Source organism: Pseudomonas sp. TWI923, from assembly GCF_039673365.1.
In the GTDB taxonomy this organism is placed as follows: Bacteria; Pseudomonadota; Gammaproteobacteria; order Pseudomonadales; family Pseudomonadaceae; genus Aquipseudomonas; species Aquipseudomonas sichuanensis.
In genome coordinates this window covers 1-57,671 of sequence record NZ_JBDJLM010000030.1, presented here as the reverse complement: position 1 = coordinate 57,671, position 57,671 = coordinate 1, and the positions used below count along the sequence as shown (strand labels likewise).

Genomic DNA, 57,671 nt, shown 5'->3' with positions numbered 1-57,671 from the left:
TGCTGCTGACCCGCGACCCGCTAGGCAGCGCAGTCGAACAGATCGAACGCCTGGGCTGCGACCTGTTGATCAAGGACGTGCAGCACGAACCGGTGCTCAAGCGCCTGCTGGTCACGCCACTGGACTGGCAACTGCTCAAGGACAGCCCGGTGGCCGTGCACCTGGTCAGCGATGTCCGCCTGCCCTTGCCCCGCCAGATCGCCGCAGCGGTCGACCTCAACCTGCACGGCGCCGGCGAGCACCTGGACGACCAGGTGTTCCGCAGCGCCCATGCCCTGGCCCTGCAGTGCAACGCCGAACTGCACCTGCTACACGTGTGCGACGCGGCAAAAACCCATATCGCCGACTTCGGCGCCGGCACCGTGACCATGCCCGGCTTCGAAGGCAGCGTGCGCGCCGCCCAGCGCGCGGCCTTCAACCGCCTGGGCGATCACTATGAGATCGCCCTGGAGCGCAGGCATTTCCTCGAGGGGCCGGCGATCAAGGCGATCGCCCAGTACGTCAGCCACAGCCGCATCGACGTGATCGTCATGGGCACTCACCGGCATGATGCGCTGCACACCTTCCTCGGCGGGACGACGTCGCACGTGCTGGAGCACCCGCTGTGCAACGTGCTGGCGATCAAGGCAGTGCGTTGAGCGGGGACAAATTGGTTTGCCCCGCAGTGGCTCAGAAGCCCTTGCTGTAGAACAGCGAATACGACTCGATGCCGTCGTTGGGCTGCTTGATGCCGGCGTTGGAGTAATGCATGGCGCGGATGCCGATCTTCTGATCAGCCGGCAGTTTCAGACCAAAGCCGATGCGGTCTTCAAAGTTGACCGCAGAGCCCAGGCGCTGGTCGCCGACCTCGGTCTTGGAGAACGCCGCCAGGCCGATGCCGGCCTCGATGAACGGGGTATAGGTGAAGCCGCTGAACTCATAAACGAACACCGGGCTGAATGACAGCGAATGGGCGCCGCTGTAGTCGCCACCTTCCCAGTAGGTGTAGGCCGCATCCCAATAACCCGTCAGGTGGCCTGCACTGCTTTCCAGCCAACGCTTGTCCCAGTCGAACGACGCACCGAGACGGTAGGTCATGTCGCCCTGGCTAGTGGCACCGACTGCGCCGGACAGCTGTGCGGCCTGAGCCAGGTTGGCGCCGGCGAACGCCAGCACGAAAGCGGCCAGGGAACTGGCAAGACGGGTGTTCATCAATGACTACTCCTGAAGGTCTTCACGAACAGGCCCGGCCTGACGTGCGCAGGCCTGCGGCAAATGGGGGCTTGGGCCCCTCGTTATGCACCCGTGAGCTGGCGCATCCAACCAGGTCACAAGTGGTAATAGTTTTCGCGATTATTGTCTGAACACGCCACAGGTTGGAAGTACTTTGCCACTACTGGCCAACGCCTCGTTCAGTCATAGACCGATTCTTCATGCTCGCCCAGCAACCGCCGCTGGCGCGGCGTGGCCGCAGCGAGCACCTCGGGGTTGAAACGCCAGGTGAGATAGGGCGAGAACTTCTGCGCCACCATGCGTCGGCCGTAATGCACCTGCAGCATGTCGCGCACCCGCTCGGCACTGCGATTGGCGCCGCCGCTGTGCCAGACATCACTGCGCATCACCAGCGCGTCCCCCGCCTGGCACAGCACCGGGCGCAGGCCCTGCCCTTGCCAGTTGTCCTCGCCCGGCTGGGGGGCGCGACCTGCGCTGTGGCTACCGGGGATGATCAGGGTCGGCCCCACTTGCAGGTCGATATCGCACAGATACAGCTGCGCGGTGAGAATCTGCGCGGGCAGGCGCAAGCGACCGCGCAGCTCGGCCGGCAATGCCATGGGCAGATGGTCCAGGTGCAGGCCCATGCCCGGGTAGCCTGGGTGGCTGCGCCAGGCGGTCTGGCCGATGACGTGGCAGTCGCTGCCCAGCACCGCTTCGGCCAGTTCGATCAAAGGTGGCAGGTCGAGAAACGGCAACCACAGCGGGTCGCGGTTGAACACACACTTGTAGTGTTCGAGCAGGCCCTGATAGTCCCAATGCAGCGGTTGCAGGGCGTCGATGGCACCGCGCAGCAAAGCGATGCGCGCGGGGTCGAGCACGCCGGGTATCAGGGCGAAGCCCTGCTCGTGGAGGGACTCAAGCGGGTTCATCAGTGTCCCTCCACGGGCCATGAGCACATTTGTACTCTTGTTTGCTCAGCGCCAGTTCAGGTCCACCCGTGCCGGCGACTTGCCGTCGACATTGACCTGCTGCTGCACGCTCTGGCCTTCGGCATTGCCCGTCACACGGTAGTGCCCAGGTGGCAGCTGCACGAAGATCAGTGGCCCGACGTCTTGCAAGGCCAGCACCGACTTGCCTTGGGCAGACTGGATGTCCAGCGCCGCGCCGCTCTGGAACTTGCCTTCGGCACCGGTCGACAGGGTGATGTGCAGGTCGTAGCCGGGAGTACGGCGCAAGGCGTTGGCCTCATCCTGGCCAATGCCGCCCTGCAGGTAGCGGATGCCGTTCTGCTCCTGCGGCTGCAGGTGCACGGCTTGTGGGTCGATGGGGGCGTTGAGGTCGGCGGCGGCGACCAAGGTCCAGGGCATGGCCAGGGTTACCAGCAATGCCGCGCAAAGCCCGTAGTGATGGGTACGCATGGTGCATTCCTCCCTTGGAGGGATGGTCTACACAGTTTTGATGCCTGGCTGCAGCGCGCGTTCGCGAGGTTTCAGACCGTTAGTCTGGGCATGGGCTGCGCCCGCTCCCACAGGCATAACGCCGTCTTACTGTAGGAGCGGCCTTGTGTCGCGAAAGGGGTGCGAAGCGCCCCCAGGATCGTAGATTCACCTCAAGATTGTTGGGGCTGCTGCGCAGCCCGTTCGCGACACAAGGCCGCTCCTACAGGTATCGTGCAGTACATGTGGGAGCCGGCTTGTCGTGGCGACGAACCGCGGCGATGAGGCCAGCACAGGCATCGCGCGCGGCATGCACTCAACCCGCCAGCGACTCGGCCCGACGCTCCTCGAGCAATTTGATGAACATGCTCAGGCTGCGCGACACCGTGCCCCGGCGCCACACCAGCCAGGTCTTGAGGTAACGGAAGTCCTCGGCCATCGGCCAGGCGCTGACCGTGCTGCAACCGGGCATGTTGTCGAGCATGCTGCGCGGCATCATCGCCAGGCCCGCGCCTGCGCTGACGCAGGCGAGCATGCCGTGGTAGGACTCCATTTCGTGGATTTTGCCCGGCACGGCCTGGTCGTGAACGAACCAGCTCTCGAAATGGTGGCGGTACGAGCAGTTGGCGCGGAACGCGTAGATGCTGGCACCGTTGACATCGCGAGCGCGGGTGACCGGCGCATGGTGCAGCGGTGCGATGACCATCATCTCCTCCTCGAACACCGGCATGCCTTCCAGCGTGGGGTGCAGCACCGGGCCATCGACGAAGGCGGCCACCAGGCGCCCGGACAGCACGCCTTCGAGCATGGTCCCCGACGGGCCGGTGGACAGGTCGAGGTCCACCTTGGGATAGCGCTGGTTGTAGGCCGCCAGCAACGCCGGGATGCGCACCGCCGCGGTACTCTCCAGCGAGCCCAGGGCGAAGGTGCCTTGCGGGTCCTCCCCCGCCACGGTCAGCCGCGCTTCGTGTACCAGGTCGAGGATGCGCCGGGTGTATTCGAGGAAATTCCAGCCGGCCGGCGACAGGCGCAGACGGCTCTTCTCGCGGATGAACAGTTCGACGCCGAGGTCTTCTTCGAGCTGCTTGATACGGGTGGTCAGGTTCGACGGCACCCGGTGGATGTGCTGGGCGGCAGCGCTGATGCTGCCGTGCTCGGCCACCGCCTTGAAGATCTCCAGTTGCACCAGGTCCACAGGTCATTCTCCAAACGTGAATGTTTCGCTCATTATTATTCAGTTTTCATTAAAGCGCGCCACCACTAGTCTGGGCTCACCCCTTCAAAACAATGAGAGTCCTGCCATGAGCGAGATCAGCAGCCTGACCCACGCCATCTCCGTCGACCCCTACACCGGCGAGCAGATCGGCCACTATGCCTTCGACACCGACGCCGCACTGGAAGCGGCGCTGCAACGCGCCAAGGTTGGCTACAACCAGTGGCGCAAGGTGTCGCTGGGTCAGCGCAGCGAATACCTGATCGCCCTGGCCAACGCCCTGCAGGCCAACGCCGAAGCCTTCGCCCAGATGATCGCCCGCGAGATCGGCAAGCCGATTAGCCAGGCCCGTGGCGAAGTCGCCAAGTGCGTCGGCCTGTGCCAGTGGTACGCCGAACACGGCCCGGCCATGCTCGCCGCCGAGCCTACGCAGATCGAGAAAGCCCGTATCGAATACCGCCCGCTGGGCCCGATCCTCGCCGTGATGCCGTGGAACTTCCCGATCTGGCAGGTGCTGCGTGGCGCCGTGCCCGCCCTGCTGGCCGGCAACACCTACGTGCTCAAGCACGCCCCCAACGTGATGGGCAGCGCCTACCTGCTGGCCGACCTGTTCAAGCGTGCCGCCCTGCCTGAAGGCGTGTTCGAAGTGCTCAACGTCACCCCTGAGGGCGTGACCCGCGCCATCAACGACCCGCGCATCGCCGCCATCACCCTCACCGGCAGCGTGCGCGCCGGCATGGCCATCGGTGCACAGGCCGGTGCCGCGCTGAAGAAGTGCGTGCTGGAGCTGGGCGGCTCGGACCCGTTCATCGTGCTGGCCGACGCCGACCTGGACGCCGCCGTGAAGGCTGCCGTGATCGGTCGCTACCAGAACACCGGCCAGGTCTGCGCCGCGGCCAAGCGCCTGATCGTCGAAGAAAGCATCGTCGAGGCATTCACCGCCAAGTTCGTCGAGGCCACCCGTGCGCTCAAGGTAGGCAACCCGCTCCAGGACGACACCTATATCGGCCCAATGGCCCGCTATGACCTGCGCGACGAGCTCGACGGCCAAGTGCAGGCCACGCTGGCCGAAGGCGCCACCCTGCTGCTGGGCGGCCACAAGGTCGAAGGCGCGGCCAACTTCTACGCCCCGACCGTGTTCGCCAACGTCACCCCGGACATGACCGCGTTCAAGCAGGAGCTGTTCGGCCCGGTAGCGGCAATCATCACTGCCCGTGACGCCGAGCATGCGGTGGAACTGGCCAATGACAGCGACTTTGGCCTGACCGCGACCATCTACACCGCCGACTACGCCCTGGCCGAGCGCATGACCAGCGCACTGGACACCGGTGGCGTGTTCATCAACGGCTACTGCGCTTCCGACCCCCGTGTGGCCTTCGGCGGCGTGAAGAAGAGTGGTTTCGGCCGCGAGCTGTCGCACTTTGGTGTGCGTGAGTTCACCAATGCCCAGACTGTGTGGCTGGATCGTACATAACTCGTATCAGCGATCGCAGTTATATGAAGTGGCTTACTCAGGCCTGTAGTATTAGCCTGCCCTGATTAGCACATATTGGTATAAAGGCCCAAGCATACATGCGAGGGCCTTCTGCACAGGACTCCCTGGGCGTCCCGATCATCGCCCCCACATACGCACAATTAGAACAATACCTCGTTACGTTTATTCCTCCCGCCTAGCCAAGCCCCCTGATTCATCGAAGTTTCAACTGTCAGTTTTACCAGTTTCCATTTTCTCCTCCCTGGCGAATCATCCCTGTACCCCCACTTCAGCGGAGTACCCTGGATGAGCAATGCCATAAAAGCGCTTTCTTCCCAGGCGTTGCGGTTTACCGTCAAGAAGGCAGCAATGACGTTACCAGTGCCTGGCGTACTTGAGGCACTTAACAACGCGCTGAGCCCTTACGACGCACGCAACGGCGCCACGGTGCGCATCGCCTATGACAGGCTCGCCAGCGACCTTCTATGGGTGGCCTGGTCCATCGTTGGCCAGGGCGAGGTCTGGCGAAGTCAGGGCCAGCCTTACCCGGGCACCGGCCATGTCGATATCAGGGTACCGCCCCACGTGATAGCCCTCAGCCTGCGCAAGCAAATCGAGGTGCGCTACGGCGTCGTGCGTGATGGGCAAGAGGCACTGTCCCCTGCACTCCGGCTGACCGTAGGTGATTTTTTACCGGGGCAACTGCCCGTGCCGAGCGTGCCTGAGGCTGACCAGCAGACCGGTGAATTGAACCTGGGCAACTTCGTTGGCGATGCCCATGTCCATATTGCTGCCTGGCCACTGATTGCCGAGGGCCAGCGCTATTGGATTATCGGCCAAGCAGTGCTCGCAGATGGCACGCCTTATCAAATACCCATCAGCACCGGGCAATTGGTTACGGCTGCGGACGTTATAAATGGCGTTACCACTGCGCTGTCGAGAGTCGAGCTTGAAAAACTTCAGGACAATAGCGAGGTAAAAATCATGGCTAGCGTAACATTTGATGGATCTGAGAATTCTGCAGGTGCGACAAACCTGCCCCCTCGCATTGTGTCGATCATGGCGAGCGGTCAGATACCAGTGCTGGAGGAGTTCAACTCGCTTCCGCACGGTGGTCGTTGGGACAGCGGACAAACTATCAACTTTGAGCACATGTCCATAACGGTAGACTCAGGCGCAATATTTTGCGGGCATACTATTCCCAACCATAAATGTATACATAACAACTCCAGCGTCACCACATTTACCTGCCGCCCAAACAAGCCGGCCCGCGCCGTTGAATTGTTAGACGGTCTTTTTTGCGGCCACCATTACGCCAGCGGCACTGAACTTACATTCTACAGCGACACACAAGTACTTGGGCGTATTGTGACCACACTCCACAAATTCACTTTCTATGCAACTGACAGCAATCCAATCACTCACTTCACGTGCGGAATAGGTGGGTTTCATATATATGCAATACTCGTAGCTTAAACTCCACATGAGATGTTTCTCGAAGCTCCCGTGCAAAGCAGGCCTGCAACAACGAAATGGCACTCGCCCGCAGTAGCGTAAAGAAGCGCGACTTCAGGCGCGAGCTGTCGCACTTTGGCGTGCGTGAGTGCACCCATGCACAGACGGTGTGACGGGATCGCAACTGAGTCATCGACAAGGGCCGCAATGCGGCCCTTGTCGCCATCTGGGCTGCAATCACGCGCTGATCTGTATCTTGTCTCGCGGCCATCCAGGTCAATAAGTGGGAGCGGCGGTTCGCCGCTGCGATTCACCCGCGAACGCGGGCATACACCGAGGTGTCATCTTCGCGGGTAAACCCGCTCCCACAGGTACTGTGCAATCCTGGGCAATGCACGCCCCCTGTGGGAGCGGCTTTAGCCGCGAAGCAGACGACACCGTGCATGGCACCGGCTTCGCCGGTGTTCGCGGCTAAAGCCGCTCCCACAGTTCCAGGGGCTAGGCACCGCGCGCGCGCCTGAGTGTCTCGCTCGGCAACTCGCGAAACAGCTGCCGATAACTCTCGGAAAACCGCCCCAGGTGCCAGAACGACCAGCGCATGGCCACCTCGGCCACGGTCGCATCCCCGGCCAGAAGATCCCGCCGAGCCCCGTTGAGCCTGCGCAGGCGCAACCAATGCGCCGGCGGCAGGTTGGTAAAGCCCTTGAACGCCTGCTGCAACTGACGCACGGAAACCCCGGCAACCTTGGCCAACTGCACCAGGTTGAGGGTCTCGTCGGGGCAATCGGCCGCCCATTCACTGACCCTGCGCATGATCGCCCGTTCCTCGTCGCGCCGGCCCAGGGCATCGCCTTGTAAACGCTGCCCGGCGTTGTCGAGAATGAACAGGCAGTCCTCCAGCAACTGCTCCGCCAGCGCCCTGCCCTCCAGCGGGCAATCGGCCTGGCCCAGGCGGGTCAGGGTGGCGCTCAGCCAGTTGCCGAACAAGGCATTCTGCTGACAGCTCAGCGGCACCATGAACAGCCCGCGCAAGCGCTCCACATCCAACCCGTGGCTGGCCAGGAACGGTTGCTCGAACACCACCGCCACCTCCTGGTAGTTCTCCGGGGTGATCCAGATGTTGCGGCTGTCTTCGTTGAGCAGGTACAGGCTGTTCTCGCTGCGGTCGAAACAGAACGCCAGGGCGCCGCTGGGGGCACGGAAGAACTGTTCGACACGTGTGTTCAGGCGCTCCTCGTAAACCTCCACGCCCTCGAGCCCCAGCCAACGCAGCTGGCCGTTGAAATGCCCGGGGGACATCTGCCGGTACTGCTGCTGCCAGCCGGGGGTGACGCGGGTTTGTTCGGTCACATCGGTGGTGCGGAAATCCTGAACCTGCAAGGCGATTGGCGTTGTCACGCGCTGTCCTAGTTGCACTCTTTTGGTGCATTGACTGACGAAGAAAGTGGATAGATCAGCCCAGGGGGCTGCGCCCAAGATAGTCCTCAGCGTCACCTGTGGGAAGTGCCCTACGTGATGAGCGCCATGCTTCCCACCACAACTACCCAACCAAGAGGTTTGTATGAACGCCCCCTTCGATCAGCTGTCCACCTGGCTGAAAGAACACCGGATCACCGAAGTCGAATGCGTGATCAGCGACCTGACCGGCATCGCCCGCGGCAAGATCGCCCCCACCGCCAAGTTCCTCCACGAGCGCGGCATGCGCCTGCCCGAGAGCGTGCTGCTGCAGACCGTGACCGGCGACTACGTCGACGATGACATCTACTACAGCCTGCTCGACGCCGCCGACATCGACATGGTCTGCCGCCCCGACCCCACCGCGGTGTACCAGATCCCGTGGGCCATCGAACCCACCGCGATCGTGATTCACGACACCTTCGACAAGCAGGGCAACCCCATCGAGCTGTCGCCGCGCAACGTGCTGAAAAAGGTGCTCAAGCTTTACGCCGACAAGGGCTGGCAGCCAATCGTTGCGCCAGAGATGGAGTTCTACCTCACGCAGCGCTGTGAAGACCCGGACCTGCCACTGCAAGTGCCGCTGGGCCGCTCGGGCCGCGCCGAAAGTGGCCGGCAGTCGTTCTCCATCGACGCCGCCAACGAATTCGACCCGCTGTTCGAGGACGTCTACGACTGGTGCGAACTGCAAGGCCTGGACCTGGACACGCTGATCCACGAAGACGGCCCGGCGCAGATGGAGATCAACTTCCGCCATGGCGACGCACTGGACCTGGCCGACCAGATCACCGTGTTCAAACGCACCATGCGCGAGGCGGCGCTCAAGCACAACGTCACCGCCACCTTCATGGCCAAGCCGATCACCGACGAGCCGGGCAGTGCCATGCACCTGCACCAGAGCGTGGTCGACATCGCCACCGGCAAGCCGATCTTCGCCAACGAAGACGGCAGCATGAGCGAACTGTTCCTGCACCATATCGGCGGCCTGCAGAAATACATCCCCAAGCTGCTACCGATGTTCGCGCCCAACGTCAACTCGTTCCGCCGCTTCCTGCCCGACACTTCGGCGCCGGTGAATGTCGAGTGGGGTGAAGAAAACCGTACCGCCGGCCTGCGCGTGCCAACCTCCAGCCCTGAGGCGATGCGCGTGGAAAACCGCCTGCCGGGTGCCGATGCCAACCCGTACCTGGCCATCGCCGCGAGCCTGCTGTGCGGCTATATCGGCATGGTCGAGAAGCTCGAGCCGAGTGCGCCGGTGCAGGGCCGCGCTTACGAAAGGCGCAACCTGCGCCTGCCGATCACCATCGAGGACGCGTTGCAGCACATGGAAGATTGTGAAGTGGTGCAGCAGTACCTGGGCCAGCAGTTCGTCCAGGGCTACGTGGCGGTCAAGCGCGCCGAGCACGAGAACTTCAAGCGGGTGATCAGTTCGTGGGAGCGTGAGTTCCTGTTGCTGAGCGTGTAATCCGCCCCGGGGGGCGCTGCGCGCCCCTTTTCGCTGGCAAGCCAGCTCCCACAGTGATTGCGTTTCCATTGTGGGAGCCGGCTTGCCGGCGATGGGCTGCGCAGCAGCCCCTACACCACCGAATTCGAAGAACAAGACCAACGAGGTGTCGACATGCGTCATCCGCAAGCCCTGATCCCCGCAACCTTTGCCCTGCTGTTCGGCGCTGCCGTCCAGGCCCAGCCGACGGTGAGCGTGTACAACTGGACCGATTACATCGGTGATACCACCCTGGCGGACTTTCAGGCCAGCAGCGGGATCAAGGTGGTCTATGACGTGTTCGACTCCAATGAAACCCTGGAAGGCAAGCTGCTGGCCGGGCGCACCGGCTACGACGTGGTAGTGCCGTCCAACCATTTCCTCGCCCGCCAGGCCCAGGCCGGCGCGTTCCTGCCGCTGGACCGCAGCAAGCTGACAAACTGGCAGCACCTGGACCCGAAACTGCTCAAGCAGCTTGAGCAGAACGACCCGGGCAACCAGTACGCCGTGCCTTACCTGTGGGGCACCAACGGCATTGGCTACAACGTCGATAAAGTGAAGGCGGTGCTGGGCATCGACAGGATCGACTCCTGGGCCGTGCTGTTCGAGCCAGAGAACTTGAAGAAGCTCAAGCAGTGCGGCGTGGCGTTCATGGATTCCCCCGACGAACTGTTCCCGGCCATCCTCAACTACATGGGCATGAACCCGCGCAGCGAGAAGGCCGACGACTATAAAAAGGCCGAGGCACGGCTGCTGGAGCTGCGCCCCTATATCACCTACTTCCACTCCTCCAAGTACGTATCCGACCTGGCCAACGGTGACGTCTGCGTGGCCTTCGGTTACTCCGGCGATGTGTTCCAGGCCGCCCACCGTGCCGAAGAGGCCGGCAACGGCGTCAAGGTCGCCTACAGCATCCCCAAGGAAGGCAGCAACCTGTGGTTCGACCTGCTGGCCATCCCCAAGGATGCCAAGAACCCCGAGCAAGCCCTGGCGTTCATCAACTACCTGCTCGACCCCAAGGTGATCGCCAAGGTCAGCGCCACGGTCGGCTATGCCAACGCCAACCCGGATGCCAAGGCTGACATGGACCCGGCACTGGTGAACAACCCCGAGATCTACCCGCCCCAGGAGGTGCTGGACAAACTGTATGTCTCCACCATGCCCAGCCCGCCGATCCTGCGGCAGATGACCCGCTCCTGGAGCAAGATCAAGTCCAACCGCTGAGTCGAGCACGCCCATGCCTCACATGACTGAACACACCGCTTCCTACTACGCCGCCACGGCGCGCAAGGCAGCCCCCTACCCTGTGCTCGACCAGGACCTGCAAGCCGACGTGTGCGTGGTCGGCGGCGGCCTGACCGGGGTCAACGCCGCCCTGGAGCTGGCCGAACGCGGGCTCACGGTAATCCTGCTGGAGGCCCGGCGCATCGGCTGGGGCGCCAGCGGGCGCAACGGCGGCCAGCTGATCCGCGGCATCGGCCATGACGTTTCGGGCTTTGCCCGGAACGTCGGCCAGGACGGCGTGCGTTACCTCAAGCAGGCCGGCATCGACTCGGTGGCGCTGGTGGCCCGGCGCATCGAGCAGTACGGCATCGACTGCGACCTGCGCTGGGGCTTCTGCGAGCTGGCCAACACCCCGGCGCAGTTTGCCGCCTTCGAAGACGAGCAGCGCGAACTTGCCGACCTCGGCTACCGCCACCAGACCCGGCTGGTTGGCGCCGACCGTATGCATGAGATCGTCGCCAGCGACCAGTACGCCGGTGGCCTGGTGGACATGGGCTCGGGCCACCTGCACCCGCTCGACCTGGTCCAGGGCGAAGCCCGCGCCGCCCATGGCCTGGGCGTGAAGATCTTCGAGCAGAGCCCGGTGCTGCGCATCGAACATGGCAGCACCGTGACCCTGCACACCGCGCGCGGCAAGGTCCGCGCCCAGAGCCTGGTGCTGGGCTGCAACGCTCACCTCGACGAACTGGAACCGCGCCTGAGCGGCAAAGTGTTGCCTGCCGGCAGCTATGTAGTAGCCAGCGAACCGCTGCCCGAACACCTTGCCCGGGCGCTGATCCCGCAGAACATGGCGCTGTGCGACCAGAAAGTCGGCCTGGACTATTACCGCCTCACTGCCGACAACCGGCTGCTGTTCGGCGGCGCCTGCCACTACTCCGGGCGCGACCCGAAGGACATCGGCGCCTACATGCGGCCCAAGGTGCTCAAGGTGTTCCCACAGTTGGCCGATGTGCGCCTGGACTACCAATGGGGCGGCATGATCGGCATCACCGCCAACCGCTTCCCGCAGGTCGGCAGGCTCAGCCAGCACCCCAATGTGTTCTATGCCCAGGGCTATTCCGGGCACGGCCTGAACACTACGCACTGGACCGCGAAACTGCTGGCCGAGGCCATCGCCACCCAGGCCAGTTACGGGTTCGACGTATTCAGTTCGGTGCCCCACCTGACCTTCCCCGGCGGCAAGGCATTGCGCTCGCCGCTGCTGGCGCTGGGGATGCTGTGGTACCGGTTGCGTGAGGCGTTGGGCTGACGGCTTTTGCTCAAAGGATGGCTTGCAGGCCTTTGTCAGCGATGACATTGAGCAGTTTCAACGCAGGCCCCGCTGGACGTGTTTCGCCCTGCTCCCACTTGCGCACCGTGGAGGCGCTGGTATGCAGGTGCAGGGCGAACACCGGCTGGCTGAAATTGAGGGCTTCACGCAATTGCTTGATGTCTTGAGCGGTGAATGTCCGCACGGGCGCCGGGCAAATTGCTTCGAAATCCCGCAGCGTGACTTTGCCGACCGCGCCCGCCCGCTCCAGGGCACACAGGTCATCACGCAATGATTCAATGAGTTTGCTGGTCACAGTGGACCTCCATCAGTACACCGCAGCCCAAGGCCTTGGCCAACGCCTGCGGTGATAAATCCAGGAATACCTTGCCGGAGAACTGCAACGCTTTCTGCTCGTCAGGCGTTACATTCACCTGGTCGTTCTTTTTGAAGCCATGCAAAAACACATAGCGGCTGCCGATGCGGGCTGACAGCAACGTGCGGTAGCTGCCTCGCTTTCCGGCACCCTGTCCGGCGACGCGCTTTTTGAACAACAGCCCGCCGAGGCTGGCATCCACCAGGCCGCACTGCATTTCCTCGACAGCCTTGCACAGCACACAATCCGGGAGGTTCTCGCTGAGTTGCCAGCGAGCGAACGCCCTTCTTTTATAGACATCCATATCCAACGCTCCAAACCATACCCGTAAAGGGCATACTTTTCCAGCTTCCGTATTCAATGAAAAGTCGGCTGCTTCGGGGGTGGACGTGCGAAACGGCTATGAGAATCGAGCGGGATGCTGGCCTTCCGCCAAGCACCTGCTAGCGTTGTTCTGGCCAATTCACTCATGGACACCGCCATCATGATGCAACTGTCTCGCAGCACCCTGTTGTGCGCAGCCCTGCTTGCCCTGGTTGCCTGCTCCAGCAACCGCGTCGACCCCAAGGATTACTCTGGCTTTCTCAAGGACTACAGCCGCCTGAAGCCGGCTGAAAGTGTCTCTGGCGCGCCGGTGATGCGCTGGGTCGACCCGAACCTGAAAGCCAGCCAGTACACCAAGGTGTTCATCGAGCCGAGCCAGTTCTACCCCAAACCACAACCGACCAACGTGATCTCGGCGCAGACCCTGCAGGAGATCACCCGCTACTTCAACGAAGCCATGCGCCGCGAGCTGGGCAGTGTGCTGACGCTGGTCAAGGAGCCTGGGCCTAACACCATCGTGGTGCGTCCGGCGATCACCGCCGTGGCCACCAGCAACGAAGGCCTCAAGCCCTACGAAGTCATCCCCATCGCCCTGGTGGCAGCAGCGGTCAACACCGCCGCCGGTGGGCGTGACCAGGATGTGGACATCGCGGTAGAGGCGGCCTTCCTCGATGGCGCCAGCCAGAAAGTGCTGGCCCAGGTGGTGCGCAAAGGCAGTGGCAAGGAGCTGGAAAACGACACCCAGAAACTCACCCTGGCCGACGTCAAGCCGGTGCTCGACGGCTGGGCCAGCGACATGCGTCGTAGTTTCGTGGCGCTGCAGCACAAGACCAAGTAGCCCGCTGCCGTCACCAGATGCAACAAGGCCGCTGCCCGGCAGGGACAGCGGCCTTGTTGCATCTGGTGAGGGAAAATCAGGCGACGAAGCTGTAGACGATCGCCGACAACGTAATCAAGCCGATCAACACGACGAACACATTCGACAGCTTGCCCGAGTACTGACGCAGCGCCGGCACCTTGTGCACCGCGTACATCGGCATCAGGAACAGCAGGCAGGCGATCACCGGGCCACCCAGGCCTTCGATCAGGCCAAGGATGCTCGGGTTGAGTGTGGCCACCGCCCAGCAGGTCACCACCATGAACAGCGCCGTGGCACGTTCCAGGCGTTTGGCCGGCCAGGTTTTGCCACGCCCGCGCAGGCTCTTGACGATCATGCCCTGGAAGCCTTCGCTGGCGCCGATGTAGTGGCCCAGGAACGATTTGGTGATCGCCACCAGCGCGATCAGCGGCGCAACGAAGGCGATCACCGGGGTCTGGAAGTGGTTGGCCAGGTACGACAGGATCGAGATGTTCTGCGCCTTGGCCTCAGCCAGGTTCTCAGGGCTCAGGGCCAGCACGCAGCTGAAGCAGAAGAACATCACCGTCAGCACCATCATCACGTGGGCAGTGGCCAGGGTGCGGCCGCTCTTGCGGTCGGCGTCAACGCCGTAGCGATGTTTCTGGTCGACGGCAAAGGCCGAGATGATCGGTGAGTGGTTGAACGAGAACACCATCACAGGGATCGCCAACCACAGGGTGAGCATCAGGTTCGAGGCGCTGAGGCCCTCATTGGCCTGGGCGAAGAACGCACCGTTCCAGTTGGGGATCAGGCTCAGCGCCAGCAACAGCAGCGAAGCGACGAAGGGGTAGACCAGCAAGCTCATGGCCTTGACGATGAGTTGCTGGCCGCAGCGCACGATGATCATCAGGCCGCAAATCAGCAGCAGCGCCAGCAGTGCACGGGGCGGCGCGTTCAGGTGCAGCTGGTGTTCGAAGAAGCTGGTGAGGGTGTTGGTCAGCGCCACGCTGTAAACCAGCAGGATCGGAAAGATGGCGAAGAAATACAGGAGGGTGATCAGCTTGCCGGCGCCAACACCGAAGTGCTCTTCCACCACCTCGGTGATGTCTTCGCTGCCGCCCTTGCGCCCGGACAGCACGAAGCGGGTCAGCGCGCGGTGGGCGAAGAAGGTCATGGGGAACGCCAGCAGCGCCAGGATCAGCAGCGGCCAGAAGCCGCCGACGCCAGCGTTGATCGGCAGGAACAGGGTGCCGGCACCAATAGCGGTGCCATACAGGCCCAGGGCCCAGGTGGTGTCGTGGCGGTTCCAGGTGGTCGAGCCCGAGGCCGTAGCCGGGGCAGCCGAATCCGCACGAAGGGTCGTGGTGCTTTGTACATCAGTCATGGGTATCGCCTTGTAGTTGTTTTTGTCGCAGGTACAGCGGGTGTTGCAGGGTGGGTGTCGCTCTTGTGGGAGCAACTGTCTTGCTCACATTTCAAAGACCTGGCGCGCCCCCTGTAGGAGCGGCCTTGTGTCGCGAAAGGGCCGCAAAGCGGCCCCGGCGATTTTTGTTGCGTAGCTGAAAACTGGGGCCGCTGCGCGGCCCTTTCGCGACACAAGGCCGCTCCTACAGGGTCAAGTGCATGCCTGGCGTGCTGTCAGCACTCGACGAACGCCACGGCCAGGCCGCCGCGTGAGGTTTCCTTGTAGTTGGCGTGCATGTCGGCACCGGTATCGCGCATGGTGCGGATCACCTGGTCGAGGGAAATGAAATGCTCACCATCGCCACGCAAGGCCATCTGCACGGCATTGATCGCCTTGACCGCCGCAATGGCGTTGCGCTCGATGCACGGTACCTGGACCAGCCCACCGACCGGGTCGCAGGTCAGCCCGAGGTTATGTTCCAGGGCAATCTCGGCGGCATTTTCCAGCTGCGGCGGCGTGGCGCCCAACACTTCGGCCAGGCCGGCGGCAGCCATCGAACAGGCCGAACCGACCTCGCCCTGGCAGCCCACTTCGGCGCCGGAAATCGAGGCGTTCTTCTTGCACAGGATGCCCACCGCTGCCGCCGCCAGCAGGAAGGTCACCACGTCGTCGTCGCAGGCGCCGGGGTTGAATTTCATGTAGTAGTGCAGCACCGCTGGAATGATCCCGGCCGCGCCGTTGGTGGGCGCGGTGACCATGCGTCCGCCGGCGGCGTTCTCTTCGTTGACCGCCAGGGCGAACAGGTTGACCCACTCCATGGCGCTGAGGGTCGAACCGATCACGTTGGGCTTGCCCAGCTCCTGCAGGCTGCGGTGCAGGCGTGCGGCGCGGCGCTTGACCTTGAGCCCGCCAGGCAGGATGCCTTCATTGCGCAGGCCGTTGACCACGCACTCGCGCATGGCGGCCCAGATGTTCAGCAGGCCTTCACGTATCTCGCTTTCCGAGCGCCAGGCGCGCTCGTTGGCCAGCATCAGCTGGCTGACACTCAGCCCATGCTGCTTGCACAGCACCAGCAGCTCTTCTGCGCTGGAAAACTCGTAAGGCAGCTCGACCTCGGCGCCGCCAACCTGGGGTGCGTCGATTTCGCTTTGCTCGACGATGAAGCCGCCACCCACCGAATAGTAGGTCTGGCTGAACAGGCTGCCCTGGGCGCCGAAGCTTTCCAAGGTCATGGCGTTGGGGTGATAGGCCAGGCTCTCGTCGAGCAGGCGCATGTCACGGCTGTACTGGAACTCGATCGGATGGCTGGCATCGAGCATCAGGCACTGCTCCTGCATCAACTGGTCGATGCGTGGCTCGATGCTGTGCGGGTCGATGCGGTCCGGCCATTGGCCCATCAGGCCCAACAGACAGGCACGGTCGGTGGCATGGCCAACCCCAGTGGCCGACAACGAGCCATACAGACGGACCTCGACCCGGCTCACCTGGGCCAGCAGGCCGCGCTCGCGCAGGGCCAGGGCGAAGGTTGCCGCGGCGCGCATGGGGCCGACGGTGTGGGAGCTCGATGGGCCGATGCCAATCTTGAAAAGGTCGAAAACACTGATAGCCATGCTAATGCCTGACCGTGGCAGCCGTACAACGCACACCACGGATCTCTGGAAAAATTGAACGGTATTACAAAGTTGGGCGATACTGACGCGCCCAGGTCGACATGACCAACGAAACTTCCTACACAAGCCTTTAGCAGGACTAAACAATGAAGGGTCCACTCAACGGCCAGGTGTACGTCTGGCTGCATGTGTTTGCCTGCGCGGCGCGGCACCTGTCATTCACCCGCTGCGCCGAAGAGCTGCACATCACCCCCGGCGCCGTCAGCCAGCAGATGCGCCAACTGGAAGAGCGCCTGGGCTATCGCCTGTTCCTGCGGCGCGCCCGCGGCGTCGAGCTGTCGGCCGAGGGGCAGCGCCTTGCGCAGACCGTGGCCGAGGCCTATGGCAGCATCGAGGCCGAGCTGCTGCGCCTGGATGCCGGCGAGATCCGTGGCACCTTGCGCCTGCGCTCGATCCCGTCGTTCCTGGCCAAATGGCTCACGCCGCGCCTGCCGCGCTTCCAACAGCGCTACCCCGACATCGAGCTGCGCCTGGTGGCCGAGGACAGCAATCAAGCCCTGCACCCGGATGACTTCGACTTGGCCATCGACCTCAACGACGGCAGCTACCCGGGCATGCTGTCGACCCCGTTGCTGGATGAACAGATCTTCCCGGTCTGCTCCCCTGCACTGCTGCGCGGCCGCCCGCCGCTGCACGGGCCGACGGACCTTGTGCACTATCCGCTGCTGCACGACATCACCGCCTGGCGCGGCAGCTCGGAATATGCCGAATGGGAGTTCTACCTGGACGGTATCGGCGCCGGCGGGCTGGACGTGCGTCGTGGTCACACCTTCAACCGCAACCACCTGACCATCGAGGCGGCGATAGCCGGTGTCGGCGTGGCCATCGCCCGGCGCACCCTGCTCAACGGTGAACTTGAGCGCGGTGCGCTGATCGTGCCGTTCGGCGTACCGATCGCCAACCACAAGCGCTACGTGCTGCACTACCCGCCCGGCGGGCTGACCCAGCCTGGCGCCCGGGCAGTGCATGACTGGCTGGTGGAAGAGGCGCAAGGGTTCAGGGCGTTGCACCCGTTGTCACTGTCTGGGGCGTAAGGCTAACCGGGGTATCCACCACGGAGTTACGCCCTGTTACTTCGGCGCCTGCCTTGTAACTTAAGCCCCTGCCCACCACGCGCCTACAGTGTGCCCCTCGGCCGGCGCGCCGCGCCGTGCCGAGGTTCAAACCACACAGGAGGTGTAACCATGCATTTCGTAACTGTAGAGAAAAACCAGGCCAGCGCGCCATCCGCGGAAGACCTCAAGAAAGCGATGATCCTGAGCAACGGCCAACCAGGCGAAGTCACAGGCAACAACAGCGCACGCACATTGACGTTCACCGGCGAGATCAGCCATACGACCTACGAAAACAAGCTCATCGAAGTGGCCAAGGGCAAGCGCACCAGTTGGAACTTCACCTGGGCCGACGCCAACGTGAAGAGCACTGCCTGAGCCTTGCTTGCGCATCTGCTCTAGGCTCTGTGCGAAAAGTTTGTGGGAGCGGGCTTGACCCGCGATGGAGTGCGAAGCGCTCCTTTACCCGATATCAAATGGTGTCAGAGATGCCGTAGGCTGCCGCGTTGCGGCAGATCGCGGGGCAAGCCCGCTCCCACAACGTAGGATGACCATACTTTTCGTACATAACCTAGCAACAAGGGCCGCATTGCGGCCCTTGTTCATTTGAGTGGGCGGCATGACAGCCGCTGCCTTGTAACACCGTGATACTTCGCCGGCCTTCCTGCCCCGCCTAGAGTGGCCTGGTCGACACGCCGGCACAGGCCGGAATTCGGCAATCATCACTCAACAAGGACAGAGGGACACCATGAGCAATTCGAATGCCGCAAGCAAACAACAGCTCGCCGTCGCCCAGCAGCGCCAGGAACAGGTGCAACAAGCGGTCAAGGCCCTGCTTGGCCGAACCCAGCCCCTGGAGCAGAGCCACTACGCCAATCTGTTCCGCACCATCACCGATGCCGTTACCAAATCGGTGAACATCCAGATTGCCGCCGATGACCTACGTACTCTCAAGGACGGGAAGTACAAGCTGTGCTTCGCCAAGAAGGTCGGAGACGCTGCGTACAACGTGGTCTGGCAGTCCTACGACAAGTACCTGATGAACAACACTTTCAGCTGGACGCCCCAGTACCAGCTGTTTGGCACCAACACCTTCCAGGACAATGTCACGGTGACCACGGCCACCAATATCGTCACCATCGGCCTCGGGCAACAATCGATCCTCGACGATGCAGGCGTACTCGGGGCGCCTTCCACCGGTGGACCGGAAACGGCGGTCACCTTGATCAATAAGTACGGTTCGATCCATCCGGGCGTCAACCAGCTGTCCACCGGCATCGACGGCAAGCAGGTGAGCACGCCGATCTACGTGGCCACCAGTGCGGTCGTACAGGGCAGCACCAGCCTCACGCCGAAGGAAAGCATCCTGGTGTGGTTCCAACAGGACGTGCAGACCAGCACCATGTTCAGCAGCTCACGCTCCAATGCCCAGGAGATCGACCTGACCTTCGCCAACAGCGCCACCTACATGTACTCCGATCAGAAGTGGATCATCCCTTCCTGAGCCTTGACCGCCGGGGTTCGCCCCGGCGGTATCACCCTGCGTGCCGGACGAACTGACCGATCACGCAGTGGCAGATGGCCTCGGCCAGCTCCTGCTCGGTGGCGATCAGCAATGGTCCGCCTCGGTCGAAACGGGCCGACCAGAGCAGGCTGCCCGCCCCCACGTCCAGCAGACGCACCGCCACCCGCACACGGTTGGCTTCGGCCCGCACACTGCCCTCAAGCAGGTAAGCATGCTCATGGGTGAGTTCGCCTGGCGTCGGTGCCCCCCGTGGTAAGCGCACGCGCACCGAGGCACGTTCGAAACCATGGAACAGCAAGTCGCACAACTCCTCGCCCAACCCCCGCGCGAACGCCCCACCCAGGCTGGTCAGGCAACTGAACGGCCGCACGCACAGTACCGCCGGCCGACCATCGGCCAACGGCGCGCCCCACCGTTCGCAGCACAGCCGATAACCTCCGGCAGGTACGCTCAGGCGCAACGGCTCATGAGCCCCATGCGTGGCGTAATAGTCCGCAAGCTTGCGCCGCAGGCGACCGATCTGCACCCGTACCACCGGGTCGTCGCCCGTGCAGTACACCGCAGGATCCCGGCGAAACACCGCGATGCCGATATCGTATTCGCTGGGGATGCCCTCGCCGCCCTGCTGGCTGCGCTGGGCGAGGTAACTGAGCAGGCTGCCCAGGCGCCGCGACTTGACGAACAGCGGGCTGGCCAGCAACCCTTCGACCGCTCCCTGGAGTTCATTGCCACTTTTCGACGGCTCACGGGCCATTGCTGGCACGCGAACCTTGCTCGTTCGCTTGATGACCATCGACCTGCGTCTCCTTGCAGGACACCGCCGGTCCGCGCTGCGGACCGACAGTGACTGGGTCTTTCATCCTTGAAGGGGCGACCAGGCCGATGCAGGCAGGTCGCCATCACCGGGCAAGTGTAGTGCTGCGTGCCGGGATGTGTGACCGGCCGTCGGCCCGCCGGTCAGCTCGACACTTCTCAGTAGGCGTGTTTGCCGGTGAAGGCATTGAGCGTGCGCACCAGAATCACGAAGTCGAGCCACAGCGACCAGTTGTTGATGTACTCGATATCGGAATTGATGCGCTGGACCATCTGCGCGATGTCCTTGGTTTCGCCCCTGAAGCCACGTACCTGGGCCAGGCCAGTCATGCCGGGCTTGATGTTGTGGCGGGCAAAATAGTCGACGATGTCCTGGGAGTACTGCGTGTCGTGCTGCAGCGCATGGGGGCGCGGGCCCACCAGCGACATCTCCCCGGTCAGCACGTTGAACAGCTGGGGCAGCTCATCCAGGCTGGTACGGCGGATGAAGGCGCCCACCCGGGTCAACCGCGGGTCGTTCTTCTGGGCCTGCTGGAGCACACCGGCTTCAGGCTGGTGCACATGCATGCTCCTGAACTTCCAGATACGGAACGATTCGCCGGTCCAGCCCATGCGCTCCTGGCGGAAGAACACCGGCCCAGGGCTGTCGAGCTTGATGACCAGGGCGACAACCAGCAGCACGGGCGAGATGAACAGCAGGATCAACGCCGCCAGCACCCGGTCCTCGACGTTCTTGAGGAACAGGCTCATGCCGGTCAAGGGTGTTTCGGACAAGGTCAATACCGGAATCCCGGCGATTTCGCGAACGCTGTGGTTGATCAGGCGCAGCGAAAAGATATCCGGCACCCAGTTCACGGCGATGCATTTTTCCAGCAGCTTCAAGTAGATATCGTTGATCACTTCGGAACCGCCGAGCGGCGTTACCAGGTACACCGTACGTATGGCGTGCTGCGCGACGATCTCGTCGAGCGCGGATATATGCCCAAGCACGGGCGGCCCCTGCTGCCCCTCGGCCCGCGGCACTGCGTCGGCTTCGTCGAACAACACACAACCCACCACCCGCTCGCCGAACCAGGGGTTGTTGCTGATCTTGCGATAAAGGAAATCGGCCAGTTCACCGTTGCCGATGATCAGCGCGTTTTCCATGCGGTACGCATGGGCCATGAAGCGCTTCTGCACTTCGCGCACGGCAATGTGCAGGAACAGCTGGACGAAATAGCCGATGACGAACAACTCCCCGACCAGCAGCCGCGAATACGATTCGCTCTGTTTGGTCAGGAACGCCATTACCACCAGGAAGCAGAACGTCGCCGACCAGGCCTTGAACAGCCTGAATGCCTTGACCGTCAAGCCGACGTTGGTGCGGTAGATGGCGTAGTGGTCGTAGATGACCGCCAACGCGCCGATCAGCAACAGCAGCATGATCACGTAGTCGGAAGTGATGTAGCCAAACTGTTCGTAGATCAGGTACCAGGCGACACCGGTCACCGCAATACCGTCAAGGCCCGCCTGCACCGCGTTGCTGACGTTGCTTCTGCGCTGGAGTACGGGACGACTGCTTCTGGGTTCCAAAACCATTGTCAGGCCTCATCAATGTGAGCGATCAATGTGAGCATGGCGAACACCCTTCCATCAGGCTGAACACGATATGAAATCAAGGGTTGCAATTGCCCGGGCAGCCAGGGCATCGGCATGGCCACTGGCGATAGCGCTCGCACCCCGGCAAGCCTGCAGGGGTTGTATTTCACTGCTGTGATTGAGGTGCCACGGATGGCCTGAACGCGAGCGCGCATTATCGATCCCTGCATGCGGCAAGACCCCCTTATTCAAGAGCTCGCCTGAGCGTCCGGCCACCAGGATGGCGTTCATTCAGGGGCTGATGCTGCATTTCGCCTGTTTATTGTTTTTGCTGTCTGGCGACGATTGATATCACTGTAGCAGTACTGCGCCATCGCTGCGGCGCGCGCCAGCAGTCAGGCGGGTCAGGGCTCACTGCCCGGCACACCGGAACCGGCTGTGCCACGCGCCTTGCTGCAGGCCAGGGTGCGCAAGACAAACAAGGGGTTACCCAGTACATAACGGCCAAACAAGCGCCTGGGTTCCTTCAATAAGCGGTACAGCCACTCCATGCCCAGCCGTCGCACCCAGGCTGGGGCCCGCTCCACCCCTCCCCCCAGAAAGTCCAGGATCGCCCCGCCGCACACGACCAGGCATGGCCCGGCAACGGCCACCAGCCGGGCTGCAACCAGCTCCTGCCTGGGCATGCCCATGCCCAGCACGATTACCTCGGGTTGCAGTTCGCGGGCAAGGCGCAGATAGGTCTCCACGTCGGCGAAGCCATCGTGCACCGACACCGGCCGCACCCCGAAGCGGGCTTCGCAGTGCTGCGCCGCCTGGGCCAGGGCAGGCTCCCGGGTGCCCCACAGGGCAACCCGTCGGCCTTTGCAGGCCGCCAGCACACGGGGGATGAAATCGGTGCCGTTCATGTTCAACCCTGGCGCAAGGCCCAGCCGGCGGTACAGCAGCCCCATGCCCGAGCCATCTCGCAGCAACACGTCGGCGGCCACCAACGCCTTGTAGAATTCACCGTTGCCCGCCATCAGGTTCATGGCGTGGGCATTGACGAATCCCAGCACGGTGGGTGCTTGCGGGGCCAACAAGGTGTCGAGCAGCCGTTGCTCATCAGCTGCGTCAGCCACCACCTGCAGTTTGTCGACGACAGTGGCCCAGCGCCGTTGCCATGTACGATCCGTCATCAGCTGTCATCCCGTTTCGAACGTACCCATTCCACCTGGCGTCGCACCAGAAACCCCAGGTACAACGGGATCTTCTTCGCCGCGTAACAAGGGGCATACAGCAACACCGAAAAGGGCATCTGCTCACGGCAGAAGCGCAGCCAGGCCAGCAGCACCGCGCTACCCAGCAGAACCATGGCCAGCGTGGCCAGCAATGCCGGCAACAACATGCCGAACAGCGCATACGCCAACCACGTGAGGCCCAGCAATGCCATCAATGTCAGCACCAGCAGGGCCAGCGGCGGCACCATCAGGTCGATGGCCATGGCCAACAGGCGCCCGTTGCGTCGAGTCAACGCGCTCAGCATCAGCCGAGGGGCGTCAGCAAGCAGTACGCCGAGGTGGCCGTGTTCCCAGCGAGTACGCTGTATTGCCAGGCCTTCGTCACTGCTCGGAAACTGGCTGTAGACCTGCGCCTGCGGACAGAACATCGGTGGTTTGCCGTTGCGACACAGGTCCAGCCCCATCTTCAGGTCTTCGACGAGGTGGCCGTGGGCCAGGTCGATCAGTGCAAGGTCGCGCCACGGCAACGCCATGCCCGAGCCCATCATTTGGCAAGGCAGGCCCAACCACGCCCAACCGCGCGGGCGCACCAGGTTCTTCACCCGCCAGGCAAACTCGGCGATCTGTACTTTCAACCCGGCACCTGCTGGCGCATGCATCAGGTAGAGGGCTTGCACGGGCCGCGCAGTCTCGCTGCAGCAACGCGTCAACCGCTCGATAGCGCCCGCGTCCGCCAGGCAGTCGGCGTCGATGACGATCAGCACCTGCGGTGGGTCGTCCGCCAGGTGGCGCACACCGAAATCCAGTGCGTAGCCCTTGCCGCGCAATCGATCATCCTGGCGCTCGACCACTTGCGCGCCCGCCTGCCGGGCAAGCGTGGCGGTGTCATCGCTGCAGTTGTCCGCCACCACCAACAGGCGGTCACCTGTGGCCAGTTGCGGAGTGATGCTGGCGAGGGTGGCAGCAATGACCGACGCCTCGTCGTGCGCCGGCACCAGCACCGCTACCCGTGCCCGCTTGCCGGTGGCCATGGGCAACGGCCGGGCGGGCAGGCAGCCCAGCACCACCTGAACGAAAAGTACCAGTACCGGTAACAGGATCAGCAGCGCCGCGGCGCCCAACAGCCAGCTCAGTAGGATGATCATGCGGATGCCTTGAAGTAGCTGGCCAGCCGGGCCGCTTCGGTATCGATGTCATGGCGTTGCAGCACGCGCTGATACGCCGCCTCCCCCATCCGCTGCAGCACTTGCGCAGGTTGCGCCAGGCAATCGGCCATGGCCGTGGCCAGTTCCTCCACGGCCCCCGCCGGGAACAGCCAGCCGTTCTCGCCTGGGGTTACCAGCTCGGGGATACCCGCCACATAGGTGGTCAGCACCGGGCGGCGCAAGGCCATGGCTTCCATGATCACCACCGGCAAGCCCTCGGCGAAGCTTGGCAAGACCAGCGCGCGGGCGGCGAGGATTTCGTCGCGTACCTGTGCGCTGCTGATCCAACCGGTAATACGCACCTGCGCCTGCAGGCCGTGCCGGGCGATCAGGGCTTCCAGCTGCTCGCGCATTTCGCCATCTCCAGCCAGCACCAGCTCGAATTCCACCCCCTGCGCCGCCAGCAGCCGTGCGGCCTCAAGCAGCAGCAACTGGCCTTTCTGCTCGCACAACCGGCCAACACACACCAGCCGCGGCGCGCTGGGTACAGCCACGGCGGGCACATCATGGAAGCTGCGCTCCAGGCCACAGTGCACCACCTTGACCTTGCCCCAGTGCTCGTGCGCCACCCAGCGGAACAGCTGGCTGCGCCCGTAGGAGCTGACCGCCGCGACGAACGCGGCGCGGCGCACCTTCTCGCCCATATGCAGGAACTGCGGTTTGTCGAACTCTTCAGGGCCATGCACGGTAAAGCTGTAGGCCGGCCCACCCAAGGCGCGGGCCAGCATCACCACTTCGGTCGAGTTGGTGCCGAAATGCGCATGCACATGCACCGCGCCTGACGCCTGCAGCCACTGCAGTACACGGCATGCCTCGGCCAGGTAGATCAAGTGGTAGGGCCAGGCCCGGTCAGCCCGCCGGCCCAGGCGCAGGGCCAGCCACAGGCTTGCGAAAAAGCGCCCGGGCTGGTGGCGCAACACCTGCAGCGCGGGCTTGAGCAGCGCTTTAACGCCGCCTTGCAGTACGTACTGTGTCTTGCCCTGCTCGCGCACATCCTCGTCGTCCTGCAGTTCGGCATCCCAGCCACGCAAGGCAATGCGCTGAATCTCGAAGCCCTGGCGCTCCAACGCGAGGATTTCACGGCGAATGAAACTGTGGCTGACCTTAGGGTACTGATTGATGAAATAAGCAATGCGCATAGGAATCCATACCCGCGTGATGAATGAGCTGGGCCGCGCCGGCGGCATCCGGCCCTCTACTTCAGGCTTTTCATGGCTGACGGTGCAGGGCCTGCCGTGGCAATGCCCGCGATGACGTCCGCATAGATGCCCTGGAGCTCCAGGGCCTGGTCGCTGCACAGCGTGATGCTGCCCTTGAACGCGTTGTGTGGGTGCGCAAAGCGCTCCGGGTGCTCAAGCGCATCGGCCAGAGCCTCGCGCAGATACCGTGGGTCGGAGCTCAACGGAATGATGGTGCCGTTGACGCCATCGACGATGTCCTCGACCGTGCCTCCCGCGTCGGTGCTGATTACCCAGACGTCACGCACCAGCGCTTCGCGCACGGCAAGGCCGAAGGTCTCTTTCCACTGGGTCGGGAACAGCAAAACGTCGATGCCGGAAAAGAACGCGTCGATGTCATCTTGGGTGTAGCCGGGGATGATGCTGACGCGGCCCGGGATCTTCACGCTGTGCCGGTTGAACGAGCGGAAACCCAGGTGCAGCAGGTTGTCGACCACCTTGAGTTCGTAGTCCGAGCGGGGTAGCCCGGCAAACGCCTGGGTGATCAGGTTGATGCCCTTGATCGCGGTGTTGCCCCCGACGAAACCGAAGCGCAGCAATGCCCCCGGCTGCTTGTGGTAGCCCGCGCCGGGGGCGAGGATGCCGTTGCGGTTGATGCGGATCTTCGCCGCATCGAAGCCATTGGCCACATACAGGTCGCGGGCGAAGCGGCTTGGCGCCAGCAGCAGGCTGGCCTTGCGCAGGGTGGCGGCCAGGGCCTGCTGACGGTAGGCGTTCAGCGGCGCATCCTCGACACAGGCGGCACACACTTCGGCGCGAATACGCGTTTGCCCGCAGTATTGCCCCTGGCCGTTGATCATGAACTGGCGCCCGCAGATCCACCACGCGTCATGTAAGGTCACCACGAAGGGGATGCCCGCCCGCGCACAGCTTTCAGCCAGCAGCGCGCCCAGCCCCTGGATCGAATGCAGGTGCACAAGGTCCGGAGCGACGCGCTCGAGCACCGCGTCGAACAGCGGCAGGGTTGCGCGGTTTTCGAAGTCCTCAAGGGCCGAACGCTGGTCAGGCAGGCCGATGCCAAGCACCGCAGCCTGCTGCGCCTGGTACCGGAACAGGCTGTAAGCGGGCGTGTCGGTCGTCGGTAGCGATGTGAACACGAATTGCTGCCAGGGCGAAGTGGCCGCCAGCAACCGCGCCATCTGCTCGGCGACGACCGTGGCGCCACCGAAACTCCTGGGGGCGAAGAAGATGTTCGCCGACAGCAGCCTGCGTGGGCGAAAGCCGGATAAGGCCGGGAAGACCTGGCCCAGCTGCTGGCTGCACTCGACCACCGTGACTTGCCGGGCCCCCGCCTCTTGCATCGCCGCCGCCAGCACCGCACTCGACGCTATCGCGCACTCGCACGCCAATAGTGCCTGTCGGTGCAGGGCCACGGCCGCCATCAGCTTGCCCACGTCGGTGTCACGCAAGCCGTTCAGGTCGTTGCCCTGGCGATACGCCTGCGGGTCGAAGATCAACTCGTCTGTATCCCAGCAAGAGGTGACCTTGAGGCGGCTGGCGTCTTCGAGCAGCCTCGACAACTGCGCGCAGTAAGGCAAACGGTGCAGGATGACCGCCGCACAGGTTTGCAGGGCATTCAGGCAGTCTTGCGGATTGCGCCAATCCGCCACCGTGCAGGTGTAGCCGAGCTCGACCAGCATTTGCCGCAGTTGCGCAGGGCGGCCATCGAGCGCTTGTACTGGGTCGCTCTCGCAAATCAACAGGACGTGCCCGGGGAACAGCGTACTGGCCGCCACGCCAGGGGCGTCCAGGGGCAGGTCGTGACGCTGCTCGGCGGGTGGTTTCCAGAGCAGCGCCGGGCCATGGCGCAACAGCTCCCGCCAGGTCTTTCTCAAGGTCGGATACAGCCCGGCCTTGCGTATGTACGCCACAAAACGCTGGTCGGCCCGGGGTTCGCGCAGGGCCTGACGGAACAACCCCGCAGCCTTTGCCAACCACGAATGCGCGGCTGTCGGCGCACTGGCCTCCTGCAACACCAGGGCATAGCCCAGCCGTTGCCGATGTACCTGCAGCGGGTCCGCGCCGGCCGCCAGCGCCGCTTCGAGTTGCGCGAACAACGCCTCGAGCAAAGCCTGGCGCCTGCGGTACATGGCGCGTTTCTTCGGCGCTATGTCCTCCGCCGCACGTTGCGCCGCCGCCAGCGGGAGGCTGAAGAAGTCTTCGCGCTCGCTGGGTACTGCGCCATGCTCCAGCCAGATGGCGTCGTAGTTGGCGGCCAGGTCCTGGGACTTTTCGGCGCCAAAGTAGGGATGGCGATGGTGCCGATAGGCGTCGCCCACCGCATACAGGCCGTCAGCCCCGACCGCCCTGGCCAGGCATTTGAGCGCCTCGAGCAGCAGGCTGCGCGGGCGCAGCCCTTCGAAGTCCTTGGTCAGGTCGCGGTAAATGGCCAGCGAGCGCTCGCTGTCGATACCCTTGTGGATGCCCTGCACCGCGCCGATGAACAAGCAAAGGCCCGCCGCCGTGCGCTGCAGGGTGAAGGCCAGTGACGCCACGCGCAGGTCGCCCTGGAACAGGTTCAGCACCAATTCGCCTTCGCGCTTGAACCAGATCGGCCGGTCCAGCACCAGGGTGCAGTCGGTAGAAATGCCTGACAGATCGCACAGTGTCCGCCGCTCTTCCCGGCCCAGCAGCAACAAGGTCGGGAACTGCGCCGTCACCACCTGGTAGTGCGAAGCCACGGCGTCGAGGCGTTCCCGCACCGACCAGCACTTGCTGATATAGGGCCACTGCACCATGCCGATGCAATCGACACCGAGCTTGTCGAAGCCTTCCTTGCCCAGCGCAGCTTCCATGTGCCGCAGGAACGGCCGCAGGTCGGTCCACTGGGTGATGATCAGCACCAGCAATTTGAACTTGTTGTTCAACGCCCGCAATGAATAGCCGGGTTGCAAAGTGAGCACACTCTTGAGTAACGATCTGAACGCCATGGGCCTCTCACTTGTACTCGATCAACACCGTCTTGCCGGCAGTGAACCGGTTCAACAGAAACCGCACCTGCCCGACCATCTCCGGGAACTTTCCCAGCACCAGGAACACCGCCTGCAGCCAGTTCTCGCGAACCGAGCGGCCACCACGGCGCGCCAGGCGCATGGCCTGCAGCGGGTAGAGCAGCAACAGCAGCAGCCCCCAACCGCCCAGCAGTGCACACGCAGCCACGATCGCCAGCGGTATGCCCAGCCCCCACAGCCAGGCACGACGCGACTCACGCTGCCAATGCCGCTCAGGGGGCGCGCCATGCAGGAAGGCGCCCTCGGCGAACGCGTAGCCTGCGCGCAGGCTGCGCCGCCACCACTGGCTGAAACGGGTCATGGCGGCATCGTGCAGGGTCATTTCGGCGGGCAGGCGCCAGATCTTCCAGCCGCGACCGCGCAGGCGAATACAGAGTTCGGGCTCTTCCCCGGCGATCAGCCCCGCGCGAAAGCCGCCCACGGCCCTGAACGCATCGGCACGCATCAACGCATCACCGCCACAGGCCCGGGCCTCGCCCACCGGTGTGTCCCATTCCAGATCACACAGCAGGTTGTAGACCGAATGCTGCGGGAAACGCTCGCGGCGCCGACCACACACCACCGCCACTTCCGGCCGTGCATCGAGAAATTCGCAGGCCTGCTGCAGCCAGCCGTCAATGACTTCGCAATCACCATCGACGAACTGCACGTAGCCTAGTGTCGGCAACAATGATTGCAGACAGGCGAAGCCTTCGTTACGTGCCCGTGCGGCGGTAAAGGGCCGGGTCATGTCGAGCGCAAGCACCTCGACGCCCAGGCTCTGGGCGAAGGCCTGCGAGCCATCGGTCGAGCCCGAGTCGACATACACCACCTGCTGCGCGCAACCGGCCAGCGACGCCAGGCAGCGCTGCAGGCGCTGGCCTTCGTTACGGCCGATCACTACAACGCCAATCCCTGTCAGCATGGCGCCCTCCTGCTGGCGCTGGGCAGTGTTGCCTGCCTCATGAACACGGCACTGCTTCGGCGGGCTTGCGCGCCTTGACGATAGCAGGCACCCCCACCGCCAGGCAGTCGTCCGGCACGTCCACCAGCACCACGGCGTTAGAGCCGATCACTACGTTGTTGCCAATGCGGATGTTGCCCAGCACCTTGGCACCGGCGCCGATATCGACGTTGTTGCCGAATACCGGCGCGGTCGGCTCGCTGACGTTCTTCAACCCCACCACCACGCCGTTGCGGATCCGGCAATCATCGCCGAAACGCGCGTAGCCGCTGATGATGATGCCGCCGAAGTGGTCGATGACGAAGTTGCGGCCGATCTGCACCTCACAGGGCAGCTCGACGCCGGTCAGTATCTGCACCCACTTGAACAGCACTTTGTAGACCAGCGACAGCGGCTTGCGCAGCAACGCCGGGCGCACCCCGTAGCGCCAGCGCCCGAAACGATAGACCAGCAACACCCAGAAGCCCTGAGCGCCCCAGTCGCCCCCATGGGCCCGCAGATCGGCACGAATATTCTCGAACATGGCATCACCTACCTTGTGGGTTGGCTTGCGAAACGGGTATCGAACAACAGTCCCCAGGTGGCCCGACAATGCCGCCAGCAAGCCGTGATGGCTGCCCGCCCCCGCCCTTTCAACAAAGCCTTAAGGGCCAGCACCAGATCACCGAGGGTCACCAGCGCCATATGCAGGGCCAACCCTGACAACCCATGGTGCTTGCGGAAATACAGCAGTTCGCTTTCGATCTGGTAGGCCGATATCTGGCGGCTGGCCGCCTCAAGCTCAGCGACCGACTTGGAGCTTTCGCCGCCGATGTGCACCACCGTGGTGTGGGGATAGAACACCACCTTCCAGCCGGCCTCTTTGACCCGTTTGCAGTGGTCGACTTCCTCGTAGTAAAGGAAGTAGCGCGGGTCGAACAGGCCCACCTGGTCGAGCACCTCGCGCCGCACCAGATAGAAGCAGCCAGGCAACCAGTCGCACTCGCGCACCGAGCCGTGGTCCCAGTTCATCTCGTCGACCATCTTCAACCCCGGGAAGAAGCGCCCGAGCCCGGTGCGTGCCACGAACACGTTCAAGGGGGTCGGGAAGTAGCGACAACTGGGTTGCAGGTCACCGTCGCGCCCCACCAGGCGTACGCCCAGCACCCCGCATTCCGGGTGCGCGTCCATGTACTCGAGGGTCTTGTCCAGGGAGTCCCTGGCGACGAACGCATCGGTATTGAGCAGTAACGCGTACTTGCCGTTCAGGTGCGCCAGCAGTTGGTTGTTGGCCCGGCCGAAACCGACGTTCTTCTGGTTGCTGACCACTACGGCCTCGGGGCAGACCTTGGCCAGGCGCTCGACCGAATCGTCGACCGAGGCGTTGTCCACCACCAGGTAACTCGCCAGCTTGTCGCCGTCGGCCTGGCGCAGGGCGTCGAACATCGGCTGGAGCAAGCCGGCGGTATTGAAGTTGACCACCATCACATCGACAGGTTTGCTAGCCATTGCTGCCATCCCCAAAGAAGTACTGGCCCCGCGCAGCGGCGAGGGCCGGCTCCAATGCCGGGTCATAGGCACCCTGGCGCTGCTTGACCAGGTCTATCCAGGGGTAGGCGGCGCAGCGTTCCTCGACGCGCTGGATCAACGCCTCGGTGGTGCAGATGAACTTCGCCGGATTGCCACCGACCACGGTACCGGGCGGCACATCCTTGGTGACCACGGCCCCGGCGGCAACCACCGAGTCCGGGCCGATGGTCACGCGCGGCATCACGATTGCGCCGTGGCCGATGAAACAGTTGTCGCGGATGTCGATGAAACCGACTGAATCGAGTTGCTTGCCGTAACAGATCTCGATCAGCGCGACCACGCCGTCGTGGCCGATCAACGTGCAGTCCGATAACCCGACGTTGCTGCCGAGGCGCACCAGGCGTGGGTCGGTGACGTTGCACCCGGGGTTGATATGGACGTTGCTGCCGACGGAATAGAACTGGCCCCAGCGGGTCAGGTAAGCGCCCCAGTCGCGGGCATTCGGATTGCAGAACTTCTTGTAGGTCGCGCCGGCGCGCCCGGTCGAGTTGGCGTAGTTGGCCAATGCTTTGCGTATCCATCCATACATGCTGCTAGCCTCGCAAGTGAAGCGATCCTGGACTGTCCCTGAGGCGAATACGGTCTCGTTCTTGTTGATGCTGACCGCCCCGCGCTCACTCCCTTACCCACCCTGCTGTTGCCCTGACACCGCGCCGACTGCTCAGGTGAGCGCACCGCGCGCCGATTTCAGCCTTTCATCGAGGTGATCCGCCAACCGCAGGGCGAACTGCAACAGCGGCATGGTCGGGTTGGAGGCGCCGCCGGTGGCGAAGATGCTGCTGCCGGCGACATAAAGATTGTCGGTGCCGAATACCTTGCAGTCGCGGTCGACCACACCGTATTGCGCCGAGGCAGCCATCCGTGTGGTGCCCATATGGTGCGCGTGAGGCTCCATCTTCAGCGGTATCGCGGCGTCGTACACGTACTCGTTCAGCCTGACGAAACCAAGGCCTGTGTCGACGAACTGTTTGGCCAGCTCGCTGCCGATGCACTGGATGGTGTGGCGGTCGTTTGCGGTAAGCACCCAGTTGACGTTGGCCTTGGACACACCCAGTTCGTCCTTCTCCTCAAGCAGCGAGAGCCGGCTTTGCGCATTGGGGTACTGTTCGATCATGGTGCTGAGCACCCCTTCGCCCGGGCAGCTGAAATTGGCGATGAAGTTGACCTTGTGGGCGAGGTTCATCTCACAGAGCAGGTTTTCCAGGAAGTGCTTGACCTCGGCGGTCCGGCCGAAGGTGCGCACTTCATCGAGCACCGTGGCGGAAACATTGCCCTTGCCGGCCTTGTATTCGCTGACGAAGGCATCGCTGGTGTAGTACTGGCGCGGCTCGCCGGTCTGGCCGTCCTCGAGGATGAAAGTGCCCATCTCGACGTTGAGGTGCTCCATCAGGCAGCGCCCCACCAAGCCATCCTGGGTGACCACGCCGGCCTTGCGCAGGGACGTGCTGTTGAGCAATTGCCGGGCGTTCTCCAGTGCCCCCGTCGCCAGGATGAAGTGCTTGGCCACCAGCCGCTGACGCTGCAGGTCATAGTCGGACACCACCGCTGCCGCCAGGCGTCCCGTGGCCTGCTCGAACTCGAGGTCGACGCAGTTGCAGTTGATGAAGACGTCCAGCCCGGCGGTATCGTTGAGCGCTGCGGCGTATTTCTGCGCAAAGCGCGTCGGCGGGCTGAGCAGGAACTTGTCCGGCTCGAAGTCGCCGCCCTTGAGCCCAGCGTTCTCTGCCTGGAATTGTGCGCCTTGCGGCAGGTCGACAATCTCCATGGCCGCAGCCAGGTATGGCTCCACTTCGGCATAGGCGATGGGCCAGCCAGGGAGATCGCCTGGTGGCGGGACCGCGAAATCGGAGGGCGTGAACGGACGGCAACGGCCTGCCCAGTGATTGGACGTGCCGCCAAGGTAGCGCAGGCGGGTTTCATGGGGGTACAGCTCAAGGCCGGTCGAGGTGCACTGGTACAGGGCCTGCGAGCGCGGCGAATAGTCGTGCCCGCCCCCCTCGGCCAGCACCACTTTCCAGCCAGCCTGCGCCAGGCGCAGCGCCAGCGTGATGCCGGCGGGCCCGGCACCGATGATGCAGACGTCATAGTCCTCGCGCAGGGTCTTCTGCGCCTGGTAGTCGCGGATCATGCCTGCCCGTCCCGAAAATAGCCCGAAGGCAGGACCCAGCCGTTGATGACCACGAACCCGCCCGGGGCACCGTTGCCGACAGGATCAGCGGGAGGGGTGACAGGCCCTTCGGCCACCGTCTTGCCGAACACCACTGCGCCGATACCCAGCACGGCACAGTTGCGCAGGAACACCCTGCGCCCCGACAGCTGCGTGAAAAACACAAGCTTGCCCATGATCCCCAGCCCCCACCATTGTTGTGCCAAAACCAGGTAAACCGCAGTCGCCGACGCCTGGGCACCGCGCGTTGTTGCAAGGGGTTCAAAGCCAGTTGAAGAAACGCGTTGCCAACTCACCAAACAGTGCACCAACGGCGATCATCGGTAACACCATGAGCTCGCGCCTGATACTGAAGATACCGAGCTTGAGATTGACATACACAATCAGTACCAAGGTCGGGAACGTGTGCAGGGCAACCCCCCAGATTGCCCATTGCACGCCACCGATGGCCAGCAACAACGGCAACCCCAGCCACAGCGCAACGAGGCGGATGATGTTGTCCATGGCCTGGTACTTGGTCAGCCCCTGGGCGATCCAGATCTGATGCGCCAGGGTATAGCGCAGCGTAAAGAACGACAGCGACAGAATGCTGAGCATAGTGCCTGCGCCAGCATAGCGCTCGTCGTACATCCAGCCGATCAGCAGTGGGCTGGCGGTGATGAACACGCCACAGGTGAACAGCATGGCCAGGTCCACCAGCAACCTGAAACGGTAATACAGCGCTTTGAGCCGCTCATGGTCACCGGCCCTGGCGGCCTCGCTGAACGCCGGCAGCGCCACCGTGCCGACAAGTTTCAACAAGCCGGTCTGCAGCGAGCCCAGAATCAGCACGGCGATCGAATACACCCCAAGCTCGGCAGCGCTCATGCTGGCGCCGAACCACATACGGTCGCCGTACATGGCCAGCACGCCTACGATCGAGGACAACAGGATCCAGCGGCCGAACACCACCAGTTCGTTCAGTGCGCTGCGGTCCCATTGCAGGCGGTTCTTCGGGCCCTGGAACACCAGGTGGCCCAGCAACGTACCGGTCAGGGCGCCCGCCAGGCCGGCAATCACCAGCGACCAGATGGAGCGGGTGAGGTAGCCGATCACCAGCATCACGACCAGCCCGACGATCTGCGATGCCAGCTCCACCAGTACCACGCGCTTCTGCTGGAAAGTACGCACCGCCACATCTATGTTGGTTGACTGGAAACCGTAGATCACCGCCGAAATACCGGTCACCGCCAGCACCACTGGCAGCTCGGGCGCAGCATAGGTGGAGTCTGCCGGCCACAGGTTGCCCAACTGGGCTAACCAGGACGCCAGGGCCAGCAGCAGGGTCAGCGCGAAGAGCACGAAACCACGGACGATCTGCACGCTCCAGGCGGTATTGAGAAACAGCGGGTCGTCGCCACGGTGGCTCTGGATGATGTTCTGCCGCAGGCCGACATCGGAGAGCAAGTGCAGGAGTACCGAAACGGTGGTGGCGATGACCATCACCCCGAACATTTCCGGTAACAGTAAACGGGCCATGATCAGGTTGCCGCCCAGGCGCATCACCTGCGACGCGATCAACGACACCAGGTTCCAGGCCCCGGCCCCTAATGCACGCTTGCGAAGACTCACCGATGCAGACACTTCAACAGACGGCATGGCTTCAATCCCTGACTGGATGTCTAAGAAGTCACTATAGTTTCAATTAGCCATGATGCTAGCTGTCCTCTACCAGCGGATAGGTGCCGTTGCCAATGCCTGAACATTTTCGTGCGCTTGTCGTCATTCTGTTCCTCGCCACCGTGGTGTTCGTGCTCGCACGCGGCCCCGCCAGCGACCTTATTCCCGAGCGCGATTTCAAGCGGCGGCGCAACCTGTGGTTCGCCCTGACGCTGCTGGCCTTCTTCTCGTACAGTTTCTGGGTTTACGCCGGGGCGGCGGCGGTCGTCATGTACCTGGCAGGAAGGCGCGAGCGCAACATCATGGCGCTGTTCTTCATGCTGCTGTTCGTGATGCCCCCCGCCACGGTGCCGATACCCGGCTTCGGCGTGATCAACTACCTGTTCGATCTGAACCACGTTCGCCTGCTGACCCTGTGCGTATTGCTGCCCGCAGCCCTGGCCTTGCGCCGGCAGGCCGACACACCTGGCTTCGGGCGCCTCTGGCCCGACCGCCTGCTTGCCGCCAGCATTGTCCTGATAGGCGCGCTGTACCTGCGCGAAACCACCCTTACCGACACCCTGCGCCAGGCGCTGTACCTGTATATCGACGTATTCCTGCCGTATTACGTGGCCAGCCGTGCCCTGCGCCAGCTCAGCGACTTCAAGGACGCCATGCTGGCCTTCGTGCTGGCCGGCTTCGTCCTGGCGCTGATCGGCGTGGCCGAGTTCGTCCGCCATTGGCTGCTGTACAACGCCCTGCTCGAGGCCATGGGCGTACAGTGGAGCATGGCCAGCTACCTGAGCCGCGGCGGCTCGCTGCGCGCTAGCGTCACCACCGGCCAGGCCATCGCCCTGGGCTACGTCATCAGCGTTGCGATCGGCCTGTTCCTGTTCGTCCAGGGCTATGTGCGCAGCCCCTTGCAACGTGCCATGGGCGCGCTGTTGCTGGCGGCCGGGCTGGTCGCCCCCCTGTCGCGCGGCCCATGGATCGGCGCGGCGATCATCGTTGCCGTGTTCATTGCCACCGGCAAGGGCGCGGTCAAGCGCCTCAGCCTGCTGGCCGTCGCCGGCGTGCTGGCCATCCCGCTGCTGACCGTGATGCCGGGGGGCGAGAAGGTGCTCGACATGCTGCCGTTCATCGGCAACCTGGAAAAAGAGAACATCACCTACCGCGAGCGCCTGCTCGACAACTCGTGGATCGTCATCCAGCGCAACCCGCTGTTCGGCTCGTTCGATTTTCGCAATACCCCGGAAATGCAGTCGATGATCCAGGGCGACGGCATCATCGACATCGTCAACACCTACCTCAACCTTGCGCTGAGGGTTGGCCTGGTGGGCCTGGGACTGTTCGTGGCCTTCTTCGCCTGCGTGCTGCGGGGGGTTCGCAAGGCCATGCTGGCATTCCCGGACAAGGATGACGAACAACGCCAACTGGGGCGGGCGCTGCTGGCCACCCTGGTGGGCATCCTGGTGATCATCTTCACGGTCAGCAGCATCACGGTGATCCCCGTGGTGTACTGGTCCGTTGCCGGGCTGAGCGTGGCCTACATGCAGATGGTCCGCAGGCTTCGTGCGGCCCAACCCGCAACCATTGCCCAACGCGGCCTCCAACCCAGGTAACGACAATGAAGTCATCTGCACTGCGCCCGTTGCTGCGGGTTTCGCTCCTTGCTGGCCTGATGATGCTGCCGTTTGCAGCACAGGCTGCGGCCTGGACTGTGAAGGTGGAGGAACAGAACGGCCTGCCGACCGTGACCCGAGGCGGAGGGCCGGCGATGATCGCCAAGTTCGATTTCTGGGGCGCTGACTGGGACTGGACCGGGTTCTATGCCGCGCTCAAGGTCAACGCGCCCTACCACTACACCCTGGAGGGCAAGAACAAGGACCTGGACTTCGACCTCAAGGCGGACATCAGCCGGCCCGGTGAACGCACCCTGGCCTGGAACTTCGACCTGGATGCCCATAGCAGGAAGACTAAGGTGATGGGCGGTGGCATCGTCTTCCAATTCGACCCGGCACTGGTCGCCGGGGAGATGGGCGCCCCACAACTGCTGCCCGGCAATCGCGGCTGGTCATGGGGCAATGATGCGCAAGGGCGTCGGCTGGAGATGCGCTTCGATCCGGCGTTGGCCAGGGTGTATTTCGAACGCGGCAACCCAAGCGAAGTCCGGGCGTTCTTCTACAGCGAGGCGATCGAGCCCGGTCGCCGGCAGGTCAAGGCGCAACTGCAGGTGAGCGGCGACATCGCCATCGGCCCGACACCCACCGAGCGCTTCGGCATGGCCGACCCTGCCAGCTGGCCCGACGACCAACTCGACTGGCGCAAGTCACCGGTCGACCTGTCGTTTCTCAACGCGCCGGAAATACCTGCGGGCAAGCGTGGCTTCGTCAAGGCTGTAGGCGAACAGTTGCAGTTTGCCGATGGCACGCCGGCACGCTTCTGGGGCACCAACCTGACGGCCTACGCCTTGTTCGGCACCCCGGACGAGGAGATCAAGGTGCAGGCCGAGCGCCTCTCGGCCCTGGGCTTCAACCTGGTGCGCCTGCATCATCACGACTCGCCCTGGGTCAGCCCGAACATCTTCGGCGACATGACCACCCTGCGCGACACGCGCCAGCTCAATGCCGAGTCGCTGCGCAAGCTTGACCTGTGGATCAAGAGCCTGAAAGACCAAGGGATTTATGTGTGGCTGGACCTGCACGTGGAGCGCCCGGTCACCCCGGCGGATGACATCTATGGCTTCGATGAGCTGCCCAAGACCCACGGCGCCGCAGGGCTCAAGGGCTACGCCTATGTCAACATCACCCTGCAGCAGGCCATGAAAGGTTTCGCCGAGCAGTACCTGACCCATGTCAACCCGTATACCGGCCTGGCCTACAAGGACGACCCGGCGGTCGCCGCGGTGCTGATCACCAACGAGAACGACATCACCCAGCACTTCGGCAATGCCCTGTTGAAAGACAAGAACGTGCCCAGGCACTACAAGTTGTTCGAGGACCAGGCCAAGGCCTTCGCCCAGCGCCAACACCTGAATGTCGACGAAATCCAGATGACCTGGCTGCCAGGCCCATCGAAGCTGTTCCTCAACGACCTGGAACACCGCTTCGACCTCGACATGATCCAGCACCTGCGCGGGCTTGGCGTAAAGGTGCCGATTGTCACCACCAGCACCTGGGGTGGCAATGGCCTGAGCGCGCTGCCGGCGCTGACCACGGGTGATGTGATCGACGCCCACAGCTATGGCGGCGGCGGGCAACTGGAGCGCAACCCGTTGACCAGCGACGGCATGGTCGACTGGCTTGCGGCGGCCCAGGTGGTTGGCAAGCCCATGACGGTGACCGAATGGAACGCCGAACCCTTCCCCACCCCCGATCGCCACTCATTGCCGCTGTACATCGCCGGCACCGCCAGCCACCAGGGCTGGGACGGGCTGATGCAGTACGCCTACAGCCAGCAGAAATTCATCGAAGGTTGGCGCACCGCCGACAACTGGCACGCCTACAACGACCCGGCGCTGCTTGCCACCCTCCCCGCCGCTGCCCTGCTCTACCGACGCGGGGATGTGCGCAAGGCCACCACCCGCTACGTGTTCGCACCCACGCCCGAGACTCTCTATAACCGTGCCATCAGCCCAAACAGCTCGGCCCTGCTGCGCACGGCCTGGGAGAAAGGCCGGCTGCAGATCGCGATGCCAGCCACACCCCAGCTGCCGTGGTTGCAGCCCAGCGTGATTCCGGCTGATGCGAAAGTGCTGCATGACCCGGACCAGTCGCTGTTGCTCGCCACCGCCAGCGAGTCCAGCAGCGACACCGGCGAGCTCAGGCGCAACTGGCAAAAAGGGCTATACACCATCGATACCGCCCTGACCCAGGTCGCCACCGGTTGGCTGGGTGGCCAGTCGATCCAACTGAGCAACATCCAGGCCCAGTTACAGACCCCCTATGCCAGCGTTGCGGTGCAAAGCCTCGATGCCAAGCCATTGAGTCAGTCGCGGACGTTGCTGATCTCGCTGGGCACCCGCGCTGTGCCCCGCGAGGATGACAAGACCCCCTTCCATGTCGAACCCCTCGCCGGCACCCTCAGCGTCAAGGCTTTGCCAGGCTTGAAACTGTTCGCGCGCAATGCCGATGGGGAAGAAACGCAGTTGCCGGCGGACTACGAAAATGGGCGCTACAACATCCGCTTCGATGGCCAGCGCATGTCCAATTGGCTGTTCCTCAAATAGCCATCTAGAGTCTGCAAAGGCCTGTTGCGGCAACCGGCGCGCCCGGTTGCCGTAAAGGGACGTCCGTACGGGCAGCAGCTTCCAGGAGGTTTGCATGAAGTTCTTGGTGGTCGGTGGTGCAGGCTACATCGGTTCGCACATGGTCAAGCACTTGCTGGCCGAGGGGCATGACGTGGTGGTGGCTGACCTTGCGCCCACACGGCCCCAGGTCAAGTGGGTGGAACTCGACATCGCCGATGCAGCTGCACTGGATGCCCTGTTCGCCAAATACGTCTTCGATGCGGTGTTCCATTTCGCCTCGTTCATCCAGGTAGGCGAATCGGTCACCGAGCCTGGCAGGTACTATCAGAACAATGTAGCGGCGACCCTGGTGCTGTTGCAGGCCATGGTTCGCGCCGGGGTAAGGCGGCTGATCTTCTCTTCCACCGCCGCTGTTTATGGCGACCCGCAATATATCCCGATCGACGAGCAACACCCCAAGGCGCCGATCAACCCTTATGGCTGCAGCAAATGGATGGTGGAACAGGTGCTCCAGGACTTCGACCGCGCCTACGGGTTGCGCTCGGTGTGCCTGCGTTACTTCAATGCCGCCGGGGCGGACCCCGAGGGTGAATGTGGCGAACGCCACGAGCCCGAGACCCACCTGATCCCTTTGATCCTGCAAGCGGCCTCGGGGCGTCGCCCCGCCATCACCGTGTTCGGTCGCGACTACGACACGCCGGACGGTACCTGCATTCGCGACTATATCCACGTGGCCGACCTGGCCTCGGCCCATGCGCGGGCAGTGGACTACCTGGTTGCCGGTGGCGCCAGCACCGCGCTCAACCTGGGTAACGGTCTCGGCTTCTCCGTGCAGCAGGTAATCGACACCGTGCGCGATGTGACGGGGCGTGAGGTCCACGTCGAGGACGCGCCACGCCGCGCAGGCGACCCGCCGCGGCTGGTGGCCGATGCCGGCAAGGCCAGGCAGTTGCTCGGCTGGCAACCGGTCTACAGCTCGCTTGAGGCAATCGTGAGTCACGCCTGGAACTGGGAAAAAAAATACCCCTGGGTTTGACCCCAGGGGTACGTTTCACCCTTTTGCTCAGTAATAGTCGCGGGTCTCGGGCTCGGCCTTGTTCAACACGGCACCGATCATGTTGGCGGTAGCCAGGTGGTACAGGCAGTCTTCGATATCCTTCTTGCTGTTTACGCCATTGGCGACCACCAGCAGCACACAGTCGATCTTGGGCAGCACGGTGATCGCGTCATCCGAGCTGAGCAAAGGCGGCAGGTCGAAGATGCAGATGCGCGACTCGTAGCGATCGCGCAGGTCGCTGATCAGGTTGCCCACCTTGGCCGAGGACAACATCTCGGTGGACATCGGGATCGGTTCCCGGGTCGGCAACACCACGAAACGTGGCAACGTCGGGTTGACCAGCACCTCCTCAAGCCCCGCCTTGTCGGCCAGCAGATCATTGAGCGCCCGTTCCATAGGCAGGCCAAGGGTGCTGCCGACCCGTGGCCGGCGCAGGTCGAAATCGACCAGCAGTGCAGTCTTGTTGGTGTGGTGAGCGATGCTCATGGCCAGGTTGATCGCCAGCACCGTCTTGCCCGCCGCGGGCGTCGGCGAGGTGATTGCCAGGGTGCGCCAGCCGTTCTCTTCCATGGTCTGCAGCACCTGGGTGCGCAGCAGGTCGAACGCCCAGTTCATGTTCGAGTTCTTGTTGTAGGCCACGATCCGATGGCGCTCAAGGTGCTCCGCGCGCAGCGGCACCACCTTGGTTTGCACATAGTCGAACGGGCCAAGCACGTCGGTTCGCTGAACCAGCGGTGCCGGCAGTTTTTCGGTAGGTGGAACCTGATGAAGGCCTTTGCCTATTGCTGGCGTATTCCTGTCCATTGCTGCGCTCCCTAGCCAAACCGCGCCATAGTTTTAAACAGTAGTAGATCCAGCGGCATATAGAACAGATGCACAAGCAGCAGCAGGACCAACGCCATCACCAACGCGCCAATGATCCCCCACACTCGCAACTTCTTGCGTCTCGCCTGTTCAGCCTGGGTAGAGATGAATGGAACGGCCACCAGCACGCGCCGGCCAAGCACGCTCTCCAGGGCGCCGACACCACGCACCCGCTGATTGAGCAACTCAAGCAGCATCACCAACGCCCCGCCACCTGCAGGTGCGAGCACCAGGCCCAGTGCGACGATTTTCTTGCGGTTGGGCTTTACCGGTTTCTCCGGCATCAGCGGTGGCTCCAGCAACACGAAGCGCTCGGCCTTGTTTTCCTGCTCCAGGCTTTCGGTGATCTTCGCGCCCATTTCCTTGGCGCGGATTTCTTCGTATTTCTTGCGCGCGTTGTCATGGTCACGCATCAGGGTGACCAGGCCGCGCTCGACTTGCGGGGCCTGGAGAATCTCCGCTTCGTAACCTTCGATCTTGCTGCCCAGCTGGCGCTTCTGCTCGGCCAGCGAGGCAATCCGGTCCTGGGCCGCTACCAGCTTGGCCCGGGCCCGGGCAACGTCGAGGCTCACGCCCGAGGCGGCGTTGGCTTTGCTGCCGCTGGCCTGCAGCGCATCGATCTTGCGCTTGATCGCCAGCACATCCGGGTGCGCTGGCGTGTAGCGGGTCAGCAGCCGGGCGTACTCTGCCTTGAGACTGGGCAGATCCTGCATCTGGTCGGGGGCACTCGAACGTGCGCCATCGGTCTTGGTCGCAAGCCCCGCATTCGCCGCCGACAGCTCCAGCTCCATGTAACGCAGCTCTTCCTGGGCGCTCTTGTAGTCGCGATCGACTTCGCGGTACTCAAGCTCCGAGCGCGACAGCATGCTCATGCGCAATGCCTGGTTCTCGGGCAAGGCATTGGCGTTGGCTTGTTTGAAATCGGCGAGCTGGTTCTCCAGGGTGGCCAGCTCGGCGCCGAGCTTGTTGGCTTCCTGGGTGAGGAACTCGGTGGTTTCACTGGCCCGCTCGGTGCGTTGCTTCATGTTCTCGTTGAGGAACAAGGTGACCAGTTCAGTGGCAACTTCCTTGGCCACTTCCGGGCGCTTGTGCTCGAACGAGACGTTGAACGCCACCGTGGTCTCGCCGCGCCCCTTGACGAAGGTGCTGAGGGTGGTGACGAGGATCGCGTTGCGCATCTGGTCGATCTTGTCCGACTCACTGAGCTGGTGGCCCTTGTCGTTGAACAACCCGTACTTGTCCATGATCTGCAGCAGGTTCTCGCGGGTCATCACGCGCTGGCGAATGACCTCGATGCGCTCATCGGCAAAGCTGTTGTTGTTCGCCGAAACCAGCTCTGGCGAGATCTGCTGCGACTCCACCAGGATGGTGCCGGTCGACTGAAAAGTCGGCGGCACCGTCAGGGCAATCCCGACCGTCACCGCCAGGATGACGATCATGCTCAACCCCAACAGCAGGGCCCGGTCCTTGATGATGGCGAGGTAATCTTTGACGGACATCTCGTATTCAGTCTTCATGGCGGGCCCACGCTGAAAGTCAAAGGTCAGGGAGTCTGTAGGTCAGGGTCAATCCGATGATCGTAGCTACTGCATCCGGCACTTTGTCCTGCTGACGTTCCTTGTACATCATCGACAGGCGCAGGTCCCAGAACGGCGAGAACTCATGGCTGGCCCAGGCGCTGTAGGTCTGCAGGGTGTTCGGCGTCTGGCCCTTGCTGTCCTGCCAGGACGCTTCAAGGCCCACACGGTTGGTTTCGCTCACGGCATAGCTCCACAGCCCGCGCACCATGTCGAGCTCAGCGAAACCACCCTCGGCGCTGGCGACAGTACTGCGCTCGGCGCTGAAGCTGGCATCGGCACGCTCACCGTTGTAGTTGAGCAACACCCCGCCTTCGCCACGGCGCCCGCCCCCGGATCCGGAGACCTGGTTGACGCCAGCGTGCACGGTGCCTTCAAGCCGGTCGGTCAGCTGGTACTTCACGCCGACAGTCGGGGTATAGCTGTTGGTGGCCCGCGCCGTGTCGGTCTGCTCGGGTTCGTAGCGGCGCACCAGCAGGCCGGTGAACACATCGGTGCGGGCGTTCCAGGCGTAGGTCAGGGTAGTGGCGTTGGCATACTCGTCGTAGCCCGTCAGCGTGGTGATGTCATAACGGGCGTGGGAGTAGGTGGTCTGGTTGTCCAGGGTGGTGCGATCGGTGAGGGCGTGGGTCCAGGTGCCCGTCAGCAGGGTCATCTTCTGGGTGCCGTCGGTGGTCACCACACCGGTGTCCAGGACGCTGCCGGACAGCGTCGAGCTTTCGACATACTGCGCCTTGAGCCCGAAGCGCCCCTTGTCGGTATCGCGTTGCCAGCCAAGGCTGACATCGGGGTCTTCACGGTTGCCCATCACATTGGTGTCGGACGAGCGCAGCACATGCACGCCGAGCCCCAGGTTCACCTGGTCGCGGCCGTAAGTGCCGACAAGGTTGTAAGTGGGCTCGATGAGTGTGCGCATAACACCCTTCTCGTCAGACGTCAGCAACAGCGGGTTGCTGTCGTACTCGACGGTCGTGGGAACCACGACCGAAGACTGCCAGTTGGCGGCCTGTACCAGGCCGGAAAACGGCATCATCATGATTGCCGTTGCAACGCTTGTTGTTCGAATAATTGGCACTATGCGGTCTTAATATTGAGTCAGACAGATCAGGGAACGACCAGTGTGTCGCCCGCCTGGAGTTGGAAGTTGGTGGACAGGTCACGCCCGGAAACCAGATCCTTGTAACGCACCGGCAGAACCTTTTGTGTCGCGCCCATACCGCGAATGACCTTGATGGCGCTTTCGTCGGCGAATTTGTCCAGGCCACCCGACATGCTCAGCGCCTGCAACACGGCGGTGGGGCCTGCCATGGGCACTGGGCCGGGCTTGATCACCTTGCCCTGCACATAGACGAGATTGCCGGCAGTACCGGTCACCACGACGCTGACATTAGGCTCGGCGAGGTATGCCTTTAAACCGGCGCTGATCTTTTGCGCGGCAGCGGTCGGGTCGAGCCCGGCCACATTGACCCGCCCCGCCAACGGGAAGGTGATGCTGCCATCAGGCAGGACAGTGGTTTCCTGGCGCAGGGTTTCTTCCTGCCAGACCGAGATCATCACCCGGTCGCCAGGGCTCAGCAGATAGGGGGTAGCGGATGGGTCAGCACGGCCGGCACCAGACCACAGCATCAGCACGCACAGCACAGCAGACATTAGACGTACCATGGGGTCCCTCCGGCCTGATGGCCTGCAAAGAGCACTGATTGAGAACAACGCACTACATCTCGCTCTGGTCGCGGCGACAACCACCGCCGCGATGGCCCCGATCATCCTGGAAGCCAGTACCGTCTTGCGCCTGAACGCTGACACCTCAGCGTCCGGCTCGCCGGCTACTGGAATATAGCAATGGTAGGAAAATTGACAAGCTTCTGTAGGATGCCAGGGCCGCCAACAACAGATTTCACCTGTCAATTTACTGGCTTATTACCAAAAAGCATTGCAACTTTTAAAACAACTACAGAGGGCACACGCAACTCATTGACACACTTCAAATTTTACTTCTGTTGGCAACAGCAACAAAACCGATCACCGCAAAAGCGAACAGCCAACCCGCCGTCGCCAAAGGAATAACGCTGGCATGGCTCATATAGGAATCGGCTGCCCGTGCGGCGCCGCTCAAAAGGACCAACAGAAAAATCGATTTAATGAAGAGTGTCGAGCGCATAATCCCCTCCTGCACAAGAGGATGAACGTTATTGTTGGGGAACAAAGACTGTATCGCTGTTGAATTTGAGCTTATGGGCACATTGATATTACGTCAACGATCCGACACCATAATAAATCTCAATCGAAGACCTCTGTTCATGTCAATTTCTCGCCAGATGAAATATGCAGAGATTTGGCATTGACACAACCCGGGCAAATGGCTGCAAAAAGGTATTTAACTTCGGTTATTTTCGGATTATCGCGGGAGCGCTTGATTCGCCCAACAAGCCTATGAAGCAACCAGGCAGCGCTTCGGCTGTTTCACTGATGAGAAACCAAATGCTAATGGTTCAGCTTGCAGTCAAAACACCAACGCATCGCTTCCATTGCCACCGACGTCAGCTCAGGGCCATGCTCACAATGGCATCAAGTCCAACGTGCGCTCCACCTCTGCCACATCGATCCGAAAGCCATCACCCTCTGGCAATCCGACCACAAAGCCGAAGTGCTGGTGATCGCGATCGGTCAGGTACTTGTAGTAACTGACAAACCGGTTCGGCGGCTGCAAGGTCAGCACGCAGCCACCTGGTTGCAGCACGTTGACGCCATGCACCAGCTGGCTGCCCTCGACGCCGATCACCACCTGCGCCCCCGCGCAGGCGGCGACAATACTCGGCACATCGGCACGCAGCGGGTCGATGATGCGAAAGCCTCGGGTCTTGGCCAGGTGCTCGGCGACCGCTATTTCATTGCGCAACAAGCGCAAATCGCCATCGCCGCCACGCAGGATGAACACCCCTGGGTGGGGCGCTGCATCCACATGTGCCAGCAGTTTCTCACCCATCGCGCGGTAGCGGGCATGCCGGCTGCGGTTGTTGCAGTGGTCGTCGAACAAAACCAGTTCACGGAAAAACGCACTGTGCAGGCGCAGCGGTCGCATATCCAGCCAGTCTTCATAGGCCGGGGCCTGGGTGAAAAGCGGGAATCGCGCCGACGGCGCGGTGGTCACCGGTACCCCCTCGTCACAGGCCAGGGCATAAGTGACGCAGTCCTCCATCAGCCAGGTACCAAACCACGAATTGCCGTTCTGCGTGCAATAAACGGCGCCACGCTCGATCTCGTGGTCCACGCTGATCCGTGGAAAGGTGCTGGGTTTTCGCGACAACCAATGGCTGGCATTGCCCTTGTAGAGCGCACCGTCGACCAGCCAGGCGTCCTTGATCAGGTAGCCACGGGTTGCGCCCTGCTCGATGCACACCCCGCCCTCCATGGTCTGTGCGGGATGGACGTAAGGATAGAAACGCTTGCCCTCCCAGCCGGTCACCCGCTCCAGCTGGCCTGGCAGATAGAAGGCCGCTGGCGAAACCGTGGACTCCCCTGGGGCAATGTCCCAGCTTTTGTCCGCAATACTTTTAAGGTCGATGTCCGGCTTGCGCCCAAGGCGCTTCCTGGCCATGTTCTTGTACGCAGCCAACGTCCAGGTGTTATGTCGGGTGGGCGGTGCGCTGAAATTAGAAATACCACTTCCCATGATGTCCCCCCTGCTTGAGCACAGCGTCACTGGCTTGGCGCAACATGCGCTTGGAACCCTGAAACTTAACTGGACACGACCCGCTCCATGGTCGGCGGTGTCTGCACGCTGGCGTAACGGCTGCGCAGGTTTTCCAGAAACTGCTCACCCGCGCCTTTTGCGCCATACAGGTAGATCTTGTGCAGGCCGCCGAACACCATTTCATGGTATCGACTGGCAACTTCCTCATCGCTTGGCCCGTCAGGCACACCCAGGTGCAGCGTCAGCTTGTCGCCTTCCACGGCAAACAAGGGTGTGTCCCAGAGAAACTGAGCAACTCCCGCCTTGGGCAGCCGGACAAACATGTACGCGTGGTTGTTCAGGCCATCGATATCCCCACCGCGCCGTCTTTTCCATTTCAGCAGCCCGTCATCCGGCCGCGCCACGCATAGGCCGATGTCGTAATAGTCGTAGCCCTGCTCCAGGGCCCATTCGAGGGCCATGTAGGTGGTGATCGAGTTGACCTCACGCAGGCGTTTCGCGTCCGCGAACACTGCTTCGCAATATCCGAAGCGCAGGGTGCTCCAGTAACGTTTGCCGCCACGGGTGATCTCGCACCCCAGGTGGCAGGCAACCACCTCGCCCTCCAGCGTGATCAGGTCGAGCCGGCCGACGCCCTTGGCCAGGCGAAACACATCGTCGGTGGGAAACTGCGCGGCATGAATACCCTGCCGTGCCGAGGCGTAAGGGCGCAGCAGATCGCGATCGGCCATGGCGATTTCGTCATCGTCCAGGGTCTGGCGCATCTGATAGAGCGGCCGGTTCTTGCGGATGCTGCGGCGCAGCTCACTGTCGTAACGCGCGGTGATCTCCTCCAGCGGGCGCCCCAACGGCACCACGGCGCTCAGGTAATGCGGTACGTTCAAGGCGCCTGTGGTCGGCATCTCGCTCACCACCACCACGTGCCCCGAGGCTGCAGGCTGCACTGGCTCGTTGGCGGCGGGCGCATTGCCCTGCCCCTTGCCGCCAATGAGCAATTTGGCCATCTCCCGGCGCTGCTTGCGTCCGATGTACAGAATTTCGTAAGGGCTTTCCTGTTGCAGGCGGAACCTGGCTATTTCCCAGCGCCAGAAACAGGCGCGCCCGAGAAAATCGCGTAACTTGTTTGATACATTCCTGAGTTCATAACGCATGGAGGGCGATATGAATTTACGGGCAACAGCCGCCAAGTACTGTTTCATCGCGCGTCAACGTCCTTTGCTGTTGTCGGATGGACACACCTGAAGAGAACCGCTTAAGTGCTTGAAGCGCCAACCTAACTATCTGATATTCAACACTTATAAAGTCATTAACTGCATTCACATTCAGAAACAATTAAAGGTGCAAGAAAATCACTTTGCAAGCGGCACATTGATATCAAGGCCAGGTATTCCTTGGCGCCAATTTAATATCCAAGCACAGTGTCTTCAGGTCCGCCTGCCTATCGCCCCCGTCAGTAGCTATTTACCGCATCCGCTGATTCTTTTCGGTGCCTGCTGTTCGCTCGATCGAACAGGAGTCAGCGCATGCCCTACCCGGATATCAACCCGCATCAACAGCTACTCGAACAACAGCTTCCTGGCTGGACCCAACCGCTACCAGCCGAACATTGGCAAACCCTGCGCGGCGCACTGGAACCCGCCCAAGGCCTACCCGGGGCCGAGGCCGACTGGTTCAACAATGCCGCCCCCGACCTGCGCGAAACCCTGCTGGCCAGCCAGAGCCGCCTGACACGCTCGCAACAGGCCTTGTCCCGCGCTCTCAAGGGGCTGCAGCAAATAAGCGAATTCTGCGAGCCCCTGCTTCAGGCACAACTTGCGCAAGACGGCATGTTCGCACCCGTACGTGACATCCAGCTGCTGCATGTGCAACGCCAGTGGTCCTGGCTCGGCAGCCGCTTCCTGTACAGCAGCGAACGGCACAGCCTGCTGCAGGCGGCATTGCTCAACTTTGCCGGCGATGAGTCGTTCGACAGCCACAGTGCCATTGCTGCCCCAGCCGACATCAGCGTGCAGCCGATCACCGTCGAAGGTTTCGCGCCAATCGGTTTCGACACCCCAGGTGCTGCGTTTCAGATGACATCCGAGGCCTATCAGGTCAACGCCCTGCCCCTCACGCCCCAGGCCTTTGCCAGCAGCTGCAGGCAACTTGACCTGGGCCAACGTTACCAGGAGCACCTGCAGCAGATCTTCGACGGCAGCGACCAGGCACGCTTGCGTACCCTGGCCATGACGGTGCAGCGCGACCGTCTGCGGGTGGAGGCCGATGTCGGCTACCTGCGCCATGCCCTCAGCGGCAACGCCCGCGATGAAGTGGAACGGCTGCTCAGCGGCGATCCCTGCAACTGCTGGACACTCACGCTGTTCGGCATCCCCGTGCATGAGGTGCTGCTGATCGACGCTGGCAAGGCCGGCCTGCTGCTGTACCTGCCTGGGCACAGCCCGGCATTGCAACCATGCAAGGATCAGCAAGCAGTGGAGGCCGCGCTGGCGCAACTATTGATCGAGCCACAAGCCCGCCGGCGCTTCCTGGCCTACCTGTCACTTGACCAGCACGCACAGTTCCTCGACCTGCTGCGCCAGAATCTCGACGCCAGCGGCCTCGGCCTCAGTGACCAGGCCTGGGTCACTGCCAATCCGACACACCTGTATCTGACCCTCACTCCGGTGTCTGCCGAAGTATTCGGTTTCCTTCAGGATCGGCACCTGGCCCGGCTCAAGGCCGAAGCCCGCCTGCTGGCAGTCCCGACCGCCGATGCCGACGCGCAGGCGCGCAAGCGCCGTCTCGACGAGTGGCTGAGCCTTGGCATGGATGTACTGACCGTTGCCGGCTTTTTTGTCCCAGGGGTCGGCACCCTGATGCTTGCCGTCATCGCCTGCCAACTGCTGGACGAGGTCTACGAGGGTTATGAGGCATGGAACATCGGCGATCGCCAGCTGGCCTTGCGTCACCTTGAGGCCGTCGGGCTCAACCTGGCCTTGATCGGTGGCCTGCATGTGGCCGGCAAGGTGTTGCCGAAGCTGTTCAACAGCCCGCTGATGGAAAGCCTCGATCAGGTGCGAGTGGCCGACGGCAGCCGACGGCTGTGGCGCCCGGAGCTTGCCCCCTACCGCAGCCCGATGGCCTTGCCTGAAACGCTGCAAGCCAACGCCAGCGGGCAGTTCGAACATGGCGGCAGGTACTTCATCCGCATCGACGGGCATCTGTATGAACAGCGCCTCGACCCACAGCTCAAGCGCTGGCGCATTGTCCACCCGGAGCGCAACGACGCCTATCAGCCACTGCTTGAGCACAATGGCGAAGGCGCCTGGCATGCCGAGCACGAACAGCCCCAGGACTGGGACCTGGTCTACCTGATATGGCGCCTGGGGCCGGAGTTCACCGGGTTCACTGATGATGAGCTGCGCCGGGCCACCCAGGTATGCGGCCTGAGCGAAGACGCTCTGCGCCAGGTTCACCTGCGTTCCAGGCCCGCCCCGCCGCTGCTGGCCGATACCCTTGCACGCCTGCGTGCCGAGCAACAGGCCGTGGTCCGGATGGCGCAGGACGCCACCCTCACCCACGCGCCACTGTTCGAGGGTTACTACAACCCAACCAGCCCAGCTGACCCACTGGTCGATCGACTGCTGATCGACCATCCACGCCTGACCCGGCCGCTGGCCATACGCCTGGTCGCCAGGCTGGCTGCCAGCGAACGCAGCACCGGCCAACTGCCGGCCTGGCTCGACAATGCCGCCCGCCAGGTGGCAAGCGCCTTGCCCCTCACCCGTGCCCTGGAAGGCGTGTGGTTACCACGCCTGGCTTCAACCGACAGCGAGCGCCTGTTGTTCATGTGCGTCGAGCGGATGGCCGGCCGCTCGACGCTGCGCCTGGAGCTGCGCGCTGGCAGCCCCCAAGGGCCAGTACTGCGCACCATCGGCGACAGCCAGGCAAGCGAACGCTACACCCTGATCAAGTCCGCCGAGGGGTATGAGGCTTACCGCGGCGAGCGCCCGGTAGCCGGTACGATCGATCAAGACCTGTGCCGCGCACTGGTCGAGGTTTTTTCCAGCGCCCGGTTACAGGCGTTGGGGCTGCGCATCAAGGGCGCCGAAGGTTTGCGCGAGCAGGTGCTGGCGCTGGCCCAGGATGATCGGCAGGGCCTGGCCAGAAGGCTCTGGGGCGGCGCTCCCGCGCGGTGGCGACAGGGCGGGCTGCGCGGCGGCGATGCAGGCGGCGGCTACTCGCCGCCGTTGCTGCGTGGCGCAACCCGTGGACGCTACCGGCGTCTGTACCCCAGCAGCGATGACCAACAGTTCCATGCCGACCTGTCGCGCTGGCACCGCCAGGGCATTACCCCGGAAATCGCGCTAGGCAGGCTGGAAGCGCGCCTGCAACGGCTGCGCGACGACCTGGCCGAATGGTCGGCAGGCTCACCCCGGCGCCAGCGGGCCGTGCGCCTGATCATCGACGCCTGGCACCGCGACTCACCCAGCCCGATCGCCCCGCAGTTGGGCATCCAGGCGCTCGACTTGGCGGGCCTCGAACTGACCAACGAGGATATCGCCAGCCTCGCCCTGCCGGATGACTTCAGGCACGTCGAAGAGCTTGAGCTCAGTGGCAACCCGCAGTTGAGCTGGCTGCACCCGGAGTTCCTCGAGCGCTTCCCGCTGCTGGAGCGCCTGCACCTGCGGGACAACCGATTCGCGGCCTTGCCGGAGCTGGCCGTGCCACTGCGGCTAATTTCGCTCGACATGCAAGGCAACCGCATCACCTGGGACGACCTGGCCCAGGCGCGCCTGGAGCGCTCGCCCAACCTGCTGCACCTGGACCTCTCCGAGAACCCGCTGCTGCGCGCACCCGACATCGGCAACCTGCGTGGCCTGCAAGTGGTGAGCCTGGACAATGCCAGCCTCACCCAATTGCCACAGGGGCTGGACAACCTGTCAACGCCTACCGAAGAAAACGGCGGCATCGGCCTGTCAGTGCTGGACCTCTCCGACAACCAGTTCACGGCCCTGCCGCAGGGGGTGGTGTTCCCGGAGCACGTCGCCCGTGCGATGGAGCTGGAAAGCGATTGGCTGACGCCGACAGTGCAGGGCCAGATCGATGCGTACTACCAGGCGCATGGCATCGATCTGCTGGTGGCCGACTACCAGTACGCAGAACTTCTCGAGGGCACCAATGCCGCCCAACAGGCAATCTGGCAGCGGCTGCCCATTGCCTACCGACGCGGGCTGCGCGCCGTTCTTGTCAACGATACCTACATGAATGACCCGGATACTGCACGACAGGAACTCTGGCGGCGCCTGCAGCGCATCGACGCCGAGCCGGTGATGCATGACTACGCGATGAGCCAGGCCGCCTGGCGAATTCTTGAGCTACCCATGTAGCGCAACCTGCAGCGGCGTCCCTCACTCCCTGGCCGGGCGCCGCCGGTCGCGGTGCTCGGCCAGCCAGTGCTGCAATGCCGGCGCCGGCATCGGCCGGCCAAGCAAGAAGCCCTGCCCCTGGTCGCAGCCGGCGTTGCGCAGAAAGTCGTACTGCTCCTGAGTCTCGATCCCTTCGGCGGTAATCCTGAAACCCAGGGCATGGCCCAGGTCGATGATCGCCCGGGCGATAGCCACCGCGTCGTCGTCGCCAGGCAGGTCCTTGATGAAGGCGCGGTCGATCTTCAAATGGTCGATCGGCAGCGCGCGCAGGTAGGCCAGCGACGAATAACCCGTGCCGAAGTCGTCCACCGCGGTGGCCACGCCCATCGCCTGCAACTGCGCCAGCACCGCGCAGGCCTGCTGCTGGCTCTCCATCAGCAGGCTCTCGGTGATCTCCACTTCCAGCAGGTTGGCCGGCAGCCCGTGCAGCTCCAGGGCACAGGCCAGGGCGCTGACATAGTCGCTGCGCTCGATCTGCAGTGCCGCCACGTTGATCGCCAACGGCCCGGGCAGCAGGTCCTGCGCTCGCCACTGCGCCAACTGCGCGCAGGCCAGTTCCAGTACCCGCTCGCCCAACGGAATGATCAACCCGGTGCGCTCGGCCAACGGAATGAATTCACCCGGAGACACCAGACCGTGTTGCGGGTCGCGCCAGCGCAACAACGCCTCGACCCCTTCCAGGCCACCACTGAACAGGTCGAGCTTGGGCTGGTACCACAGCTCGAACTCGTTGTATTCCAGGGCCCGGCGCAGGTTGCGCTCCAGCTCCAGGCGCTGCTGCAGGCGCTCGGTCATGTCCGGGTGGTACGGACGCCAGGCGTTGCGGCCGCTCTCCTTGGCCGCATACATGGCGGTGTCGGCGTGGCGCAGCAGGCTGTCGGCGTCCTCGCCATGCTGCGGGGACCAGGCCAGGCCAATACTGCCGGTGACCAGGCTGGCATTGCCGTTGAGGTCGAACGGGCGCTGCAGGCAACGCAGCACGGCGCGGATCTGGTGGCTGACCTGGCCCTGAGTGCCCTGCAGCATGAACACGAACTCGTCGCCGCCCAGCCGGCAAACCCGGTCCTGCGTGTCCAGTTCCTGCAGGAAACGCGCGGTGGCCTGCTGCAGCAACAGGTCGCCCATGGGGTGGCCGAGGCTGTCGTTCACCTGCTTGAAGCCGTCGATATCGAGCATCAGCACGGCCAGGCCATGGCCCTGCTCGATGGCCGCACTCAACTGCTGCAGGAACAGCACGCGGTTGGGCAACCCGGTGATGGTGTCGTAGTGGGCCAGCCGCTCCAGCTGGGCCTGGTATTGACGCAGCTCGCGGTTACGCAGCGCCAGCAGGCGCTGCTTGCGGTTGAGCTGAGCGACGAACAGGCTGAACAGGCCGGTGGTGGTCAAGGCAAACAGGAACAGCGGCGAGGCAAACAGATTGAGCGCCGACCAGCCGCCACGCGGCGCGGCCACCAGTTGCCAGAGGCCGCCCGGCACGTCCACGCTGACCTTCACTTTGGGCGCCTCGAACAACTGCGCATCCCCCCAGATCACCTCGCCATCAGCGCCCTTGCCATCACTGCCACGCACTGCCAGTTCGAAGCCCGCCTCCGGGCGCAGACCGGCGGTGAGCAGCAGGCGGTCGATATCGGCGACGACCGAAAGATTGCCCCAGTACAGCTTCACCCCGCGCTTGCCGGTGACGAAGATAGGCCGCCGGTAGATCAGCCCCCGGCCACCCTGCAGCAGTTGCAGGGGGCCTGCCAGTACCGGAGCCTGCCGGTCACGCGCCGACACCAGCAGCGGAAACTGCAACGGCAAAAGCCGGTAATCGAGACCAAGCAGCCGCTCGTTGCCCTCCAGCGGGTAGACATCGCTCACCACATCCCCCGGCGCCAGGGCGATATGGCGCATGTAAGGCACCGAAGCCACGGCATCCCGGGCCATGCCGTGAAAATGCTCGACACTGATGCTGCCGTCGGCGCTGATCAGCTGGGCGATGCCCTCGGCCTCGCTGAACGCCGCGCGCAACTGCGCCTCCAGCGCTCCGCGCACACCGGACAGGCGCGCGGCCAGGTTGGCCACCTGCTCGGCCTGCTCGCGCTGGGCATCAAGGTGGCCGAGCACCATGGACAGGCCGATCCCGACCACGGCGAAACCTACCGGCAGCATGCGATTGAGGGTGCGGCGCAGGGCGCCCTGTTCGGGCAAGGGGTCATCGAGTGCGGGGCGATTGTTGCTGGTCATAGGCCTGACATCGGAGTCGATTCATCCTGTATCGGCGCGCCACTGGCAATGTTGAGCCAGACTGGTTTTTTTCCTGCGCGGGGTGCATGCTCGGATGCTGAAGCGTTTCACCCAGCCAAATACAAGAGGTGCTAGCCCCATGGAACGTCTGCTCGACTCGCTGTTTCCCACCCCTGACGACATCCCCGCGCAATGGCGCCTGGGCGAGCCTCTGGTGCAACGCGACTACCTGGTGGCCGGTGAACTCAGGCACTGGGACGGCCCGCTGGCCACGGTGCGCAGCCCGGTGTGGCTCAAGCACAGTGACGGCGAGCGCCAGGTGATCCTCGGCAGCGCCCCGCTGCTCGACGCCGACACCGCCCTCACTGCCCTGGACGCCGCGGTCCAGGCCTATGACAAGGGCCGCGGCGCCTGGCCGACGATGCGCGTGGCCGAGCGCATCCAGCATGTCGAAACCTTCCTGGCGCGCATGCGCGAACAGCGCACGGCGGTGGTCAAGCTGCTGATGTGGGAGATCGGCAAGAACCTCAAGGACTCCGAGAAAGAGTTCGACCGCACCTGCGACTACATCGTCGACACCATCAACGCCCTGAAAGACCTCGACCGCCGCTCCAGCCGCTTCGAGCTGGAACAAGGCACCCTCGGCCAGATCCGCCGCGCGCCATTGGGCGTGGCGCTGTGCATGGGGCCCTACAACTACCCGCTCAACGAAACCTTCACCACGCTCATCCCGGCGCTGATCATGGGCAACACCGTGGTGTTCAAGCCGGCCAAGTTCGGCGTGCTGCTGATCCGCCCGCTGCTCGAAGCCTTCCGCGACAGCTTCCCGGCCGGGGTGATCAACGTTATCTATGGCCGTGGCCGCGAAACCGTCAGCGCCCTGATGGCCAGCGGCAAGATCGACGTATTCGCCTTCATCGGCACCCACAAGGCTGCCGCCGACCTGAAAAAGCTGCACCCACGCCCGCACCGCCTGCGCGCAGCGCTGGGCCTGGATGCCAAGAACCCCGGCATCGTGCTGCCCCAGGTCGATCTGGACAATGCCGTCGAAGAGGCGGTCACCGGCGCGCTGTCGTTCAACGGCCAGCGCTGCACCGCGCTGAAGATCCTGTTCGTCCATGAAGACGTGGTCGAGCCGTTCCTCGACAAGTTCCAGCGCAAGCTCGCCGCGCTCAAGCCCGGCATGCCCTGGGAGCAGGGCGTGGCGCTGACGCCACTGCCCGAGCCGGGCAAGCTCGACTACCTCGACGGCCTGGTGGCCGATGCCACCAGCAAAGGCGCGCGGGTGCTCAATGAAGGCGGTGGCCTCAGCCGTGGTTCGTTCTTCTACCCCGCCCTGCTCTACCCGGTCAGCCAGGACATGCGTGTCTACCACGAGGAGCAGTTCGGCCCGCTGGTGCCGGTGGTGCCCTATCGAGACCTGCAGACCGTGATCGACTACGTGCTCGATTCGGACTACGGCCAGCAACTGAGCCTGTTCGGCAACGACCCCGCCACCATCGGCGCGCTGGTCGACACCTTCGCCAACCAGGTTGGCCGCATCAATATCAATGCCCAGTGCCAGCGCGGGCCGGACACCTACCCGTTCAATGGCCGCAAGAACAGCGCCGAGGGCACGCTGTCAGTGCATGACGCGCTGCGGGTGTTCTCCATCCGCACGCTGGTGGCGACTCGGTTCCAGGAGGCGAACAAGGAACTGATCAGCGAGATCATCCGCAATCGGCAGTCGAGTTTCCTGACCACCGACTACATCTTCTGATCGACGCCCCGCCCCCGCGTTTGCATAACGCGGGGGCGAGGCGTTTTTTATAGGCAATCGATCTAAACCTCAGGTCGATTTCCTGCCCGCCTGTACGACTCTAAGTCACCACCGTGGCGCAACGCGCACATGGCCCACCCAGGTGAAAGGAGAGTACGCAAATGGCAGTCAAGCCCATCCCCGAAGGCCAGCACAGCATCACCCCCTACCTCGGCATCAAGGACGCCGCCAAGGCCATCGAGTTCTACAAGAAGGCCTTCGGCGCGGTCGAGATGTTCCGCCTTGAAGACCCCCAAGGCCGCGTCGGCCATGCCGAACTGAAAATCGGCGATTCCTCGCTGATGCTCGGCGACCCCTGCGACATGCCGAACACCCTCAAGCCGAGCCAGACCATCGAACATCCAGCCGTCGGCCTGCACCTGTACGTCGAGGACTGCGACAAGGTCTTCGCCCAGGCGATCGCCGCTGGCGCCCAGCAGCTGAGCGAGGTGAAGGACCAGTTTTACGGCGACCGCAGCGGCACCTTGAAGGATCCGTTCAACAACATGTGGTTCGTCTCTTCCCACAAGGAAGACCTGAGCGTCGAGGAAATCCGCGCCCGCGCGGCGAAAATGTTCGGCGGCAATTGAGCTGCAAGCCTCAAGCTGCACGCTTCAAGTTGAATCCCACGCGGCTTTGCTTGAAGCTTGCAGCTCGTAGCTTGGAGCTGCCCCTCAATGCGAATCATCGAAAAATCCGCCGCGCAAGTGCGCAGCCTGACTGCCGCCGAAGAAGAGCTGCTGGTCGGTTTCGTCAACGGCACCCTCGCCGGCCCCCGACTGCTGCAGGCCAACCAATGGCTGATGAAAGTGCGCGGCGCCAACCAGTGGCTGGCCTGCGACTGCCGCAAGGACGCCTTGCCGGTGCTCAACATCTCGTTGAACGGCAGCACCGGCACGCTGTTCCTGCGCAACAACCCCGACACCCCCGAGCACGCCCCCGGCTGCCCGTTCAGCAAGGATGAACGCGAAGCCGCCGAGCGCAGCGAGGAAGCCAACCAACCTGCCGCCTGGTTGGCCCCGGATACGCCCTTGCGGCTGATCGGCGACTACCGCCGTGCCGATGAGCGCGAAGCGAGCCAAGCCAGCCCGCGCACACCCGGCGAGCGCCGTGAACAGCAGCGCCTGCTGTCGCTGCTGCTGACCTGGATCGAGGCCAGCGGCCTGAACGTCTATGCCACCCACCTGAAGAAGGACCTCACCGCCCAGTTCGCCGAGCTGCGTGGCGTAGCCGCTCGCTATCCGTTGCTGGAGCGGGTGCCGGCCAGCAACTACCTGGAAACCCGCCTGGACATGAAGCACATGATGATGCTCAAGGCCCGCCTGCGCGAGGCCACGGTGTTCGGCAACCACCGCCGCCATGGCCTGCTGCTCGACTGCGTGGACCAGATCAAGGGGCGCAAGGTGATCAATGCGCGCAGCGAGGACGGCTTCGACTTCCAGGGCCACCACCAGTACTGGGGTGACAGCCGCACCAGCGGCCCGCTGCTGGCCCTGGCGCTGTATTCGCCGGCCACTGCCGGCAGCCACTTCTACGAAATGATCCACGTGGCCAGCGTGCCGGTGCTGTCGCGCGCACAGCTGTTCCCGGTGTACCGCGACGAGGAGCGCGAACCGCTCAAGGCGCTGGTGTCGCTGATCGACTGGATGGCCGGTAAAGGCGTGAAGGTGCTGATGCGCCGCCCGGTGATCGGCGGACAGGTAATGGATGAGCTGGTGCTCACCTCGGACCAGGACCGGGTGCTGTCGGTGTCGTTGCTGGAGCAGCCGGTCGGCCCGGAGCCGGACACCGAGCATTTCAAGCGCTACGCCGACTTCAAGAGCCTGGAGACCTTCCGCAAGTACGTGGCCGGGTTCTTCATGCGCGAGCGGTAGTGAGCAGGCCTCACTGCTGGCCTGTGTGTGTAGGAGCGGCCTTGTGCCGCGAAAGGGCTGCGAAGCGGCCCCAGGTTCTCGGCAGCGGCATAAATAGCTGGGGCTGCTA

At 63.3% G+C, this 57,671-nt stretch carries 47 protein-coding genes and 1 pseudogene (1 of these 48 running past the window's edge); 17 read left to right on the top strand and 31 right to left on the bottom strand.

Annotated elements, in window-relative coordinates; translation table 11 throughout:
• Nucleotides 1-638: the 3' portion of a universal stress protein gene (locus tag ABE459_RS13825; RefSeq protein ID WP_258706497.1), read on the top strand. 253 nt of this gene lie to the left of the window's left edge; the window shows 638 of its 891 coding nt (coding positions 254-891); its start codon lies beyond the left edge, outside the window; its stop codon occupies nt 636-638.
• A 31-nt stretch (nt 639-669) separates the two neighbouring features.
• Here ABE459_RS13825 and ABE459_RS13820 read toward each other — a convergent pair whose 3' ends face one another.
• The 4 genes from ABE459_RS13820 to ABE459_RS13805 all read right to left on the bottom strand — a co-directional run bounded on the left by ABE459_RS13820 (nt 670) and on the right by ABE459_RS13805 (nt 3,825).
• Complete coding sequence (locus ABE459_RS13820) at nt 670-1,191, bottom strand: acyloxyacyl hydrolase (RefSeq protein WP_125463970.1); 522 nt, start codon at nt 1,189-1,191, stop codon at nt 670-672.
• A gap of 200 nt (nt 1,192-1,391) precedes the next feature.
• Complete coding sequence (locus ABE459_RS13815; protein WP_323830946.1) at nt 1,392-2,123, bottom strand: phytanoyl-CoA dioxygenase family protein; 732 nt, start codon at nt 2,121-2,123, stop codon at nt 1,392-1,394.
• 45 nt (nt 2,124-2,168) lie between these two features.
• On the bottom strand, nt 2,169-2,612 hold the full coding sequence (locus ABE459_RS13810; RefSeq protein ID WP_125463968.1) for a carboxypeptidase regulatory-like domain-containing protein: 444 nt from the start codon (nt 2,610-2,612) through the stop codon (nt 2,169-2,171).
• Nucleotides 2,613-2,946: 334 nt separating this feature from the next.
• Nucleotides 2,947-3,825, bottom strand: a complete 879-nt coding sequence (locus tag ABE459_RS13805) for a LysR family transcriptional regulator (protein ID WP_125463967.1) — start codon at nt 3,823-3,825, stop codon at nt 2,947-2,949.
• Nucleotides 3,826-3,931: 106 nt separating this feature from the next.
• Between ABE459_RS13805 and ABE459_RS13800 the strand changes: the two genes are divergently transcribed.
• Both ABE459_RS13800 and ABE459_RS13795 read left to right on the top strand, forming a co-directional pair.
• Nucleotides 3,932-5,317 carry an aldehyde dehydrogenase family protein gene (locus ABE459_RS13800; protein ID WP_323830945.1) on the top strand — a complete coding sequence of 462 codons (1,386 nt, stop codon included), beginning with the start codon at nt 3,932-3,934 and terminating at the stop codon, nt 5,315-5,317.
• A 306-nt stretch (nt 5,318-5,623) separates the two neighbouring features.
• Nucleotides 5,624-6,793 (top strand): hypothetical protein, encoded by a 1,170-nt coding sequence (locus tag ABE459_RS13795; RefSeq protein ID WP_323830944.1) that lies wholly within the window; start codon nt 5,624-5,626, stop codon nt 6,791-6,793.
• A gap of 477 nt (nt 6,794-7,270) precedes the next feature.
• On the opposite strand, the gene ABE459_RS13790 is transcribed toward ABE459_RS13795, so the two are convergent.
• Complete coding sequence (locus ABE459_RS13790) at nt 7,271-8,170, bottom strand: helix-turn-helix domain-containing protein (RefSeq protein ID WP_323830943.1); 900 nt, start codon at nt 8,168-8,170, stop codon at nt 7,271-7,273.
• Nucleotides 8,171-8,333: 163 nt separating this feature from the next.
• Between ABE459_RS13790 and ABE459_RS13785 the strand changes: the two genes are divergently transcribed.
• From ABE459_RS13785 to ABE459_RS13775, 3 genes are all read left to right on the top strand, one after another.
• A complete protein-coding gene (locus tag ABE459_RS13785) occupies nt 8,334-9,692 on the top strand; it encodes a glutamine synthetase family protein (protein WP_125463961.1) in 1,359 nt (452 codons plus the stop codon).
• Between the two features lie 153 nt (nt 9,693-9,845).
• A complete protein-coding gene (locus ABE459_RS13780; protein ID WP_258646426.1) occupies nt 9,846-10,934 on the top strand; it encodes a polyamine ABC transporter substrate-binding protein in 1,089 nt (362 codons plus the stop codon).
• Nucleotides 10,935-10,947: 13 nt separating this feature from the next.
• Nucleotides 10,948-12,243 (top strand): FAD-binding oxidoreductase, encoded by a 1,296-nt coding sequence (locus ABE459_RS13775; protein WP_323830942.1) that lies wholly within the window; start codon nt 10,948-10,950, stop codon nt 12,241-12,243.
• Between the two features lie 10 nt (nt 12,244-12,253).
• Here the strand turns inward: ABE459_RS13775 and ABE459_RS13770 are convergent, their stop codons facing one another.
• Nucleotides 12,254-12,559: a DNA-binding transcriptional regulator gene (locus ABE459_RS13770; RefSeq protein ID WP_323830941.1), complete on the bottom strand. Its 306-nt coding sequence runs from the start codon at nt 12,557-12,559 to the stop codon at nt 12,254-12,256.
• Nucleotides 12,540-12,923, bottom strand: a complete 384-nt coding sequence (locus ABE459_RS13765) for a type II toxin-antitoxin system RelE/ParE family toxin (protein ID WP_258706488.1) — start codon at nt 12,921-12,923, stop codon at nt 12,540-12,542. The genes ABE459_RS13770 and ABE459_RS13765 overlap by 20 nt, the downstream gene beginning before the upstream one ends.
• Nucleotides 12,924-13,103: 180 nt before the next feature.
• Between ABE459_RS13765 and ABE459_RS13760 the strand changes: the two genes are divergently transcribed.
• Complete coding sequence (locus ABE459_RS13760) at nt 13,104-13,781, top strand: DUF3313 domain-containing protein (RefSeq protein WP_125463956.1); 678 nt, start codon at nt 13,104-13,106, stop codon at nt 13,779-13,781.
• 76 nt (nt 13,782-13,857) lie between these two features.
• Here ABE459_RS13760 and ABE459_RS13755 read toward each other — a convergent pair whose 3' ends face one another.
• On the bottom strand, nt 13,858-15,165 hold the full coding sequence (locus ABE459_RS13755) for a serine/threonine transporter (protein ID WP_125858503.1): 1,308 nt from the start codon (nt 15,163-15,165) through the stop codon (nt 13,858-13,860).
• A 254-nt stretch (nt 15,166-15,419) separates the two neighbouring features.
• Nucleotides 15,420-16,796, bottom strand: a complete 1,377-nt coding sequence (locus ABE459_RS13750) for an L-serine ammonia-lyase (protein WP_258706487.1) — start codon at nt 16,794-16,796, stop codon at nt 15,420-15,422.
• Between the two features lie 146 nt (nt 16,797-16,942).
• Here ABE459_RS13750 and ABE459_RS13745 point away from each other — a divergent pair, with 146 nt between their 5' ends.
• From ABE459_RS13745 to ABE459_RS13735, 3 genes are all read left to right on the top strand, one after another.
• A complete protein-coding gene (locus ABE459_RS13745; RefSeq protein WP_323830940.1) occupies nt 16,943-17,890 on the top strand; it encodes a LysR substrate-binding domain-containing protein in 948 nt (315 codons plus the stop codon).
• Nucleotides 17,891-18,040: 150 nt separating this feature from the next.
• Nucleotides 18,041-18,286: a hypothetical protein gene (locus tag ABE459_RS13740; protein ID WP_125463952.1), complete on the top strand. Its 246-nt coding sequence runs from the start codon at nt 18,041-18,043 to the stop codon at nt 18,284-18,286.
• A 370-nt stretch (nt 18,287-18,656) separates the two neighbouring features.
• Entirely contained in the window at nt 18,657-19,412 is a 756-nt protein-coding gene (locus ABE459_RS13735; RefSeq protein WP_323830939.1) for a hypothetical protein, read from the top strand.
• Between the two features lie 31 nt (nt 19,413-19,443).
• On the opposite strand, the gene ABE459_RS13730 is transcribed toward ABE459_RS13735, so the two are convergent.
• From ABE459_RS13730 to ABE459_RS13665, 14 genes and pseudogenes are all read right to left on the bottom strand, one after another.
• Entirely contained in the window at nt 19,444-20,226 is a 783-nt protein-coding gene (locus ABE459_RS13730) for a hypothetical protein (RefSeq protein ID WP_223277205.1), read from the bottom strand.
• 179 nt (nt 20,227-20,405) lie between these two features.
• Nucleotides 20,406-21,824 carry an undecaprenyl-phosphate glucose phosphotransferase gene (locus ABE459_RS13725; protein WP_323830938.1) on the bottom strand — a complete coding sequence of 473 codons (1,419 nt, stop codon included), beginning with the start codon at nt 21,822-21,824 and terminating at the stop codon, nt 20,406-20,408.
• Nucleotides 21,825-22,228: 404 nt separating this feature from the next.
• Complete coding sequence (locus tag ABE459_RS13720; RefSeq protein ID WP_323830937.1) at nt 22,229-23,002, bottom strand: WecB/TagA/CpsF family glycosyltransferase; 774 nt, start codon at nt 23,000-23,002, stop codon at nt 22,229-22,231.
• Complete coding sequence (locus tag ABE459_RS13715; RefSeq protein ID WP_258706485.1) at nt 23,002-24,189, bottom strand: glycosyltransferase family 2 protein; 1,188 nt, start codon at nt 24,187-24,189, stop codon at nt 23,002-23,004. Before ABE459_RS13715 ends, ABE459_RS13720 begins: the two co-directional genes overlap by 1 nt.
• Nucleotides 24,186-25,388: a glycosyltransferase gene (locus ABE459_RS13710; protein ID WP_323830936.1), complete on the bottom strand. Its 1,203-nt coding sequence runs from the start codon at nt 25,386-25,388 to the stop codon at nt 24,186-24,188. Before ABE459_RS13710 ends, ABE459_RS13715 begins: the two co-directional genes overlap by 4 nt.
• Nucleotides 25,389-25,444: 56 nt before the next feature.
• Entirely contained in the window at nt 25,445-26,788 is a 1,344-nt protein-coding gene (locus tag ABE459_RS13705; RefSeq protein ID WP_323830966.1) for a glycosyltransferase family 4 protein, read from the bottom strand.
• Between the two features lie 723 nt (nt 26,789-27,511).
• Nucleotides 27,512-28,417, bottom strand: a pseudogene (locus ABE459_RS13700) (DUF535 family protein); the annotation flags it as partial.
• Nucleotides 28,418-28,424: 7 nt separating this feature from the next.
• Nucleotides 28,425-29,402, bottom strand: a complete 978-nt coding sequence (locus tag ABE459_RS13695) for a glycosyltransferase (protein ID WP_323830935.1) — start codon at nt 29,400-29,402, stop codon at nt 28,425-28,427.
• A gap of 37 nt (nt 29,403-29,439) precedes the next feature.
• A complete protein-coding gene (locus tag ABE459_RS13690; RefSeq protein ID WP_323830934.1) occupies nt 29,440-29,964 on the bottom strand; it encodes a serine acetyltransferase in 525 nt (174 codons plus the stop codon).
• An 8-nt stretch (nt 29,965-29,972) separates the two neighbouring features.
• A complete protein-coding gene (locus ABE459_RS13685; protein ID WP_323830933.1) occupies nt 29,973-30,929 on the bottom strand; it encodes a glycosyltransferase family 2 protein in 957 nt (318 codons plus the stop codon).
• Entirely contained in the window at nt 30,922-31,539 is a 618-nt protein-coding gene (locus ABE459_RS13680; RefSeq protein ID WP_125463942.1) for an acyltransferase, read from the bottom strand. The genes ABE459_RS13685 and ABE459_RS13680 overlap by 8 nt, the downstream gene beginning before the upstream one ends.
• A gap of 132 nt (nt 31,540-31,671) precedes the next feature.
• Nucleotides 31,672-33,138, bottom strand: coding sequence for a GMC family oxidoreductase (locus tag ABE459_RS13675; protein ID WP_323830932.1), 1,467 nt, complete (start codon nt 33,136-33,138; stop codon nt 31,672-31,674).
• Nucleotides 33,135-33,473: a hypothetical protein gene (locus tag ABE459_RS13670; protein WP_223277204.1), complete on the bottom strand. Its 339-nt coding sequence runs from the start codon at nt 33,471-33,473 to the stop codon at nt 33,135-33,137. Before ABE459_RS13670 ends, ABE459_RS13675 begins: the two co-directional genes overlap by 4 nt.
• Nucleotides 33,439-34,815, bottom strand: coding sequence for an oligosaccharide flippase family protein (locus tag ABE459_RS13665; RefSeq protein WP_323830931.1), 1,377 nt, complete (start codon nt 34,813-34,815; stop codon nt 33,439-33,441). The genes ABE459_RS13670 and ABE459_RS13665 overlap by 35 nt, the downstream gene beginning before the upstream one ends.
• A 95-nt stretch (nt 34,816-34,910) precedes the next feature.
• On the opposite strand from ABE459_RS13665, the gene ABE459_RS13660 reads away from it, so the two are divergent.
• From ABE459_RS13660 to galE, 3 genes are all read left to right on the top strand, one after another.
• A complete protein-coding gene (locus tag ABE459_RS13660) occupies nt 34,911-36,437 on the top strand; it encodes an O-antigen ligase family protein (protein WP_346648046.1) in 1,527 nt (508 codons plus the stop codon).
• Between the two features lie 5 nt (nt 36,438-36,442).
• Nucleotides 36,443-39,043 carry a glycosyl hydrolase family 5 gene (locus ABE459_RS13655; protein ID WP_323830929.1) on the top strand — a complete coding sequence of 867 codons (2,601 nt, stop codon included), beginning with the start codon at nt 36,443-36,445 and terminating at the stop codon, nt 39,041-39,043.
• Nucleotides 39,044-39,137: 94 nt separating this feature from the next.
• Nucleotides 39,138-40,100, top strand: coding sequence for a UDP-glucose 4-epimerase GalE (gene galE, locus ABE459_RS13650; protein WP_125463937.1), 963 nt, complete (start codon nt 39,138-39,140; stop codon nt 40,098-40,100).
• A gap of 27 nt (nt 40,101-40,127) precedes the next feature.
• Here galE and ABE459_RS13645 read toward each other — a convergent pair whose 3' ends face one another.
• From ABE459_RS13645 to ABE459_RS13615, 7 genes are all read right to left on the bottom strand, one after another.
• Entirely contained in the window at nt 40,128-40,925 is a 798-nt protein-coding gene (locus ABE459_RS13645) for a CpsD/CapB family tyrosine-protein kinase (protein ID WP_323830928.1), read from the bottom strand.
• 11 nt (nt 40,926-40,936) lie between these two features.
• On the bottom strand, nt 40,937-42,502 hold the full coding sequence (locus ABE459_RS13640; RefSeq protein WP_125463936.1) for a lipopolysaccharide biosynthesis protein: 1,566 nt from the start codon (nt 42,500-42,502) through the stop codon (nt 40,937-40,939).
• A gap of 19 nt (nt 42,503-42,521) precedes the next feature.
• Nucleotides 42,522-43,637, bottom strand: coding sequence for a hypothetical protein (locus ABE459_RS13635; RefSeq protein WP_323830927.1), 1,116 nt, complete (start codon nt 43,635-43,637; stop codon nt 42,522-42,524).
• Between the two features lie 29 nt (nt 43,638-43,666).
• Nucleotides 43,667-44,224, bottom strand: coding sequence for a polysaccharide biosynthesis/export family protein (locus ABE459_RS13630; protein ID WP_323830926.1), 558 nt, complete (start codon nt 44,222-44,224; stop codon nt 43,667-43,669).
• A 322-nt stretch (nt 44,225-44,546) separates the two neighbouring features.
• A complete protein-coding gene (locus tag ABE459_RS13625; RefSeq protein ID WP_178125794.1) occupies nt 44,547-44,723 on the bottom strand; it encodes a hypothetical protein in 177 nt (58 codons plus the stop codon).
• Nucleotides 44,724-45,119: 396 nt separating this feature from the next.
• Nucleotides 45,120-46,235, bottom strand: a complete 1,116-nt coding sequence (locus ABE459_RS13620) for a glycosyltransferase family 61 protein (RefSeq protein WP_125858486.1) — start codon at nt 46,233-46,235, stop codon at nt 45,120-45,122.
• Between the two features lie 65 nt (nt 46,236-46,300).
• Nucleotides 46,301-47,455: a hypothetical protein gene (locus ABE459_RS13615; RefSeq protein ID WP_323830925.1), complete on the bottom strand. Its 1,155-nt coding sequence runs from the start codon at nt 47,453-47,455 to the stop codon at nt 46,301-46,303.
• 324 nt (nt 47,456-47,779) lie between these two features.
• On the opposite strand from ABE459_RS13615, the gene ABE459_RS13610 reads away from it, so the two are divergent.
• The gene (locus ABE459_RS13610; protein ID WP_323830924.1) at nt 47,780-51,625 is read left to right on the top strand and encodes a leucine-rich repeat domain-containing protein; all 3,846 of its coding nucleotides are present in this window, start codon (nt 47,780-47,782) and stop codon (nt 51,623-51,625) included.
• 21 nt (nt 51,626-51,646) lie between these two features.
• On the opposite strand, the gene ABE459_RS13605 is transcribed toward ABE459_RS13610, so the two are convergent.
• Nucleotides 51,647-53,890 carry an EAL domain-containing protein gene (locus ABE459_RS13605; protein ID WP_323830923.1) on the bottom strand — a complete coding sequence of 748 codons (2,244 nt, stop codon included), beginning with the start codon at nt 53,888-53,890 and terminating at the stop codon, nt 51,647-51,649.
• 139 nt (nt 53,891-54,029) lie between these two features.
• On the opposite strand from ABE459_RS13605, the gene ABE459_RS13600 reads away from it, so the two are divergent.
• The 3 genes from ABE459_RS13600 (at nt 54,030) to ABE459_RS13590 (ending at nt 57,562) form a co-directional block, all read left to right on the top strand.
• Nucleotides 54,030-55,649: an NADP-dependent glyceraldehyde-3-phosphate dehydrogenase gene (locus ABE459_RS13600; RefSeq protein ID WP_323830922.1), complete on the top strand. Its 1,620-nt coding sequence runs from the start codon at nt 54,030-54,032 to the stop codon at nt 55,647-55,649.
• Nucleotides 55,650-55,810: 161 nt separating this feature from the next.
• Nucleotides 55,811-56,278, top strand: coding sequence for a VOC family protein (locus tag ABE459_RS13595; RefSeq protein WP_323830921.1), 468 nt, complete (start codon nt 55,811-55,813; stop codon nt 56,276-56,278).
• An 87-nt stretch (nt 56,279-56,365) separates the two neighbouring features.
• Nucleotides 56,366-57,562 (top strand): hypothetical protein, encoded by a 1,197-nt coding sequence (locus ABE459_RS13590; RefSeq protein ID WP_346648045.1) that lies wholly within the window; start codon nt 56,366-56,368, stop codon nt 57,560-57,562.
• Nucleotides 57,563-57,671: the final 109 nt, after the last annotated feature.

Excerpts from the sequence above, each read along its gene's own strand:
- ABE459_RS13735 (WP_323830939.1), top strand. The coding sequence starts at position 18,657 with ATGAGCAATTCGAATGCCGCAAGCAAACAACAGCTCGCCGTCGCCCAG.
- ABE459_RS13710 (WP_323830936.1), bottom strand. The coding sequence starts at position 25,388 with ATGCGCATTGCTTATTTCATCAATCAGTACCCTAAGGTCAGCCACAGT.
- ABE459_RS13730 (WP_223277205.1), bottom strand. The coding sequence starts at position 20,226 with ATGGTCATCAAGCGAACGAGCAAGGTTCGCGTGCCAGCAATGGCCCGT.
- ABE459_RS13660 (WP_346648046.1), top strand. The coding sequence starts at position 34,911 with ATGCCTGAACATTTTCGTGCGCTTGTCGTCATTCTGTTCCTCGCCACC.
- ABE459_RS13785 (WP_125463961.1), top strand. The coding sequence starts at position 8,334 with ATGAACGCCCCCTTCGATCAGCTGTCCACCTGGCTGAAAGAACACCGG.
- ABE459_RS13815 (WP_323830946.1), bottom strand. The coding sequence starts at position 2,123 with ATGAACCCGCTTGAGTCCCTCCACGAGCAGGGCTTCGCCCTGATACCC.
- ABE459_RS13740 (WP_125463952.1), top strand. The coding sequence starts at position 18,041 with ATGCATTTCGTAACTGTAGAGAAAAACCAGGCCAGCGCGCCATCCGCG.
- ABE459_RS13675 (WP_323830932.1), bottom strand. The coding sequence starts at position 33,138 with ATGATCCGCGACTACCAGGCGCAGAAGACCCTGCGCGAGGACTATGAC.
- ABE459_RS13715 (WP_258706485.1), bottom strand. The coding sequence starts at position 24,189 with ATGATCATCCTACTGAGCTGGCTGTTGGGCGCCGCGGCGCTGCTGATC.
- ABE459_RS13760 (WP_125463956.1), top strand. The coding sequence starts at position 13,104 with ATGATGCAACTGTCTCGCAGCACCCTGTTGTGCGCAGCCCTGCTTGCC.
- ABE459_RS13595 (WP_323830921.1), top strand. The coding sequence starts at position 55,811 with ATGGCAGTCAAGCCCATCCCCGAAGGCCAGCACAGCATCACCCCCTAC.
- ABE459_RS13705 (WP_323830966.1), bottom strand. The coding sequence starts at position 26,788 with ATGCAAGAGGCGGGGGCCCGGCAAGTCACGGTGGTCGAGTGCAGCCAG.
- ABE459_RS13755 (WP_125858503.1), bottom strand. The coding sequence starts at position 15,165 with ATGACTGATGTACAAAGCACCACGACCCTTCGTGCGGATTCGGCTGCC.
- ABE459_RS13800 (WP_323830945.1), top strand. The coding sequence starts at position 3,932 with ATGAGCGAGATCAGCAGCCTGACCCACGCCATCTCCGTCGACCCCTAC.
- ABE459_RS13775 (WP_323830942.1), top strand. The coding sequence starts at position 10,948 with ATGCCTCACATGACTGAACACACCGCTTCCTACTACGCCGCCACGGCG.
- ABE459_RS13780 (WP_258646426.1), top strand. The coding sequence starts at position 9,846 with ATGCGTCATCCGCAAGCCCTGATCCCCGCAACCTTTGCCCTGCTGTTC.
- ABE459_RS13745 (WP_323830940.1), top strand. The coding sequence starts at position 16,943 with ATGAAGGGTCCACTCAACGGCCAGGTGTACGTCTGGCTGCATGTGTTT.
- ABE459_RS13665 (WP_323830931.1), bottom strand. The coding sequence starts at position 34,815 with ATGCCGTCTGTTGAAGTGTCTGCATCGGTGAGTCTTCGCAAGCGTGCA.
- ABE459_RS13690 (WP_323830934.1), bottom strand. The coding sequence starts at position 29,964 with ATGTTCGAGAATATTCGTGCCGATCTGCGGGCCCATGGGGGCGACTGG.
- ABE459_RS13610 (WP_323830924.1), top strand. The coding sequence starts at position 47,780 with ATGCCCTACCCGGATATCAACCCGCATCAACAGCTACTCGAACAACAG.
- ABE459_RS13630 (WP_323830926.1), bottom strand. The coding sequence starts at position 44,224 with ATGGTACGTCTAATGTCTGCTGTGCTGTGCGTGCTGATGCTGTGGTCT.
- ABE459_RS13600 (WP_323830922.1), top strand. The coding sequence starts at position 54,030 with ATGGAACGTCTGCTCGACTCGCTGTTTCCCACCCCTGACGACATCCCC.
- ABE459_RS13590 (WP_346648045.1), top strand. The coding sequence starts at position 56,366 with ATGCGAATCATCGAAAAATCCGCCGCGCAAGTGCGCAGCCTGACTGCC.
- ABE459_RS13620 (WP_125858486.1), bottom strand. The coding sequence starts at position 46,235 with ATGGGAAGTGGTATTTCTAATTTCAGCGCACCGCCCACCCGACATAAC.
- ABE459_RS13605 (WP_323830923.1), bottom strand. The coding sequence starts at position 53,890 with ATGACCAGCAACAATCGCCCCGCACTCGATGACCCCTTGCCCGAACAG.
- ABE459_RS13655 (WP_323830929.1), top strand. The coding sequence starts at position 36,443 with ATGAAGTCATCTGCACTGCGCCCGTTGCTGCGGGTTTCGCTCCTTGCT.
- ABE459_RS13615 (WP_323830925.1), bottom strand. The coding sequence starts at position 47,455 with ATGAAACAGTACTTGGCGGCTGTTGCCCGTAAATTCATATCGCCCTCC.
- galE (WP_125463937.1), top strand. The coding sequence starts at position 39,138 with ATGAAGTTCTTGGTGGTCGGTGGTGCAGGCTACATCGGTTCGCACATG.
- ABE459_RS13810 (WP_125463968.1), bottom strand. The coding sequence starts at position 2,612 with ATGCGTACCCATCACTACGGGCTTTGCGCGGCATTGCTGGTAACCCTG.
- ABE459_RS13750 (WP_258706487.1), bottom strand. The coding sequence starts at position 16,796 with ATGGCTATCAGTGTTTTCGACCTTTTCAAGATTGGCATCGGCCCATCG.
- ABE459_RS13820 (WP_125463970.1), bottom strand. The coding sequence starts at position 1,191 with ATGAACACCCGTCTTGCCAGTTCCCTGGCCGCTTTCGTGCTGGCGTTC.
- ABE459_RS13695 (WP_323830935.1), bottom strand. The coding sequence starts at position 29,402 with ATGCTGACAGGGATTGGCGTTGTAGTGATCGGCCGTAACGAAGGCCAG.
- ABE459_RS13680 (WP_125463942.1), bottom strand. The coding sequence starts at position 31,539 with ATGTATGGATGGATACGCAAAGCATTGGCCAACTACGCCAACTCGACC.
- ABE459_RS13645 (WP_323830928.1), bottom strand. The coding sequence starts at position 40,925 with ATGGACAGGAATACGCCAGCAATAGGCAAAGGCCTTCATCAGGTTCCA.
- ABE459_RS13625 (WP_178125794.1), bottom strand. The coding sequence starts at position 44,723 with ATGCGCTCGACACTCTTCATTAAATCGATTTTTCTGTTGGTCCTTTTG.
- ABE459_RS13725 (WP_323830938.1), bottom strand. The coding sequence starts at position 21,824 with ATGGTTTTGGAACCCAGAAGCAGTCGTCCCGTACTCCAGCGCAGAAGC.
- ABE459_RS13720 (WP_323830937.1), bottom strand. The coding sequence starts at position 23,002 with ATGACGGATCGTACATGGCAACGGCGCTGGGCCACTGTCGTCGACAAA.
- ABE459_RS13765 (WP_258706488.1), bottom strand. The coding sequence starts at position 12,923 with ATGGATGTCTATAAAAGAAGGGCGTTCGCTCGCTGGCAACTCAGCGAG.
- ABE459_RS13795 (WP_323830944.1), top strand. The coding sequence starts at position 5,624 with ATGAGCAATGCCATAAAAGCGCTTTCTTCCCAGGCGTTGCGGTTTACC.
- ABE459_RS13640 (WP_125463936.1), bottom strand. The coding sequence starts at position 42,502 with ATGAAGACTGAATACGAGATGTCCGTCAAAGATTACCTCGCCATCATC.
- ABE459_RS13685 (WP_323830933.1), bottom strand. The coding sequence starts at position 30,929 with ATGGCTAGCAAACCTGTCGATGTGATGGTGGTCAACTTCAATACCGCC.